The sequence below is a fragment of the Comamonas sp. HJ-2 genome (genome assembly GCF_053615495.1).
This window is the reverse complement of sequence record NZ_JBSIFD010000030.1, coordinates 1-52,952: the sequence shown is the minus strand read 5'-3', so window position 1 is coordinate 52,952 and position 52,952 is coordinate 1. Positions and strand designations below refer to the sequence as shown.

The 52,952-nt window shown below is 63.0% G+C and carries 47 protein-coding genes; 36 read left to right on the top strand and 11 right to left on the bottom strand.

What is annotated here, in order from left to right:
• Window positions 1-146 precede the first annotated feature (146 nt).
• Complete coding sequence (locus tag ACWGXF_RS21105; RefSeq protein WP_003061599.1) at window positions 147-1,232, bottom strand: MBL fold metallo-hydrolase; 1,086 nt, start codon at window positions 1,230-1,232, stop codon at window positions 147-149.
• A gap of 121 nt (window positions 1,233-1,353) precedes the next feature.
• On the opposite strand from ACWGXF_RS21105, the gene ACWGXF_RS21100 reads away from it, so the two are divergent.
• From ACWGXF_RS21100 to ACWGXF_RS21050, 11 genes are all read left to right on the top strand, one after another.
• On the top strand, window positions 1,354-1,755 hold the full coding sequence (locus ACWGXF_RS21100; protein ID WP_003061601.1) for a MerR family transcriptional regulator: 402 nt from the start codon (window positions 1,354-1,356) through the stop codon (window positions 1,753-1,755).
• Between the two features lie 48 nt (window positions 1,756-1,803).
• On the top strand, window positions 1,804-2,262 hold the full coding sequence (locus ACWGXF_RS21095) for a PaaI family thioesterase (RefSeq protein ID WP_046460936.1): 459 nt from the start codon (window positions 1,804-1,806) through the stop codon (window positions 2,260-2,262).
• 39 nt (window positions 2,263-2,301) lie between these two features.
• A complete protein-coding gene (locus ACWGXF_RS21090) occupies window positions 2,302-3,489 on the top strand; it encodes an isovaleryl-CoA dehydrogenase (protein ID WP_003061608.1) in 1,188 nt (395 codons plus the stop codon).
• Between the two features lie 50 nt (window positions 3,490-3,539).
• Window positions 3,540-4,202: a carbonate dehydratase gene (gene can / locus ACWGXF_RS21085; RefSeq protein ID WP_003061612.1), complete on the top strand. Its 663-nt coding sequence runs from the start codon at window positions 3,540-3,542 to the stop codon at window positions 4,200-4,202.
• Between the two features lie 103 nt (window positions 4,203-4,305).
• Window positions 4,306-6,153, top strand: coding sequence for a bifunctional isocitrate dehydrogenase kinase/phosphatase (gene aceK, locus ACWGXF_RS21080; RefSeq protein WP_256629681.1), 1,848 nt, complete (start codon window positions 4,306-4,308; stop codon window positions 6,151-6,153).
• 41 nt (window positions 6,154-6,194) lie between these two features.
• Window positions 6,195-7,379 carry an acetyl-CoA C-acyltransferase gene (locus tag ACWGXF_RS21075; RefSeq protein WP_452102452.1) on the top strand — a complete coding sequence of 395 codons (1,185 nt, stop codon included), beginning with the start codon at window positions 6,195-6,197 and terminating at the stop codon, window positions 7,377-7,379.
• Between the two features lie 107 nt (window positions 7,380-7,486).
• Window positions 7,487-8,599: a hypothetical protein gene (locus tag ACWGXF_RS21070; protein WP_256629682.1), complete on the top strand. Its 1,113-nt coding sequence runs from the start codon at window positions 7,487-7,489 to the stop codon at window positions 8,597-8,599.
• Window positions 8,596-9,225, top strand: a complete 630-nt coding sequence (locus tag ACWGXF_RS21065) for an MSMEG_1061 family FMN-dependent PPOX-type flavoprotein (RefSeq protein ID WP_003061621.1) — start codon at window positions 8,596-8,598, stop codon at window positions 9,223-9,225. Before ACWGXF_RS21070 ends, ACWGXF_RS21065 begins: the two co-directional genes overlap by 4 nt.
• A gap of 77 nt (window positions 9,226-9,302) precedes the next feature.
• Complete coding sequence (locus ACWGXF_RS21060; RefSeq protein ID WP_256629683.1) at window positions 9,303-9,974, top strand: SDR family oxidoreductase; 672 nt, start codon at window positions 9,303-9,305, stop codon at window positions 9,972-9,974.
• A 45-nt stretch (window positions 9,975-10,019) separates the two neighbouring features.
• Window positions 10,020-11,150 carry an acyl-CoA dehydrogenase family protein gene (locus ACWGXF_RS21055; RefSeq protein WP_202787967.1) on the top strand — a complete coding sequence of 377 codons (1,131 nt, stop codon included), beginning with the start codon at window positions 10,020-10,022 and terminating at the stop codon, window positions 11,148-11,150.
• A 161-nt stretch (window positions 11,151-11,311) separates the two neighbouring features.
• Complete coding sequence (locus tag ACWGXF_RS21050; RefSeq protein ID WP_003073149.1) at window positions 11,312-12,103, top strand: alpha/beta fold hydrolase; 792 nt, start codon at window positions 11,312-11,314, stop codon at window positions 12,101-12,103.
• 24 nt (window positions 12,104-12,127) lie between these two features.
• Here the strand turns inward: ACWGXF_RS21050 and ACWGXF_RS21045 are convergent, their stop codons facing one another.
• Entirely contained in the window at window positions 12,128-12,619 is a 492-nt protein-coding gene (locus ACWGXF_RS21045; RefSeq protein ID WP_034357088.1) for a DUF421 domain-containing protein, read from the bottom strand.
• A 130-nt stretch (window positions 12,620-12,749) separates the two neighbouring features.
• Here ACWGXF_RS21045 and ACWGXF_RS21040 point away from each other — a divergent pair, with 130 nt between their 5' ends.
• Together ACWGXF_RS21040 and ACWGXF_RS21035 are read left to right on the top strand one after the other, a co-directional pair.
• Entirely contained in the window at window positions 12,750-13,163 is a 414-nt protein-coding gene (locus ACWGXF_RS21040) for a YchJ family protein (protein ID WP_452102451.1), read from the top strand.
• A complete protein-coding gene (locus tag ACWGXF_RS21035) occupies window positions 13,147-14,976 on the top strand; it encodes a hybrid sensor histidine kinase/response regulator (protein ID WP_256629685.1) in 1,830 nt (609 codons plus the stop codon). Before ACWGXF_RS21040 ends, ACWGXF_RS21035 begins: the two co-directional genes overlap by 17 nt.
• On the opposite strand, the gene ACWGXF_RS21030 is transcribed toward ACWGXF_RS21035, so the two are convergent.
• Entirely contained in the window at window positions 14,973-15,668 is a 696-nt protein-coding gene (locus tag ACWGXF_RS21030) for a response regulator transcription factor (protein ID WP_256629686.1), read from the bottom strand. The two genes, ACWGXF_RS21035 and ACWGXF_RS21030, sit on opposite strands and share 4 nt — an antisense overlap.
• A gap of 354 nt (window positions 15,669-16,022) precedes the next feature.
• Between ACWGXF_RS21030 and ACWGXF_RS21025 the strand changes: the two genes are divergently transcribed.
• Together ACWGXF_RS21025 and ACWGXF_RS21020 are read left to right on the top strand one after the other, a co-directional pair.
• On the top strand, window positions 16,023-16,883 hold the full coding sequence (locus ACWGXF_RS21025; RefSeq protein ID WP_123974893.1) for a hypothetical protein: 861 nt from the start codon (window positions 16,023-16,025) through the stop codon (window positions 16,881-16,883).
• Between the two features lie 101 nt (window positions 16,884-16,984).
• The gene (locus ACWGXF_RS21020) at window positions 16,985-17,710 is read left to right on the top strand and encodes an HAD family hydrolase (RefSeq protein WP_256629687.1); all 726 of its coding nucleotides are present in this window, start codon (window positions 16,985-16,987) and stop codon (window positions 17,708-17,710) included.
• Window positions 17,711-17,717: 7 nt separating this feature from the next.
• On the opposite strand, the gene ACWGXF_RS21015 is transcribed toward ACWGXF_RS21020, so the two are convergent.
• Entirely contained in the window at window positions 17,718-18,413 is a 696-nt protein-coding gene (locus ACWGXF_RS21015; protein WP_452102450.1) for a DUF4336 domain-containing protein, read from the bottom strand.
• 15 nt (window positions 18,414-18,428) lie between these two features.
• A complete protein-coding gene (locus ACWGXF_RS21010) occupies window positions 18,429-19,505 on the bottom strand; it encodes an AraC family transcriptional regulator (RefSeq protein ID WP_012836898.1) in 1,077 nt (358 codons plus the stop codon).
• A 135-nt stretch (window positions 19,506-19,640) separates the two neighbouring features.
• Here ACWGXF_RS21010 and ACWGXF_RS21005 point away from each other — a divergent pair, with 135 nt between their 5' ends.
• Window positions 19,641-21,419, top strand: coding sequence for an AMP-binding protein (locus ACWGXF_RS21005; protein WP_256629689.1), 1,779 nt, complete (start codon window positions 19,641-19,643; stop codon window positions 21,417-21,419).
• A gap of 71 nt (window positions 21,420-21,490) precedes the next feature.
• On the opposite strand, the gene ACWGXF_RS21000 is transcribed toward ACWGXF_RS21005, so the two are convergent.
• Complete coding sequence (locus tag ACWGXF_RS21000) at window positions 21,491-23,224, bottom strand: Na+/H+ antiporter (RefSeq protein WP_003061651.1); 1,734 nt, start codon at window positions 23,222-23,224, stop codon at window positions 21,491-21,493.
• A gap of 97 nt (window positions 23,225-23,321) precedes the next feature.
• Between ACWGXF_RS21000 and ACWGXF_RS20995 the strand changes: the two genes are divergently transcribed.
• The 12 genes from ACWGXF_RS20995 to ACWGXF_RS20940 all read left to right on the top strand — a co-directional run bounded on the left by ACWGXF_RS20995 (window position 23,322) and on the right by ACWGXF_RS20940 (window position 34,591).
• A complete protein-coding gene (locus tag ACWGXF_RS20995) occupies window positions 23,322-24,929 on the top strand; it encodes a carboxyl transferase domain-containing protein (RefSeq protein ID WP_039049467.1) in 1,608 nt (535 codons plus the stop codon).
• Between the two features lie 20 nt (window positions 24,930-24,949).
• Window positions 24,950-25,888 carry an alpha/beta hydrolase family protein gene (locus tag ACWGXF_RS20990; protein ID WP_229227960.1) on the top strand — a complete coding sequence of 313 codons (939 nt, stop codon included), beginning with the start codon at window positions 24,950-24,952 and terminating at the stop codon, window positions 25,886-25,888.
• Window positions 25,885-26,667, top strand: coding sequence for an enoyl-CoA hydratase/isomerase family protein (locus ACWGXF_RS20985; protein ID WP_003059063.1), 783 nt, complete (start codon window positions 25,885-25,887; stop codon window positions 26,665-26,667). Before ACWGXF_RS20990 ends, ACWGXF_RS20985 begins: the two co-directional genes overlap by 4 nt.
• A gap of 61 nt (window positions 26,668-26,728) precedes the next feature.
• Window positions 26,729-27,481: a DUF4126 domain-containing protein gene (locus ACWGXF_RS20980; protein ID WP_003061657.1), complete on the top strand. Its 753-nt coding sequence runs from the start codon at window positions 26,729-26,731 to the stop codon at window positions 27,479-27,481.
• 58 nt (window positions 27,482-27,539) lie between these two features.
• Complete coding sequence (locus ACWGXF_RS20975) at window positions 27,540-29,576, top strand: acetyl/propionyl/methylcrotonyl-CoA carboxylase subunit alpha (RefSeq protein ID WP_054075817.1); 2,037 nt, start codon at window positions 27,540-27,542, stop codon at window positions 29,574-29,576.
• Window positions 29,577-29,754: 178 nt separating this feature from the next.
• Window positions 29,755-30,678, top strand: a complete 924-nt coding sequence (locus ACWGXF_RS20970; protein ID WP_039049470.1) for a 2-hydroxyacid dehydrogenase — start codon at window positions 29,755-29,757, stop codon at window positions 30,676-30,678.
• 16 nt (window positions 30,679-30,694) lie between these two features.
• Window positions 30,695-31,603: a hydroxymethylglutaryl-CoA lyase gene (locus ACWGXF_RS20965; RefSeq protein WP_452102449.1), complete on the top strand. Its 909-nt coding sequence runs from the start codon at window positions 30,695-30,697 to the stop codon at window positions 31,601-31,603.
• A gap of 23 nt (window positions 31,604-31,626) precedes the next feature.
• Window positions 31,627-32,193 (top strand): DUF2799 domain-containing protein, encoded by a 567-nt coding sequence (locus ACWGXF_RS20960; RefSeq protein WP_171832478.1) that lies wholly within the window; start codon window positions 31,627-31,629, stop codon window positions 32,191-32,193.
• Window positions 32,194-32,239: 46 nt separating this feature from the next.
• A complete protein-coding gene (locus ACWGXF_RS20955) occupies window positions 32,240-32,737 on the top strand; it encodes a YbaK/EbsC family protein (RefSeq protein ID WP_003061666.1) in 498 nt (165 codons plus the stop codon).
• A complete protein-coding gene (locus ACWGXF_RS20950; RefSeq protein ID WP_256629692.1) occupies window positions 32,734-33,015 on the top strand; it encodes a DUF1289 domain-containing protein in 282 nt (93 codons plus the stop codon). The genes ACWGXF_RS20955 and ACWGXF_RS20950 overlap by 4 nt, the downstream gene beginning before the upstream one ends.
• Before the next feature lie 22 nt (window positions 33,016-33,037).
• Window positions 33,038-33,673 (top strand): 2-hydroxychromene-2-carboxylate isomerase, encoded by a 636-nt coding sequence (locus ACWGXF_RS20945; protein ID WP_256629693.1) that lies wholly within the window; start codon window positions 33,038-33,040, stop codon window positions 33,671-33,673.
• Window positions 33,674-33,817: 144 nt separating this feature from the next.
• Window positions 33,818-34,591, top strand: a complete 774-nt coding sequence (locus ACWGXF_RS20940; protein ID WP_034357137.1) for a glucose 1-dehydrogenase — start codon at window positions 33,818-33,820, stop codon at window positions 34,589-34,591.
• Window positions 34,592-34,759: 168 nt separating this feature from the next.
• Here ACWGXF_RS20940 and ACWGXF_RS20935 read toward each other — a convergent pair whose 3' ends face one another.
• Window positions 34,760-35,518: an IclR family transcriptional regulator gene (locus tag ACWGXF_RS20935; RefSeq protein WP_256629694.1), complete on the bottom strand. Its 759-nt coding sequence runs from the start codon at window positions 35,516-35,518 to the stop codon at window positions 34,760-34,762.
• A 132-nt stretch (window positions 35,519-35,650) separates the two neighbouring features.
• On the opposite strand from ACWGXF_RS20935, the gene ACWGXF_RS20930 reads away from it, so the two are divergent.
• The 3 genes from ACWGXF_RS20930 to ACWGXF_RS20920 all read left to right on the top strand — a co-directional run bounded on the left by ACWGXF_RS20930 (window position 35,651) and on the right by ACWGXF_RS20920 (window position 38,405).
• Window positions 35,651-36,643 carry a Bug family tripartite tricarboxylate transporter substrate binding protein gene (locus ACWGXF_RS20930; protein WP_054075822.1) on the top strand — a complete coding sequence of 331 codons (993 nt, stop codon included), beginning with the start codon at window positions 35,651-35,653 and terminating at the stop codon, window positions 36,641-36,643.
• Window positions 36,644-36,798: 155 nt separating this feature from the next.
• A complete protein-coding gene (locus tag ACWGXF_RS20925) occupies window positions 36,799-37,485 on the top strand; it encodes an RraA family protein (RefSeq protein ID WP_046460966.1) in 687 nt (228 codons plus the stop codon).
• Window positions 37,482-38,405: an NAD(P)-dependent oxidoreductase gene (locus ACWGXF_RS20920; protein WP_054075824.1), complete on the top strand. Its 924-nt coding sequence runs from the start codon at window positions 37,482-37,484 to the stop codon at window positions 38,403-38,405. Before ACWGXF_RS20925 ends, ACWGXF_RS20920 begins: the two co-directional genes overlap by 4 nt.
• Window positions 38,406-38,641: 236 nt before the next feature.
• On the opposite strand, the gene ACWGXF_RS20915 is transcribed toward ACWGXF_RS20920, so the two are convergent.
• Both ACWGXF_RS20915 and ACWGXF_RS20910 read right to left on the bottom strand, forming a co-directional pair.
• Window positions 38,642-39,760 (bottom strand): NADH:flavin oxidoreductase/NADH oxidase, encoded by a 1,119-nt coding sequence (locus tag ACWGXF_RS20915; protein WP_229227973.1) that lies wholly within the window; start codon window positions 39,758-39,760, stop codon window positions 38,642-38,644.
• 164 nt (window positions 39,761-39,924) lie between these two features.
• Window positions 39,925-40,116, bottom strand: coding sequence for a hypothetical protein (locus tag ACWGXF_RS20910; protein ID WP_452102448.1), 192 nt, complete (start codon window positions 40,114-40,116; stop codon window positions 39,925-39,927).
• Here ACWGXF_RS20910 and ACWGXF_RS20905 point away from each other — a divergent pair.
• Window positions 40,115-41,035 (top strand): LysR family transcriptional regulator, encoded by a 921-nt coding sequence (locus ACWGXF_RS20905; RefSeq protein ID WP_256629697.1) that lies wholly within the window; start codon window positions 40,115-40,117, stop codon window positions 41,033-41,035. The genes ACWGXF_RS20910 and ACWGXF_RS20905 overlap by 2 nt on opposite strands.
• A 92-nt stretch (window positions 41,036-41,127) precedes the next feature.
• On the opposite strand, the gene ACWGXF_RS20900 is transcribed toward ACWGXF_RS20905, so the two are convergent.
• Window positions 41,128-42,861, bottom strand: coding sequence for a cation acetate symporter (locus tag ACWGXF_RS20900; protein ID WP_012836910.1), 1,734 nt, complete (start codon window positions 42,859-42,861; stop codon window positions 41,128-41,130).
• Window positions 42,858-43,166 carry a DUF485 domain-containing protein gene (locus tag ACWGXF_RS20895; protein ID WP_003061686.1) on the bottom strand — a complete coding sequence of 103 codons (309 nt, stop codon included), beginning with the start codon at window positions 43,164-43,166 and terminating at the stop codon, window positions 42,858-42,860. The genes ACWGXF_RS20900 and ACWGXF_RS20895 overlap by 4 nt, the downstream gene beginning before the upstream one ends.
• A 292-nt stretch (window positions 43,167-43,458) precedes the next feature.
• Between ACWGXF_RS20895 and ACWGXF_RS20890 the strand changes: the two genes are divergently transcribed.
• From ACWGXF_RS20890 to uvrA, 4 genes are all read left to right on the top strand, one after another.
• Window positions 43,459-45,141 (top strand): MFS transporter, encoded by a 1,683-nt coding sequence (locus ACWGXF_RS20890; RefSeq protein WP_003061688.1) that lies wholly within the window; start codon window positions 43,459-43,461, stop codon window positions 45,139-45,141.
• Window positions 45,142-45,400: 259 nt separating this feature from the next.
• On the top strand, window positions 45,401-46,414 hold the full coding sequence (locus ACWGXF_RS20885; RefSeq protein ID WP_039049475.1) for a porin: 1,014 nt from the start codon (window positions 45,401-45,403) through the stop codon (window positions 46,412-46,414).
• A gap of 220 nt (window positions 46,415-46,634) precedes the next feature.
• Complete coding sequence (locus ACWGXF_RS20880; RefSeq protein ID WP_003059044.1) at window positions 46,635-46,772, top strand: hypothetical protein; 138 nt, start codon at window positions 46,635-46,637, stop codon at window positions 46,770-46,772.
• A 147-nt stretch (window positions 46,773-46,919) separates the two neighbouring features.
• Window positions 46,920-52,856: an excinuclease ABC subunit UvrA gene (gene uvrA, locus ACWGXF_RS20875; protein ID WP_256629698.1), complete on the top strand. Its 5,937-nt coding sequence runs from the start codon at window positions 46,920-46,922 to the stop codon at window positions 52,854-52,856.
• Window positions 52,857-52,952 lie beyond the last annotated feature (96 nt).

Genomic DNA, 52,952 nt, shown 5'->3' with positions numbered 1-52,952 from the left:
CTTACAGTGAAAACCCCGTAGTCGAAAGATTACGGGGTTTTTTATTGGGTGCTTCGAAACGAGGAGCGCCTGTCGTATGCAGTCAAAGCATTGCAGCTGCAAAAATACCGGAAACCCATAAAAAGAGAGCGCCAGGCGCTCTCTTTTTATTTCTGCATATTCGGGGCGTAGAAGCGCAGGATGCCGTTTTCATCCAGCCGCCGCGTCAGTTGCCGGCTGAACCAGAGATAGTGCAGATGGGCCAGAGCTTCGCCCATGGCGAAAGTCATCTGATGGGTGTCCAGTTGGCGTTTGAAGAGGATGGGAAGGATGTCGGCAGCGCTCAGCCCCTGTAGCTGCGAGGCCTGCATGATGTCGTTCAGACGTTCCTGATGATGGTCGAGCAGTTGCTGGACACGGACATGCAATCCCGTGAATGGTTTGCCATGCGAGGGCAGAACATAGGTATTCTGTGGGAGCGCGAAGTAGCGCTTCAGCGATGTGAGAAACAGCTGCAGCGGGTTGGCTTCGGGCTCGGAAGAATGCACGCTGACATTGGCGGAAATACGGGGAAGCACCATGTCGCCGCTGATCAGTGTCTCGAGCTCGGCGCAGTAAAGCGCCATGTGCTCCGGGGCGTGACCATAGCCGGCAATGCACTGCCACGTGCGGCCGTTGATGTCTATCTCGTCGCCATCCATGATGCGGTGATAGATGTCGGGGATGGGGGCGACTAGCGAAGAGTAATAGCTGCCCCGGCCGCGCACATGGAGCAGAAATTCCTCATCTCTTTGTCCGTGCAGGCTGTAGAAGTCCGCACCGGATTCGCCGCCGAAGCCGTCTCTGTCCTTCATGGCGACGCGGGCGACGTTGTAATCAGTGGCACTGATCCACAAGGGCGCATTCCATTGATGGCAGAGCCAGCCGGCCAAACCGATATGGTCGGGGTGCATATGGGTGACGATGACACGCAAAATAGGCAGGTCTTCAAGCGCAGAGGCAAAAATCTGTTCCCATTGCTCGCGCGCCTCGGTGCGATTGACGCAGCAGTCGATGACCGTCCAGCCCTCGCGTACCTGGCCATGCAGATCGGTCTGGCGATCACGCAGCAGCCAGAGGTTGATGTGATCGAGGGCAAACGGCAAGGTCATGCGGATCCACTTGACGCCGGGTGCGACTTCCAGAGTCTGGGCAGGACCGGGCAAGGTATCGCCGAGCGGGTAATGAAGAGCGGATTCTTGGCTTGAGGTCATGAGGCGGTATTTCGTTTAGCATTGACGTTAACGTAAACGTCAGTTTTGTCAAAGCATTTTAGAGATCAAGCCGCCTCTGGCAGTCGCCTGTGCGATGCAAGACTTACAACCCCACAGAATCATGTCGACCATTTACACCATCAGTGACCTTGCCAAAGAGTTCGATCTCACGACCCGGGCCATCCGTTTTTATGAGGACATGGGCTTGCTGCAGCCGGAGCGCTCCGGCGCAGGCGGTCGCAATCGCGTGTACTCGTCCCGAGATCGCGCACGTCTGCGCCTGACCCTGCGGGCCAAGCGCTTGGGACTGTCGCTGTCGGAGGCCAAGGAAATCATCGACATGTATGACAGCCCGCGTGATACGGGCGTGCAACTGCGCAAGTTTCTCGATGTGCTGGCCATCCACCGCAAGCAGCTCGAAGCGCAAATGGCCGATCTGCAGGTGACTCTGGATGAGGTGCGAGAGCAGGAAAAAGAGGCTCGCACGCTATTGAAGAGGAGCGAGAGCAAAAATGGCGCATAATTGACGTTTACGTAAACGTCAATTGCAAAGCTTTGCTGGAGAGTTGCCATGTCTGTTGCAGGTGTCACTGAGTCTCTGGATTTTGTTCATCGAGTGAAGCAGAGCTTTGCGAAGCAAGGCGCCATGGTCACGATTGGCGCGGAGCTGAGCCTGGTGGAGCCAGGCGTTGTCGATATCTGTCTGGACTGGGCTCCAGGCCTGACGCAGCAGCATGGTTTTTTGCACGCCGGCATGGTATCCACCGCACTCGACTCGGCCTGCGGCTACGCGGGCCTGACGCTGATGCCGGCCGATGCGGCCGTGCTCACCATCGAATTCAAGATCAATCTGCTCGCTCCTGCCAAAGGCCAGCGCTTTCGCATGGAAGGCCGAGTCATCAAGCCCGGACGCACCATCACCGTATCCGAAGGCAAGGCGTTTGCCATTGACCAGGGAAAAGAGAAACTGATTGCCACAATGGGCTGCACTCTGATGTGTGTGCAGAACCGTGAAGGCATACAACACTGACAAGACGATTCGTCAGACCCATATCTACAGGAGACAACCATGAGCCTTGCCAATCTGCCCGGACTGAACTTCCAGCTCGGTGAAGACATCGATGCGCTGCGTGATGCGGTGCGTGAATTCGCACAGAGCGAGATTGCTCCGCGTGCGGCCGAGATTGATCGCAGCGACCAGTTCCCCATGGACGTGTGGCGCAAGTTCGGCGAGCTGGGCGTGCTCGGCATCACCGTGCCCGAGCAGTACGGCGGCGCCGATATGGGCTATCTGGCGCATATGGTGGCCATGGAGGAAATATCGCGCGCCAGTGCCTCGGTGGGCCTGTCCTATGGCGCGCACAGCAATCTGTGTGTGAATCAGATCAATCGTAACGGCAGCGAGGCGCAGAAGGCCAAATACCTGCCCAAGCTCATCACTGGGGAGCATGTGGGCGCGCTGGCCATGAGCGAGCCCGGTGCCGGCTCCGACGTCATCAGCATGAAGCTCAAGGCCGAGGACAAAGGCGGCTACTACCTGCTCAACGGCAACAAGATGTGGATCACCAACGGGCCCGATGCCGACACCCTGGTGGTCTATGCCAAGACCGAGCCGGAGATGGGCGCTCGTGGCGTGACGGCCTTTCTGATCGAAAAGGGCATGAAGGGCTTCTCGATCGCGCAAAAGCTCGACAAGCTGGGCATGCGCGGCAGCCACACGGGCGAGCTGGTGTTCCAGGATGTGGAAGTGCCGGCTGAAAACATTCTTGGCGGCCTGAACATGGGCGCCAAGGTATTGATGAGCGGCCTGGACTATGAGCGCGCCGTCCTGACCGGCGGCCCGCTGGGCATCATGCAGTCCGTCATGGACAATGTCGTCCCCTATATCCACGACCGCAAGCAGTTCGGCCAGAGCATCGGCGAGTTCCAGCTGATCCAGGGCAAGGTGGCGGATATGTACACCGTGCTGCAAGCAGGCCGCTCTTTTGCCTATACGGTCGCTAAAAACCTGGATCTTCTGGGAACCGATCATGTGCGCCAGGTTCGCAAGGACTGCGCCAGCGTGATCTTGTGGTGCGCCGAGAAGGCCACCTGGATGGCCGGCGAGGGCGTGCAAATCTATGGCGGCAATGGGTATATCAACGAGTATCCGCTCGGTCGTCTGTGGCGAGATGCGAAACTCTACGAGATTGGCGCTGGCACCAGCGAAATTCGCCGCATGCTCATAGGCCGCGAACTGTTTGCTGAAACCTGCTGAAAAAGCAGGAGCTGCGCCGTTCTTTCAACCACAAAAAGAAGGATAGCTTCATGACAACGACCTCCATCGAAGAACTGTTTGTCCACAACCGCCAATGGGCAGACCAGATGGAGCGTGATCGTCCTGGTTTCTTTACCGGACTGATGGCGCAGCAAAAGCCCAAATACATGTGGATCGGCTGCTCGGACAGCCGCGTGCCAGCCAACCAGATCACGGGTCTGGAGCCTGGCGAGGTGTTCGTGCACCGCAACGTGGCCAACGTGGTGGTGCCCAGCGATCTGAACTGCCTGTCCACCATCCAGTACTCGGTCGATCATCTGAAGATCGAGCACCTGATGGTGGTGGGCCACTATGGCTGCGGCGGCGTGTATGCGGCGCTCAATAATCTGCGTCTGGGTCTGGTGGACAACTGGACCCGCCATGTGCGCGACGTGCGCGACAAGCACATCAAGCTGCTGGAAGGCATCTCCACCCAGTTCCGCCACGATGTGCTGTGCGAACTCAACGCCATCGAGCAGGTGGTCAACGTGGCCCAGTCCACCGTGATGCAGGATGCCTGGGCCCGTGGCCAGAAGGTGACTCTGCACGGCTGGTGCTACAGCCTCAACAACGGCCACATCACCAACCTCGAAATGACCGTGCCTGGTGTGGGCGGCCTGGAGGATGTTTACAACAAGGCTGTCGAGAAGGTCGCTGCGCGCAAGCGCGACTGATCGCTGCCGCTGCGCAGTTGCAGTGCCCTCAAGCGGACTCAAGGCCTGTGTCGCTTGTTCCGTTTGAGAGTGCTGCCCACTTATCTGGAGCGACTGGCCCGCCATGTTTCCGCAACGACTGGACGCCCCCGAGGCCTATGCCATTGCGCAGGCCCTGATGCATGGCTACAACCAGCATTACCGCATGTTCAGTGCGGAAGCTGCCCGAGCCAAGCAGCGCTTCGAGACCATGGACTGGCCGGGCCAGCAGCAGGCTCAGCGTGAGCGCATAGAGTTCTACGACCGGCAGGTGCGTGCCTGCATCCAGAGGCTGGAAGAGGAGTTTGCCGCCAGCCTGCAGAGCATGGCTGTCTGGCAGCAGGTCAAGCTTCATTACATCGGCCTGATGGTCGATCATCTGCAGCCGGAGCTGGCCGAGACCTTCTTCAATTCGGTCACGACCAAGATTCTGCACCGCACCCATTTCCAGAACGACTTCATCTTCGTGCGTGCTGCCGTCAGCACCGAATACCTGGAAAACACCGCGCCGGGTGCCGTACCCATCTACCGCGCCTACTACCCCGGCAACCTCGCCCAGCTCGAAGGCACGCTGCAGACCCTGTTTGAGCAACTGCAGCTGCAATGCCGCTTCGAAGACCTGCAGCGCGACGTGCATCTGCTGGCCGAGCGCATACGCGAGAGGCTGGCGGGCCTGACGCTCAGGGCCAACTTCCAGCTCCAGGTGCTGTCCAGCCTGTTCTATCGCAACAAGGGGGCTTACCTGGTCGGCAAGATCATCACCGGCTATACCGAGCTGCCGCTGGCGATTCCCATCCTGCATGGAGAAAAGGAGCAGCTCATAGTGCATGCGGCCCTGTTCGGCGAGGACGACCTGCATGCGCTGTTCAGTTTTGCGCGCGCCTACTTCATGGTGGACATGGAAGTGCCCAGCGCCTATGTGAGCTTTCTGCGCAGCCTCATGCCGCGCAAGCCCAAGGCGGAAATCTATAACGCCCTGGGTCTGGCCAAGCAGGGCAAGACCCTGTTCTACCGCGACTTTCTGCATCATCTGCGCCATTCCAGCGATCAGCTGCGCATTGCGCCCGGCATCAAGGGCCTGGTCATGCTGGTGTTCGACCTGCCGAGCTTCCCCTATGTGTTCAAGCTCATCAAGGACCGTATCGCCAGCAGCAAGGATGTCTCGCGTCCCCAGGTCAAGGCCAAGTACCAGCTGGTCAAGAAGCATGATCGTGGCGGCCGCATGGCCGACACCATGGAGTACAGCCTGGTGGCTTTTCCCAAGGAGCGCTTCAGCGATGAACTGCTGGCCGAGCTGCACGCTCAGGCCCCCGAGCAGATCGAGATCAGCGACCGTGATGGCGACGGGCAGATGGAGGTCATCATCAGCCACCTCTACATAGAGCGCCGTCTGGTGCCGCTGAATCTGTTCCTGATGGAGTGCCTGGCGGAAGCAGACACCAAGCCGGAGCGCCGCGCTGCCATGGAGAGGGCGATTCTCGAGTACGGCAATGCCATCAAGGATCTGGTCGCCACCAATATCTTTCCCGGCGACATGCTGTGGAAGAACTTTGGCGTCACGCGTGGCGGCAAGGTGGTGTTCTACGACTATGACGAGATCGAATATCTGACCGATTGCAATTTCCGCGAGGTGCCGCAGCCGCGAACCGAGGAAGAGGAGATGTCGGGCGACATCTGGTACTCGGTCGGCCCCAGGGATGTCTTTCCCGAGACCTTCGGGCCTTTTCTGCTGGGCCATCCGGCTGTGCGCGACATCTTCATGCGCCATCACGCCGACCTGCTGGAGGCCGAGTTCTGGCGCGGCCACCAGAGCCGTATCCGTGACGGTCATTTTCTGGACGTGTTTCCCTACGAGCGCAGCCGCTTTCTGCATGCTGGCGACGCAGGCCTGGACACGCAGCGTTTCGAGATTCCCGCCAATAGCCTCGCTTGAAGAGGCAGATCACATCCATCCATTTTTCAAGGAGACAAACCATGCATCAGGATCCCGTAGTCATCGTCAGCGCTGCCCGCACTCCCATGGGCGCGTTCCAGGGCGACTTTTCCGATCTGGCCGCCCATGATCTGGGCGGAGCAGCCATCAAGGCGGCAGTCGAGCGCGCCGGCATCCGGCCCGAGCTGGTGGAGGAAGTGCTGTTCGGCAACTGCCTGATGGCCGGCCAGGGCCAGGCTCCGGCTCGTCAGGCCGGCTTCAAGGGCGGCCTGCCGCAAAGCACAGGCGCCGTGACCCTGTCCAAGATGTGCGGCGCTGGCATGGAGGCCACCATTCTGGCGCACGACCAGCTCATTGCCGGCAGCCGCGAGGTGATGATTGCCGGCGGCATGGAGAGCATGACCAATGCGCCTTATCTGCTCAAGAAGGGGCGTGGCGGCTATCGCATGGGGCACGACAAGATCTTCGATCACATGATGCTCGACGGTCTGGAGGACGCCTATGAGGCGGGCCGCTCCATGGGCACTTTCGGAGAGGACTGCGCCGCCAAATACCAGTTCACGCGTGAAGCGCAGGACGCGTTTGCCATTGCCAGCGTGCAGCGCGCCCAGGCTGCCGCGCAAAGCGGTGCTTTTGACGCCGAAATCACGCCCGTCACCGTCAAGACCCGCAAGGGCGACGTGACCGTCAGCCTTGACGAAGGCCCGGCCAAGGCCAAGCTGGACAAGATCTCCAGCCTCAAGCCTGCGTTCAAGAAGGACGGCACCATCACTGCCGCTTCCAGCTCCAGCATCAACGACGGCGCTGCCGCCATGGTGCTGATGCGCGAGTCTACGGCCAAGCAGCTGGGCTGCAAGCCGCTGGCGCGCATCGTCTCGCACGCGACCTTTGCACAGGCCCCCGAGTGGTTTACCACCGCGCCCTTGGGCGCCACCGAAAAGGCGCTCAAGAAGGCTGGCTGGGCCGTGGAGGATGTGGACCTGTGGGAAATCAATGAAGCCTTTGCCGTGGTGCCCATGGCGCTGATGGCCGATCTCAAGGTCTCGCATGACAAGGTCAACGTGAATGGCGGCGCCTGTGCTCTCGGACACCCGATTGGCGCCAGCGGTGCGCGCATTCTGGTCACCCTGCTGCACGCGCTCAAGACACGCGGCAAGAAGAAGGGCTTGGCTACGCTGTGCATCGGCGGCGGTGAGGCCACGGCCATGGCAATTGAGCTGATCTGACGCCATTTGCTCAGAACCGTCACCGGTTTGCTCTACAGTGAACGCATGTTCAACGGATTGCACGCATTCGCGCTGAATGTGTGCAGCTCACATTGCGGAAATCATTCATGAGCGCAGACATTCACCACGACGAGAGCGAGACCATCAAGCCGCTGGAGCCGCAGCAGATTGATGCTTTCTGGGGCGATTTTTCCAACCAGCTGAGCCAGCTGGAGGAGCTCGATCGCCATGAGTTTGTGGAAAGCTCCAATGAGTTGCTGCACCAATATGCACCGGGCCTGAGTCTGGAGCTGGAGGGCAAGCTCGGGGAGGCCGGCTCCCGTCTGGTGATCTCGGCCCATGGCAACACGGCACAGTTCGAGAATGCCCAGGCACTGGTACGCCAGGCGCCGCGTTTCGAGCATTACAGCGTGCAGGCGTTTCGCAGCCGCGCGCTGGGCAGCAATTTCGGCATGCGCATGGACGGCTTCGAGCTGGCCTGCTCCGATATCCGAGTGGGCTATTACGATGCGGGCGGCATCATCGGCCTCAAGCTCTCGTTCGAGAAGCCCATTGCCCGGGACATGGCCGAGCATGCGCAGCACATGGCTTTTATCATGCTGGACCATGTACTGGGCGAGTGGGATTTTTCGGTGCGCGTAGGCCCGGTCGAGTTTGCCTCCGAGGCAGCGACCGATGTCTACGGCTCCGCTCTGCTGTCGGAGTTTCCGCCGCTGTTCGATGGCTTCATCCGCCAGCAACTGGGCCGCAGCTATGAATTCCCCAAGGAGGACAGCGACCGCTGGCTGTCGCTGGAAGTGCGCGCGCAGGATGCCGACGAGGATAGTCCGCCCGACATCCTGACCTTCCACGACGGTGCCAATGCCGTGGCCACGCGCGCCGATCTGTCGCATTTCATGGAGTGGCGCTTCAGCTTCTCCAGCCAGCAAGAGCTGGACGGCGTGCGTGACGCCCAGGATGCGCTGGATGAACAACTCAGCCGTGAACAGCGCGGCATTCTTGCCTTCTCGCGCGTGGAAAACATGAGTGCCCGCGTGGCCACCTACTATGTGGAAGATCCGGCCCATGCGGTGCAACTGGCCGCACAGCTGGGCAGGCAGCATGTGCCGGGGCTGGAAGGCGAGCTCAGCGTGAGCTTCGACCCTTCCTGGAACGAGTTCCTGTCACTGTATGCTGCCATCCACCGCAACGACCGTCCCGAGGAGGTCCTGGCTTCATGATCACTTCGCGCGAACAACTGCTGCAGTTGTACGAGCCTCCTGCCGAGCGGGCGCTGCTCAAGCAGCAGTGGGAGCTGGATCGGCACTGCCTGCGCTTTATCGCGCTGTCTCCGTTTCTGGTCATGGCCACCGGCGGTGCGGGCGGCACCTTGCTCGATGCTTCGCCACGAGGCGGCAAGCCTGGCTTCGTCAAGGCACCGGACGCCAATACCTTGCTCATTCCCGATGCGGGCGGCAACAACCGGCTGGACAGCCTGAGCAATCTGCTCGACGACCCGCGCCTGGGTTTGCTGTTCTTTGTGCCGGGCTTTGACGAAACCCTGCGCGTCAACGGCACGGCCCAGCTGCGTGATGAGGCGCATTACACGGCCTTGTTTGCCAGCGATCATTTCCGCCCCAAGCTGGTGATCGAAGTCCATGTGCAGGAGGCCTATCTGCACTGTGCCAAGGCGCTGATGCGCTCGCGCCTGTGGAGCGAGGAGGCCAGGGTGGCGCGCAACGTCATGCCCACGCTCAATCAGATCATCCATGCCCAAATGGGACTGACCGCCCAGCCTGAATCGCAGGAAAGCATGGTGGCCCGCTATGGCGCCATGATTGCCGCCGAGCAGATCAAGAAAAATTGATAGCTTGCAGCGCTTGTCATGAAAGGATTTTCGATGGAAAACGTTTTGAAACACACCATTCATAGGCGCAAGCAGCTATGGCTTTGATACTGATTCTTGGCGCATCACGCGGCCTGGGCCGAGCCCTGGCCGAGGCCTATCTGGCACAGGGCCACCAGGTGATTGCCACCGTGCGCAAGGCTGAAGACATGGTCGACCTGCAGGCACGCGGCGCCCGGGTGCTGCAGGTCGATCTGGCAGATCCCGCCAGCGTCAGCGGCCTGGCCTGGCAGCTCGACGGGGCCAGCATTGATGTCGCGCTGTACGTGGCCGGTGTCTGGGACGGTCATGACGCAGGCGTGCCGCCTACCCAGCAGCAGTTCGACCTGGTGATGCACAGCAATGTGCTGGGCTTTATGCAGGCCCTGCCGCAGATTGCTCCCATGGTGCAGGAGGCTGGCGGCGTGATCGGCGCCTTCTCCAGCGGCATGTCCCTGCTGGCCGATGCGGACGAGAGCGCCTGGCTGTACCGCGTCAGCAAGGCTGCGCTCAATATGGCCGTGGTCTCGGCATGCCGCCAATGGCCGGGCCTGACGCTGCTGGCGCTGGACCCGGGCTGGGTACAGACCGAGATGGGCGGCGCTGCGGCCCCGCTGTCGGTGGCTCAAAGCGTGCAGGGACTGATGCAGGCCCTGGCGCAGGTCAAGCCCGAAGACCGTGGTCAGCTGCTGCGCCACGACGGCAGATACATCCAGCTTCTAGACGCCTAGCCCAGGCTGAACAACGGGCATATAGCTATAAATATCGGAGACAACATGCTGCTGAATCAGGACCAGGAAATGATCCGCGACGCTTTGCGCGATTTTGTGCGCGAGCAGATCACACCCCATGCCGCGCGCTGGGACAAGGAACACGAGTTCCCCAAGGACGTGCACCAGGGGCTGGCCGCGCTCGGTGCCTATGGCATCTGCGTGCCCGAGGAGCTCGGCGGTGCGGGCCTGGACTATGTGAGCCTGGCGCTGGTGCTCGAGGAAATCGCCGCTGGCGATGGTGGCACCAGCACCGTCATCAGCGTGACCAATTGCCCGGTCAATGCCATCCTCATGAAGTACGGCAATGCCAGCCAGCAGGAGCAATGGCTGCGTCCGCTGGCACAGGGTCAGATGCTGGGTGCTTTTTGCCTGACCGAGCCCCATGTGGGCAGCGATGCCTCGGCGCTGCGTACCACGGCCGTGCGCGATGGCGGCGACTACGTCATCAACGGCGTCAAGCAGTTCATCACCAGCGGCAAGAATGGCGATGTAGCCATCGTCATCGCCGTCACCGACAAGGCGGCGGGCAAGAAGGGCATGAGTGCCTTCATCGTGCCCACCGGCAATCCCGGCTACCAGGTGGCACGTCTCGAAGACAAGCTGGGCCAGCACAGCAGCGATACGGCGCAGATCAATTTCGAGAACTGCCGTATTCCCGCCGCGAACCTGATCGGGGCCGAGGGCGAGGGCTACAAGATTGCACTGTCCGCACTGGAGGGCGGGCGTATCGGCATTGCCGCGCAAAGCGTGGGCATGGCACGTGCGGCCTTTGAATGCGCGCTGCAATACAGCAAGGAACGCGAGAGCTTTGGTCAGCCCATCTTCAACCATCAGGCCGTGGGCTTCAGGCTTGCCGAATGCGCCACGCAAATTGAAGCGGCCCGGCAACTGATCTGGCATGCTGCCAGCCTGCGTGATGCGGGTCTTCCCTGCCTCAAGGAGGCCGCCATGGCCAAGCTCTTTGCCAGCGAGATGGCCGAGCGCGTATGCAGCGCCGCCATCCAGACCCTGGGTGGCTATGGCGTGGTGAGCGACTTTCCCGTGGAGCGCATCTATCGCGATGTGCGCGTATGCCAGATCTACGAGGGCACCAGCGATGTGCAGAAGATCTTGATCCAGCGGGCGCTGGCCTGATCTGCGCCTGGCGGCAAAAGCCCGCCGCTGTCAACTGCTGTGCACGAGGCTGTGGCACATCAGGGGACGGGCCGGTTGCCGATGTCACAAGGCCTGCTTAGGATGTGCTCAGTGTGGGGAGTTCCCCCAGGGGTTTCAACCATTTGCAGCAGGAGTCCGGCATGCCTTTTGCCCAGGTCAATGGTCAGAATATCTACTACGAGGACACGGGAGGTCGCGGCCCGGCCATTGTGTTCTCGCACGGCCTGCTCATGGATCACACCATGTTCGAGCCGCAGATACAGGCTTTGCAGGGGCAGTATCGCTGCATCAGCTGGGATGAGCGCGGCCACGGGCAGACCGCTGATCCCGAGCATTGCGAAGCGTTCAGCTACTATGACTCGGCCGACGATCTGGCGGCCTTGCTCAAATATCTGGGTGTGGAAAAAGCGGTGCTGGTGGGCATGTCGCAAGGCGGCTATCTGTCGCTGCGCTGCGCGCTGATTCATCCGGATGTCGTGGGTGCGCTGGTGCTGATAGACACCCAGGCCATGCTGGAAGACCCCGAGCAGATGCCGCACCACGAGGCCTTGCTCAAGGCCTGGATGGAGCATGGGCTGTCGGATGACATGGCCACCATCGTGGAGCACACGATTCTGGGCCAGGGCTGGCCCGGAGCTGCGCAGTGGCGCGCCAAATGGAAGCAGGCCTCTCCGATCAACCTGGGGCAGAGCTTTGCGACGCTGGCGCTGCGCGACGACATCAGCCCGCGCCTGGCCGAAATCAAGGTGCCCGCGCTGGTGATTCATGGCGACAAGGATGCTGCCATCGGTGTGGAGCGTGCGCGGGCCATGTTCAAGGGCTTGCCCCAGGCCCAGTGGGTGGATGTGGCCGGTGCAGGCCATGCAGCCAATCTCACGCACCCGGAACCCGTGAATGCGGCCATCAGGCAGTTTCTGGACGGCCTGCACTGAGCACCTAAACACGCTCTGAGGCTCTCAGGCCTCCCCCAGCTCAGCCATGCTGCGCTTGCGCAGCACCACGGTGATCTGGCCGTTGGTCTCGATCGTGGCGCGCTCCACCTCATGCGCGTTGAGGCAGCCATTGGAGCGCAGGGCCGCCGCCAGGTCTTCGGCAGTGATCTGCTCCTGCGTCATCAGACTGGGTTGCACAATGCCCTGGTGAATCAGAACCTTGGGTTTGCCATTCACCAGCCTGCGAAGCCTCGCAAAGCGGTAACTCAGGCGGGAGAGCAGCGCATGGCAGGCCAGCAGCGTGCCGGCACTGATCAGGCCGCCGATCAGCGAGTTGTCGCCCGCATTCATGGAGTTCTGTACTGCGTTGGAAAGAATCAGCAGCAGCACCAGGTCGAAAGGTGCGTACTGGCCGGTCTGGCGCCTGCCGGTCAGACGCAGAAACACCAGCAGAAACAGGTAGACGCTGACACCGCGAATCACGAACTCCCACCAGGGAGCAGCCATGGAGAACATAGGCAAACCTTTGAACAGCGAGCTTTGGACTGCCGCTACTGTGCTCTGAGGCAAGCGACTGCGCAAGCCGGCTTGCTCGTTGTTCGACTTGGCCGACAATGCAGCATTGCCAATCAAGACTGCCAAAGTTGTGAAAGAAGCCGAGAACAAGCGGGACTGTCCCTGTGGACGCAAGAATGCCAAGGGGCGGCTGCTGGCCTATGCCGATTGCTGCGGCCGCTACATCGATCACTGGGATGCCCGGCCCGCTCCCGATGCCGAGGCGCTGATGCGCTCGCGCTACACGGCCTTCGTGTCTGAGAATCATGAATATTTGCAAGCCACCTGGCATACCAGCCAGCGCCCGTCGCAGCTCGATTTCGATCCAGCCACCAAATGGCTGGGGCTGGATGTGAAGCAGTTTCAGTTGACCGGCGATGCTTCTGCGGAGGTCGAATTCGTCGCCCGCTATCGTCTGGCGGGTCGTGCCGTGCGCCTGCATGAGCGCAGCCGCTTTGTGCTCGAGGGTGGGCGCTGGTTCTACGTCGATGGCGACCAATTCTGAAGTCGATTCGGCGCAGTTGACCCGGCTGCAGGCCTGGTTGCGCCTGTTGCAGTCCCTGGCTTCGCGTGGCTCCTCCGAAATCGCCGCATTGCTGATTCCAGCCCTGCTGCTGTGGGTCAGTACCCGCAACAGCCCAGCCGTCAGCGCGGGGCTGGCCTGGTGGTGGGGACTGATGATCGTCATGGCGCTGGGCTTTCTGCTGTTCCGCCGCAGCCTGCATCGTCAGTGGCGGTCGGCGCGCGATTGGGAGCCATCGCGACTGCAGGCGGCATTGACGACCTGGCAGCGACAGCTGGCGCTGGCCGCACTGATCAACGGCCTGCTTTGGGTCAGCGTGCTGGCATTTACCTGGGGCGAAAGCCATAGTGAGCTGCGTCTGCTGATCTATCTGGTGCTGCTGGGCGTGATGGCATCGGCTGCCACTTTTCTGGCACCCGTACTGCAGGTATTTGCCGCCTTCATGGCGGGTATCTACTTGCCCATGTTGCTGTGCACGCTGCATTACTTTCCGAAAAAAGGCCCTTATCTGTTGCCGCTGCTGCTGCTGTACGGCGCCATACTTGCGCGCCACGCCTGGGGCGCGCGGCGCTTCGTGCAGCAGCAGATGGCGCACGAGCTGGAGCGTCAGGCACTGGCGGAGCGCTATCGCGAGGCCAAGGAGCAGGCCGAGAATGCGCTGGCCGAGAAAAACTGGTTCATTTCCGCCGCCAGCCATGATCTGCGGCAACCCCTGCATGCCATGGGCCTGATGCTGCAAGCCGCCCACCAGCGCAATCAGGATGACGAGCTGGCACAACTGCTGCAGGAAATGCAGGCCTGCACGCGCGATCTGGGCTCCATGTTCAACGACCTGATGGATCTGTCGCGACTTGAGGGCGACAGCTTCGCACCGCAATGGCAGGCGGTATCCATGAGTGCGGTGCTGGACGAAGCCCGACGCCTGTTCGCGCGCGAGGCAGCGCAGCGCGGTCTGCGTCTGCGCGTGAGGCAACCGGCTCATATGCCGGCGCTGTGCACGGATGCGGTGCTGTTGCGGCAGATGGTTTTCAATCTGCTGCAAAACGCGCTGCGCTACACCGACCAGGGCGGGGTGCTGCTGGCGCTGCGGCACAGGCAGGGGCGCTGGCTTTTGCAGGTGTGGGACAGCGGCTGCGGCATGAGCGAGCAGGAATGCGCACAGGTCTTCATGCGTCACTATCGCAGCCCTGCGCGCCAGCAGCGCGATGCCAGGGATGGCGTGCCGGCGCCATTGCGCGGGCGTGGCCTGGGCTTGTCCGTGGTGGCGCTGGCGGCGCAGCGGCTGGGCGTGGAATGCGGGGTTCAGTCGCTGCCGGGCAAGGGTTCATGTTTCTGGCTGCGCTGGCCGCAGGATGCCGAGCAGTGGCAGACCTCGTCTGTGCTGCCGGCACCGCCGATATCGACTGGGCCGCAGTGGTTTGCCCCCTTGCAGGGGCACTGCCTGGTCGTGGAAAACGATGCGCAGCTGGCCCCGGTACTGGTGCAGATTTTGCAGAGCTGGGGTGTGCAGGTGCAAAGAGCGCGCAGCTTGCCTGAGGCGCAGCAACTGCTGGCCGATGGACTGCGGCCAGACTTTGTGCTGTGCGACCAGCGATTGAAGGATGGCGCAAGCGGGCTTGAGTGTTTGATGCAGCTGCTGGAGGAGCATCCGCAAGCCAGCGGTGCTTTGATGAGCGGCGATGAGGAGATGCTGGAGCAGGTCCAGGATCAGGGCTATCTGGCTCTGGCGACCCCGCTGCAGCCCGACCAGCTGCATGCCGTGCTGGCGCGCTGTATGACGATCCGTCAGCCTTAGTCCAAGTCGACCTCGATGCCTCGCATGCGCGTGATCAGCGCCACGCGGTTGCTGGCGCCCAGGCGCTGCAGCAGGGCGGTGACATGTTCCTTGACCGTGTATTCGGACAGGTTCAGCGCCTGTGCAATGGCGCGATTGGGCTTGCCCTGCAGCAACAGGCTCAGCACCTGAGCCTGGCGCGCAGTGATGCCGAGCTCTCTGGCGCTCATGTGCAGGATGCTGCCCGCGGTTGGAGCCGGAGGGGCGGTGGGGATGGGAGGCAGGGTCTCAAACCAGGTGCGACCGGCCAGCAGGGCTTGCACTGCTGCCTGAAATTCCTGAGACGGGCTGCTTTTGTGCACAAAGCCATGCACACCTGCGGCAGCGGCCTTGCTGGCGATGGCCGGGTGCTTGTCGCCGCTGGTCACCAGAATGCGTGTGCCAGGAGCCAAGGCCAGGATGCTGTGCACAAATTCCAGTGATGCGCCGTCCTCCAGCCAGAAGTCCATCACGGTGATAACGGGCTCACCCAGCGCAGCAATCATGGCCAGAGCCTCATTGCCGTGTACTGCACAGCGCACCCGCTGCACGCCGGCGCTGGTCATCAGCACATGGGCTGCACCTTCAGCGACCAGCGGGTGATCATCCACCACCAGCGCATAGGGCTGTGCGCTCAGTTGAGTGGTGCTCAGGATTTGCAGTAGATCGTGCATGAGCGTTCCTTTGGGGCTTGGTAACAAAGACCCCTCCTCGGTAGGGAGTGGTCTGCTCGCAAGCCTTCTGACAATGTCTGTAAGACGACGCTGCTTGTTATCTCAGTGTCGGGATATGGACATTTTCAACCAACATCAAGACCGAGGAGCAAGCCCGTGCCATCTCTTATGCAAATCACCCGTAGAACGGCAGCCTTGCTGCTGATTTCCACCCTGGCCGCCTGAGGCGGCGGTGGAGATGGCGGCAGCAGCGAAAGCGGAGGCGGAGGCGGTGGCTCCGAAGGCGGCGGAGGCAATACGGGTGGCGGCAACGGTGGCGGCACCGGCAATCAGGCCGTCACGGGAACCTACAAGATGGGCGGCCAGACGGCCACCAGCCATGCGCAGATGCTCGAAGCCGCCAACAGCATGGGGGCCGACGGCTATGCGCTGTTCAGCTCCCTGGCGGGCTCGGTCGGTCCGACCGGTGCGGAGATCGGCGACTTCTACCTCACGGATACCGCGCATGCCGGGCGCAAGTTCAGCTATGTCAATCCTGCGGCGCAGCCATCGCGCACCGCCTTTCTGGCACAGCTGAACCAACAGGGCAGCAGCGGCTATATGTACAAGTCCGATGCAGTGTTCAGCGATGTAAGCGACATCCGCAGCGTCTATGTCAAGGACAACAGCCGCAGCGACCAGTTCAGCTACAGAACGGTGACGCCCGTGGCCACGACCGCCGAAGCCTTCGCCACGGAGCTCAACGGACAGGGGGCCGAAGGCTATCGCTATCTGGGTCCCCAGATCGTCAACAACGAGCTGTTCAGCCTGTATGCCAAGCGCAATGACAGCGTCACCTATACCTATCAGGTCGACAAGCTCGGCAGCGCATCCTCGGCCGCCGATGCTGCAGAAATGAGAACGCGCCTGGCCCAGAAGGGTGCGGACGGCTGGTTCATCCGCGGCACGCAGGGGCTGGGCAGCGACCCGATGAATATGAACTATGTGGATGTCTTCGAGAAAAGCTCGGCACAGAATGGCGCCATCGAGTATCTGGTCGAGGCCTCGGCAAGCAGTGACTCGCTCACGACCCAACTGAGCAATATGAATGCCAACGCGGCCAACGGCTTCTTCTATTTCAGCGGCATCATGACTGCCGACAACAAGACGAGCACTATCTACGCCAAGAACAGCGCGTGGATGATCAATCCGCTGGCCGGAGTGACCTTCCCCTGAACTCGAAAAGGGCGTGAGCGCATAATCACGCCCTCTGTTTCTTGATACTAGGCGCCGTTGGGCGCCTTTTTTGCATCCGACGATGCGCTGGTAATGCTTTCATGACTGCTTTTGACGCTGTGCTTTTCGACTGTGATGGTGTGCTGGTGGACAGCGAATCCATCACCAATCGTGTGCTGTGCACCATGCTCAACGAATCCGGCTGGACCATCAGCCAGGAGCAGTGCACGCGCGACTTCATCGGCAAGACGGTGCGCAGCCAGGCGGCAGTGATCGAGGCCCATACCGGCAAACCGCTGACCGATGCCTGGATGGCCGAGTTCTACGAGCGCCGCAATGCCGCCCTGCGTGCCGAACTGGTGGCCATCGATGGCGCGCTGGAAGCGGTCAGGCGGATTCATGCGCTGTGCAACGGGCGCATTGCCTGCGCCTCGGGTGCGGACCGTGCCAAGGTTGAAATGCAGCTCGCCAAGGTGGGTATGGCGCCCTACTTCGAAGGGCATGTCTACAGCGGCCATGAAATGCCGCGCAGCAAGCCCTTCCCCGATGTGTATCTGGCAGCGGCCGAAGCACTGAAGGCCGATCCTGCCAAGTGCCTGGTGATCGAGGACACCATGACCGGCGTGCAGGCCGGCGTGGCCGCCGGTGCCACCGTCTGGGGCTATTTTCCGGCCGATCAGGGTCATGCCTCGGCAGAGCAACTGCTCGAGGCTGGCGCAGCCTGCGTGTTCGGCGATATGGGGGATCTGCCCGCCATGTTCGAGGCCGTGCGCAGGAGTGCCGCCAGCGCCTCGGCTGGCGAAGACGACGAGCACGACCTGCGCTAAAGCGCGCTCAGTCCCAGATCGACAGCGCCTCGCGCAGCCGTTTCACTGGCTGATCGTTGATCACGCTGTTGTGCAGCAGGATCACGCGCTGCACGGGCCAGCTTTCGACCCGCTTCACCCAGTTGCGCACGGCGGCCCTGTCCCTGACCAGCAGGCGCACGGTGCGCGGCACGGTCAGGCGCTCATGTCCGCCCGTCAGACCCAGATACATGCGTACCGGCAGGCTTAGTGGTCCCTGCCAGCATTGCAGCACGTCGGTGGCGATGAGGCTGCCGCTGGCCGGGTGGAACCACAGCGTCTCATCGAGCATGGGAAGGCCGTCCAGCCGCAGGCATTGCAGCTCGCCTGCCCAGGGTGCTTCGGAGTCCGGAGGCAAGGGCTCCAGCAGCGGCAGATCAGGGCGCTTGCTCAGCACGCCCTGTGTGCCATAGATCCTGGCCTGTGGATAAAGCCTGGCCAGTTTGCCCACGAACAAATGGTGCATGGCGCTGGGTGCGACTATGTGTTGCAGCGGTCCCAGGGCGTCGAGCGCAGCTTTCTGCCCGCCTGTCAGCGGCACTGCAGAGTGCGAGAACAGGCTGCCGTCGGCCAGCCGGATCACCGTCATGCGTGTGCTGACCTTCAGCCCTGCATTGCTGAAGTGATAGCTGAGTGCCCATACCCCATCAGCGATTGCCTGCCAGTTTTCTGAGGATTCCTGCATGGAGAGCTCCTTGCGTCAGGCGGCGCGCTGGCCGGCGGTTTTGCGGAATTCCGAAGGGGAGAGCCCTGTCCAGAGGCGAAAGGCGCGGATAAAGCTTTTGTCGTTGAGAAAGCCGCAGGCCTGGGCCACGCGCTTGATGGGGCGGCTGGTGCGCAGCAGCAGCGCAATCGCGCGTTCACGCCGGATATCGTCCTTGAGGGCCTGCAGCGAAATACCTTCTTCCTTGAGCTGGCGGTGCAGGCTGCGCTGCGACAGGTGCAGCTGGCGGGACAGTGTTTCAGCCGTCTGCTGCTCCTCCCCGCTGGCGGCCAGCAGATGGCGCACGCGCTGCACCAGAGTCTTCTCGCGCTGGTAGGGGCGCACCTGGATCGGCAAGGCGCGCTGCAGCATCCGGTTGAGGGCCGCCTCGTCGCGCGCCAGCGGTGCCTGCAGCCAGCGAGCTTCAAACTGCAGACTGGCGACGGGGGCATCAAAAACGATGCTGCCCGGTGCGAACAGCACCTTGTAGACATCGGCATGCGCGGGCTCGGAAAACGGAAAGCTGGCATGCAGCAGGCTGATCGGTTCGTTGATCAACCAGCTGGCAAAGCCGTGGATATTGCGCAGCACCGATACCATGCAGAACTCGCGCATGCTTTCCAGCGGGCGGCTTTCATGCAGGGTGAGGGTGGCAATGCCGGCCTGCTCGCTGAGCTGAAGCTGTATGTCCTGCGCAATCAATCCGTGATGGCGGCACCAGCGCGCCAGCGCCAGGCCCAGTTGCGGTGCGCTGATGCTGGCGCGGGCCAGCATGCCGTAGCTGCCCCAGGGCAGGCGGCGCTCGAACCAGCCCAAGGCTTCATCGTCCAGCTCGCGCATGGCTGCGTCGGATAGAGCCTCCATCTGCAGGGCCGTGATGCGCTCGTTGGCATCGTTAATCAGGTCTGGCGGGATTTGTGCCTTTTCCAGAGCACCTAGCGCTGACATCTGCCTGGCTTCATAAGCGCTGACAATGGCTTTGACAAACGCCATGGGGGTAATTGCCGGGTGCGATTTGAGCACGGAGCTGGCATGGTGCGGTAGAGGAGTCTTGACCAGAGAGGGGGTGAGCATTTGGCAATTATTGCAACCTTTGTGACCTCTTCTGGACAGGGCTTGCCCTTATTCTGAGGTGCAGAAAACGGTGCTGAATGGACGCCGTGCAGCCAGTTCGCAGGTGGCTGCCGGCACGCAAGGAGACACAAGACCATGCCATCGCAAGTGAACGCGCTGACCGCCAGCTATGCCAAGGGGGGCACGGATGTGCCGCTGATCGAGCAGACGATTGGCGATTTTTTTGCTGCAATGGCACAGCGCCAGGGCTCGCGTGACGCGCTGGTCAGCCGTCATCAGGGGCTGCGCTACAGCTATGCCCAGCTGCATATGGCTGCGCGCCAGCTGGCCAGTGCGCTGCTGTCGCAAGGGCTGGTCAAGGGCGACCGGGTGGGTATCTGGAGCCATAACAATGCCGAGTGGGTGCTGATGCAGCTGGCCACGGCGCAGGTGGGACTGGTGCTGGTCAATATCAACCCGGCCTACCGCACCTCTGAAGTCGAATATGCACTCAACAAGGTGGGCTGCAAGGCGCTGGTATCCATGCCGCGATTCAAGACCAGCGACTATCTGGGCATGCTGCGCGAGCTGGCGCCCGAGCTGGCGAGCTGCGCGCCAGGCCAGCTGCAATCCAAACGCCTGCCGGCCTTGCGCACCGTGGTGTGGATTGACGCGGCCGGCCCAGGTGCGGTCGGCCCAGGTGCGGCCGGCTCAGGTGCGACCGGCCCAGGTGCGGCGGATCTGGACGCCGAACAGCCCGGCATGTTGCGCTTTTCGCAGTTGATGGCACAGGGAACCAGTGCGGATGAGCGCATTGATGCGATTGCGGCCACGCTCAGCAACCGCGACCCCATCAATATCCAGTTCACGAGCGGCACCACGGGCTTCCCCAAGGGCGCGACGCTGACGCACCGCAACATCCTCAACAATGGCTTTTTCATTGGTGAATGCATGCGCCTCACGCCCGAGGACCGACTGTGCATTCCCGTGCCCCTGTATCACTGCTTCGGCATGGTGCTGGGCAATCTGGCCTGCTTCACCCATGGCTCGACCATTGTCTATCCCAATGATGGCTTTGACCCCATCACCGTGCTGGAGGCAGTGCAGGCCGAGAAATGCACGGGTCTGCACGGCGTGCCCACCATGTTCATTGCCGAGCTCGACCATCCGCGCTTTGCCGAGTTCGATCTGTCCACGCTGCGCACCGGCATCATGGCCGGCTCGCCCTGTCCCATCGAGGTGATGAAGCGTGTGGTGCGCGACATGCATCTGAGCGAAATCACCATCGCTTACGGCATGACGGAAACCAGTCCCGTGAGTTGCCAGAGCGATGCCGACACGCCTCTGGAAAAACGTGTTGCCACCGTGGGCAAGGTGCAGCCGCATCTGGAGGTGAAGATCGTGGATCCGTCCACGGGCGAGATCATGCCGCCGGGCCAGTCGGGCGAGCTGTGCACGCGTGGCTATTCCGTCATGCACGGCTACTGGGAAGACGAGGCCAGAACCCGCGAGGCCATCGATGCCGAGCAGTGGATGCACACCGGCGATCTGGCGACCATGGACGGCGAAGGCTATGTGAATATCGTGGGCCGCATCAAGGACATGGTGATCCGTGGCGGCGAGAACATCTACCCGCGTGAAATCGAGGAATTCCTCTATCGCCACCCCAAGGTGCAGGACGTGCAGGTGGTGGGCGTGCCCGATGTGCGCTATGGCGAGGAGCTCTGTGCCTGGATCATTGTCAAGCCCGGCCTGGAACTCGGCGAAGATGAGATCCGTGAGTTCTGCAAGGGGCAGATTGCGCACTACAAGGTGCCGCGCTATATCCGCTTTGTCCAGGCCTTCCCGATGACGGTGACGGGAAAGATCCAGAAGTTCAGGATTCGCGACGAGATGATCGAGTTGCTGGATCTGCGCGTGATCAAGACTGCCTGAATGCCATGTTGAACCATGCCTGCGCCCCCTGCCAAAAGCCCCGCATCTGCGGGGCTTGGGAAGAGGCATGTTCAGTGCTGGTGGGCGCTGGTTTCGCTCTTGGGAAGGCCGGCGGCGCGGCGTGCGACAGCGAGGCGCTTGCGCATGGCGATTTCCTGCATGTCCAGCTCGCTGACCAGGCTGCGCAGCGATTCGTCGTTGATGCGGTGGGCCTGTCTTTCGGCGTAGTAAAAGTCCCGCTCGGCATGAATGCACTCGATGCGGGTTTCGATCTCCATCACATAGCGCAGCTTGCGCTGGCGCACGACTTCGGGCGCTTCGCGCAGCAGTTCTATGCTTTGCGCGGCGCCGCTGCCGTCGTCCAGCAACTGGATGCGGTTACGGTATTCCTGGGTCAGGTGGCCGTTGACCTCCTGGCGCATCGCCACCCATTCGGGGTCGCGGCGCAGCACTTCCTCCTCGCTCAGCGTGAGCTTGGCCATGGCCGCCATGCAGGCCTGTTCGCGGGCCAGGCGCTCCTCACGCACGGTGGGCGACTCTTCGTGCGGGGGCAGATGGCGCAGCACGATGGGAAGGCCCACGGCGCCGATCACCAGCGTGAACAAAATCGTGCCGGTGGCGAGAAAGACCAGCATGTCGCGACCCGGGAAGGGCTGGCCATTGTTCAGCAGCATGGGCACGGACAGCGCGCCGGCCAGCGTGACCGCACCGCGAATGCCGGCCAGCGTGGTGGCCAGATTCAGCAGTGGCGAGGGACGCTCGGACATCTTGCCCTGCCGGTGGGCGCGCAGCAGCGAGCCATGCACACCCAGCACCAGCCAGATCCAGCGCATCAGCAGCAGCGCAAACGAAATCGCGGCCACATAGCCGACCAGAATCCACCAGTCATGGCCGGCCTGATGCAGCGGCACGCCGATGATGGAGGGCAGCTGCAGGCCCAGCAGCAGGAAGATGGCGCCGTTGAAGGCGGCCTCCACCATGCTCCAGGTGCCTTCGGTCTGCAGGCGTTCGCTGATATAGCTGCTGCGCTCCAGGTCGGCGAAATTGGTGGCGATGCCTGCGGCCACGGCAGCCAGAATGCCGGAGACACCGATCTTCTCACCCACGATATAGGCGGCAAAAGGCAGCAGCACCAGCAGCAGCACCATCTGCGTGGCTGCGACATCGCCCAGGCGGCGCGTGATGGTGCCGCGCGCATGGCTGAAACCCCAGCCTATCAGCGCACCCACACCCAGGCCGCCGACGGCCATCCAGGTGAATTCCTTGGCGACTTCGCCCCAGGAGAACATGCCGGTCAGCGTGGCTGCAATCGCAAATTTCAGCGCCACAAGGCCCGATGCGTCATTGAGCAGCGACTCGCCCTCCAGCACATGCATGGTCTTCTCGGGCATGCCCAGATTGCGCGTGATGGCCGAAACGGCCACGGCATCGGTGGGCGAGATCACGGCGGCCAGGGCAAAGGCCACGGTCAGCGGAATCTCGGGAATCATCCAGTGGATGAGATAGCCCAGGCCCAGCACGGTGAACAGAACCAGGCCCAGGGCCAGCAGCAAAATGGGTTTGGCCAGTGCGAAGAATTCACGCTTGGGGATGCGCCAGCCGTCGGCGAACAGCAGCGGCGGAATGAAGAGCAGCAGGAACAGCTCGGGGTCGAACGCGATGTGCAGGCCGGCTTGCGGCCAGGCAATCAGCGCACCCAGTGCGATTTGAATCAGAGGCAGGGGAATGGCCCGGATATAGCGGGCCACAATGCCTGTCAGCGCTCCCAGCAGCAAGACAAGCAGAACAGTTTCAACAGCGTGCATAAGGCATTTTCTTCAACTGCAGTGGCAGCGCTGTGTCTGAGCAAGAAAAAAACCAAGTTCCCGTATCGGGCAAAGTAATCAAGACAAGAGGCAAGCGATGAGCATTCTGGGCACACAACTGAATCCGCGTTCGGCAGATTTCCTGGCCAACGCTGCTGCCATGCAGGCGCTGGTCAATGAGCTGCATGCACGCTGCGATCAGAACGCGCTGGGCGGCAATGAAGCCGCGCGCGCCAAGCATGTGGCGCGCGGCAAGCTGCTGCCGCGCGAGCGCGTGCAGCGGCTGCTGGACCCCGGCACGCCGTTTCTGGAGCTGTCGCCGTTGGCCGCGCTCAATATGTATAACAACGATGCGCCGGGCGCCGGCGTGATTGTCGGCGTGGGTCGCGTCAGCGGCGTGGACTGCATGATCGTCTGCAACGACGCCACCGTGAAGGGCGGAACCTACTACCCGATGACGGTGAAAAAGCATCTGCGCGCGCAGGAAGTGGCCGCGCAGAACCGTCTGCCCTGCATCTATCTGGTCGATTCGGGCGGTGCCAATCTGCCCAATCAGGACGAGGTTTTCCCCGACCGCGAGCACTTCGGCCGCATCTTCTACAACCAGGCCAATATGAGCGCTCAGGGCATCGCCCAGATCGCCGTGGTCATGGGCTCGTGCACGGCAGGCGGCGCCTATGTGCCGGCCATGAGTGACGAGTCCATCATCGTCAAGAACCAGGGCACCATCTTCCTGGGCGGCCCTCCTCTGGTCAAGGCCGCCACCGGCGAGGTGGTCAGTGCCGAGGACCTGGGCGGCGGCGATGTGCACACGCGCCTGTCGGGCGTGGCCGACCATCTGGCCGAGAACGATCTGCATGCACTGGCGCTGGCACGCCAGGCGGTGGCAAACCTGAACAAGGACAAGCCCCAGTCGCAGACCGACCATGCGCCTGCGGCGCCGCTGTTCGAGAGCGAAGAGCTGTATGGCGTGATTCCCGTCGATACGCGCAAGCCCTTCGATGTGCGCGAGATCATCGCCCGTATCGTGGACGGCAGCCAGTTCGACGAGTTCAAGGCCCGCTTCGGCAACACCCTGGTCTGCGGCTTTGCGCGCATCGAGGGCATGCAGGTCGGCATCATCGCCAACAACGGCATTCTGTTTTCCGAGTCGGCCGTCAAGGGGGCACACTTCATCGAGCTGTGCTGCCAGCGCAAGGTGCCACTGGTGTTCCTGCAGAACATCACGGGCTTTATGGTCGGCCGTAAATACGAAAACGAAGGCATTGCCCGTCATGGCGCCAAGCTGGTCACAGCCGTGGCCACGGCTGCGGTGCCCAAGTTCACCATCATCATCGGCGGCAGCTTTGGCGCGGGCAATTACGGCATGTGCGGCCGCGCCTATTCGCCCCGTTTTCTCTGGATGTGGCCCAACGCGCGCATCAGCGTCATGGGCGGCGAGCAGGCGGCCAGCGTGCTCGCCACCGTCAAGCGCGACGGCATCGAAGCCAAGGGCGGCAGCTGGAGTGCCGAAGAAGAGGAGCGCTTCAAGGCGCCCATTCGCCAGCAGTATGAAGACCAGGGCCATCCCTATTACGCCACGGCTCGTCTCTGGGACGACGGCGTGATCGATCCCGCCGATACGCGCCGCGTGCTGGCGCTGGGCCTGGCTGCGGCACGCAATGCGCCGATTGAGGACACGCGCTTCGGCGTATTCCGCATGTAAGCGGCTAGAGGCTGCCAATCATGTCGCGTCGCCATTTCCTCACCTGCTTGCCGCCAGTCCTGCTGTCGGCTGTGCTGGCCATGCCCATGGCTGGCGCTGCCGAGCCAGCGGTGCAGCGCATGGACGCGCGCATTCCGGTCTGGGTGCCAGCGAGCGGCGATTCGCCCGCGCACAGCGCCGAGTTGGCAGGCCATGTCTATCGTCCTCATGGGCAGGGTCCTTGGGGATTGATCGTGCTCAACCATGGCACACCCAGCGGCAAAGAGGCGCGCGAAACCATGCGCGATCGCTACGGCCCGCAGGCGCGCGCTCTGGCCGAGCTGGGCTATGTGGTGGTGACGGGTTTGCGCCGCGGCTATGGCGCATCGGACGGTCCTCTGGCCGACCGCTACGGCAGCTGCGATGACCCCGACTACGCCCATGCGGCCCAGGAGGCAGCGCGCGATGTGGCGGCCATCATGACTTACGGGCAAAAGCTGCCTTATGTCGATGGCTCGCATGTGCTGCTGCTGGGCAAGTCTGCCGGCGGCTTTGCGTCGCTGGCGCTGGCGGCGCAGCAGCCCGCGGGCTTGCGCGGCGTCGTCAACTTTGCCGGCGGCCGCGGTTCGCAGCCGCAGATGCGTGAGAAAGCCGCGGTTTGCGGCGAGGTGCAACTGCTCAAGACCGTGGCCGGCTTTGCCGCCACCAGCCGTGTGCCCCAGCTGTGGATTTATGCCGAAAACGATAGCTACTTTCGCCCGCCGCTGGTGCGCAAGATGGCTGAAAGCTATCTGGCCGCAGGCCAGAACCTGAAACTGGTGTTTGCTCCATCCAGCGGCGCTGAGGGACACCAGTTCTTTGACCGTGCAGCCAATATCGGGCAATGGTTGCCGCAGGTCCGTGAATTCCTGATGCAGCAGCTGCCGGGTACGGCGGCTGCGCAACTGCAACGCCCTAACTCACTGGGAGACAAGCCATGACTGCTTTGACTTTGACCGTGGATGGCGGCATCGCCCGCGTCACGCTGGCTCAGCCCGCCATTCGCAACGCCTTCAGCGATGCGGCGATTGCCGAGATCACCGCCGCCTTCCTTCAGGTCGGCGAGCGTGCCGATGTGCGCGCCGTGGTGCTGGCCGCCGAAGGACCCGCATTCTGCGCGGGCGCGGACCTGAACTGGATGCGCCGCATGGCCGATTACTCGCGCGACGAAAACCGCGTCGATGCGGGTCTGCTGGCCGAGATGCTGCGCGTCATCTACGAATGCCCCAAACCCACGATTGCGCGTGTGCAGGGCGATGTCTATGCGGGGGGCATGGGCCTGGTGGCCTGCTGCGATATGGCAGTGGCGGCTGATACGGCGGGTTTCTGCCTCAGCGAGGTCAAGATCGGCCTGATTCCCGCCACCATCAGCCCCTATGTGATCCGCGCCATGGGTGCCAGGGCTGCGCACCGCTACTTTCTCACTGGCGAGCGCTTTTCGGCGCAGGAGGCACATCGCATCGGCTATGTACATGAGGTGGTCGATGCCGACGGGCTGGACGCCGTGGTCGACGGCTGGCTCAAGCATTTGCTGAGCGCCGGCCCCGCAGCGGTGCGGGCCTGCAAGCGCCTGGTATTGGACATGGCCGAGCGCGAGATCAGCGAGCAGCTGATTGCGGCGACTGTGGAGTCGATTGCCACCATCCGCGCCAGTAGCGAAGGCAAGGAAGGCGTGCAGGCCTTTCTCAACAAGCGCAAACCCAACTGGCTGCCCGGATGAGATGACAAACCTTGTGTCCGGGGCGCTTTAGAGTCCGGGCGAGACATAAGGAATGAACACCATGGATATCTGGCAAACCATCATCGACTGGCTGCACCGCATCGGCCTGCATATCGACCCCGAAACGGCCAGGGCCGTGGGCGATGCTGCTGGTCAGGTCGGAGATGTGGCTGCCAGGGCCGGGCAAGCCGTGGGGCAGATGGACATGGCCTCGATGCTTGCGCTGGCCGCGGCCCTGGGCTGGGCCAGCGGCTTTCGCCTCTATGCCGTGGTGTTTGTCGTGGGCCTGTTGGGTGCAAGTGGTCTGATGCCGCTGCCCGGCGGTCTGCATGTGCTGCAGCATCCCATGGTGCTGGTCATCAGCGGCGGTCTGCTGTTCGTGGAGTTCTTTGCCGACAAGATTCCCGTGGTCGATTCGGTCTGGGACCTGTTCCAGAGCGTGCTGCGCATTCCCGCCGGGGCGGCGCTGGCGGCCTCGGTCTTTGCTGCCGACAGCACCACCATGGCCATGGCTGCTGCCTTGATGGGCGGAACGCTGGCCGCGACCAGCCAGGCCGCCAAGACCACCACGCGTGCCCTCATCAACACCTCGCCCGAACCGTTCTCCAACCTGGGAGCCAGTCTGGCTGAAGACACGGTGTCGCTGGGCGCCATCTGGCTGGCGCTGACCAATCCGCTGGTGTTTGCCGCCGTGCTGCTGGTCGTGGTGATTGCGATGTGGCTGGTGATCTGGGCGCTTTGGCGCTTTCTCAAGGCGATTTTTCGACGCCTGCGCGGCACTGGCGATGCGCAGGAGCCATTGCAAAAAACATAGCTGCTTGCGTTTGATGGATATGCGCTGAGTGGTGATTTGACCGATAACCGGAGACGATATGTTCAAGAAAATTCTGATTGCGAATAGAGGTGAAATCGCCTGCCGCGTAGCCGCCACCGCCCGTCGCATGGGTGTGAAGACCGTGGCCGTGTATTCGGATGCCGATGCCCGGGCCAAGCATGTCGCGGCCTGCGACGAGGCCGTGCACATCGGCGGCAGTGCGCCCAAGGACAGCTATCTGCGCTGGGAGCGCATTCTGGAGGCCGCTCAGGCCACGGGTGCCGAAGCCATTCACCCCGGCTATGGCTTTCTCTCCGAGAACGAAGACTTTGCCAATGCCTGCGCGGCGGCTGGTCTGGTCTTCATCGGCCCGCCCGCCAGCGCGATTCGCGCCATGGGTCTCAAGGCCGAGTCCAAGCAGCTGATGGAAAAGGCCGGCGTGCCGCTGGTGCCCGGCTATCACGGTCACGACCAGAACCCCGAGCTGCTGCAACGCGAGGCCGACCGCATCGGCTATCCCGTGCTCATCAAGGCCAGCGCGGGCGGTGGCGGCAAGGGCATGCGTCTGGTGGAAAAGAGCGAGGACTTTGCGGCTTCGCTGGAGTCCTGCAAGCGCGAGGCCATCAACAGCTTCGGCAACGATGCCGTGCTGATCGAGAAATACGTGCTGCGTCCGCGCCATATCGAGATTCAGGTGTTTGGCGATACACAGGGCAACTGCGTCTATCTGTTCGAGCGCGACTGCTCGGTGCAGCGCCGCCACCAGAAGGTGCTTGAGGAAGCGCCGGCGCCCGGCATGACTGCCGCGCTGCGCCAGAAGATGGGCGAGGCCGCCGTGGCCGCCGCCAAGGCCGTGAGCTATGTGGGCGCGGGCACGGTGGAGTTCATCGTCGAGCAGCCCGGCGGCTACGACCAGCCCGAAGCCATGAAGTTCTACTTCATGGAAATGAACACCCGGCTGCAGGTGGAGCACCCCGTGACCGAAGCGATCACGGGCGAGGACCTGGTGCGGTGGCAGCTGCTGGTGGCTTCGGGGCAGCCTTTGCCCAAGGCTCAGTCGGAGCTTCGTATCCAGGGTCATGCCATCGAGGCGCGCATCTGCGCCGAGAACCCCGAGAACAACTTCCTGCCCGCCACCGGCCATCTGGCCGTCTATCGCAAGCCCGTGTGCAGCAGCTTCGAGATCAGCGATGTGCGCGTGGACGACGGCGTGCGCGAGGGCGATGCGATCAGCCCCTTCTACGACTCCATGATCGCCAAGCTCATCGTCCATGGCGAGGACCGTGCCCAGGCGCTGGCGCGTCTGGACGCGGCGCTGGCCCAGACCCATATCGTGGGCCTGACGACCAATGTGCAGTTTCTGCGCCAGGTGGTGAAGAGCCAGGCTTTCTCCAATGCCTTGCTCGATACCGCGCTGATCGAGCGCGAGCGCGAGGCCTTGTTCGGCAAGGATTTCGTGGGCCGCGACCTGGCCGTCGCCGCTGCCATGGCCTGGCAACTGCAAGGCGAGCAGGCAGGCCAGGGCGCCGACCCCTTCAGCCGCCGCGACGGCTGGCGCATGTCGGGCCGCTATGTGCGCTCCTTCGGCTTTGCCTACCGCGGCGAGGACTTCACGGCCGGCCTGGCCTACGGCCGCGACACGCAGGCGGCGCAGACCTATCAGCTAGGCATTGGCGAGGGCGAGAGCCGCAGCGATGCCGCGCTGCAGTGGCGCGCGCTGGCCGACGGGCGGCTGGAGCTGGGCCTGGACGGCAAGCGCACGGTGGTCGTGGTCCATGCCCAGGGCGACCAGCTGTCCATCTTCACCGAGGCGGGAAGTACCCAGATCACCGTGGTCGACCAACTGGCCCACGCCGGCGATACCGGCCATGAAGGCGGTCGCCTGACGGCGCCCATGCCCGGCAAGGTGGTGTCTTTCACGGTCAAGGCCGGCGACAAGGTCAGCAAGGGCCAGCCGCTGGCCGTGATGGAGGCCATGAAGATGGAGCACACGATTGCCGCCCCTGGCGATGGCGTGGTGCTGGAGCTGCTGTATGTGCCTGGCGACCAGGTCAGCGAAGGCGCCGAGCTGCTGCGCATCGAGGTGGCCGCCTGATCCGGCCAGGGTTGAACTGTTTAACAAAAAGAGCAGCTTGCGCTGGACTATCCATGAATTCAGTTACTTTCAATGATGAAATCAATACAGGTAAAGCGCAGGAAGCTTCTTTTTTGATAGCGGACCATTGGCCATCCGCGTCTGCAGCAGGAATGCCAAAGCGTTAGGCTTCGCATCTATGAAAGTCTTATTTTGCTGTGACGATACGCGGCCGGAACCCTGGCTCAAAGGTTTGCATGAGGCGCTGCCGGGCGCGGAGATTGCCATCTGGGAGCCGGGCGCGCCCCAGGCCGACTATGCACTGGTCTGGGCGCCGCCCCAGCAGTTTCTTGACGAGCAGGCGGCCGGCCTGAAGGCCATGTTCAACATCGGCGCGGGCGTGGATGCGCTGCTGCCGCTGCGCATTCCCGCCGCGCTGCCCGTCTACCGCCTCGAAGATGCGGGCATGGCCGTGCAGATGGCCGAGTATGTGGCCCAGGCCGTGATCCGCTTCTTCCGTGGCCTCGATCAGTACGAGGCCGATATGGCGCAAGGCCTGTGGCAGCATCAGCGCAACCCCAGGCGTGTGGACTATCCCGTGGGCGTGATGGGCCTGGGCAAGATGGGCGAGCGCGTGGCCAGGGCGCTGACGGTGTTCGATTTCAAGGTCAATGGCTGGAGCCGCTCGCCGCGCGAGCTGCAGGGCATTGAATGCTTCAGCGGCATGGACAGCCTGGACCGCTTTCTGTCCGAGACGCGCATTCTGGTCAATCTGCTGCCCCTGCACGACGAGACCCGCGACATCATCAATGCCCGCACGCTGGCGCTGCTGCAGCCCGGGGCCTATGTGATCAATGTGGGGCGCGGCGGCCATGTGGTCGATGCCGACCTGATTGCGCAGATCGAGTCCGGCCATGTCAGCGGCGCCATGCTGGACGTGTTCCGCGAGGAGCCGCTGCCCGAGAATCACCCGTTCTGGAAGCAGTCCAGAATCATCCTCACCCCTCATACCTCGGCCCGCACGCTGGCCGCGGACAGCATTGCCCAGATCGTGGGCAAGGTGGCCGCCATGAGCCGGGGCGAGCCCGTCACAGGTCGAGTCGACCTGAGCAAGGGCTATTGATAGCAAGGAGACAAGAATGAAATACCCCGCACGCGTCAAGATCATCGATGTGGGCCCGCGCGACGGCCTGCAGAACGAAAAGCAGCCTGTGCCTGCAGCCGTCAAGATCGAGCTGGTGCAGCGCCTGCAGGACGCAGGCCTCAAGGAGATCGAGGTCACCAGCTATGTGTCGCCCAAATGGGTGCCGCAGATGGCGGACAACGCCGAAGTCATGGCGGGAATAGCGCGCAGAGGCGGGGTGCTGTATTCGGTGCTGACGCCGAATCTCAAGGGCTTCGAAGCCGCGCTGGCCGGCAAGCCCGACGAGATCGTGGTGTTCGGTGCGGCCAGCGAGGCCTTCAGCCAGCGCAACATCAACTGCTCGATTGCCGAGAGCATAGAGCGCTTTGCGCCTGTGGTGCAGGCGGCACTGGAGGCCGGCATTGCCGTGCGCGGTGCCATGAGCTGCACCGTGGGCTGCCCCTACGAGGGCGAGATCGCGCCCGAGAAGGTGGGCTATCTGGCCGGGCTCATGAAGAGCATCGGCGTGCAGCGCGTGGACGTGGCCGACACCATTGGCGTGGGCACGCCCGTCAAGGTGCAGAAGGCGCTGGAGGCCACGCTGGCGCACTTCGATATCGACCAGGTGTCCGGCCATTTCCACGATACCTATGGCCAGGCCCTGAGCAACACGCTGGCGGCGCTGGATCTGGGGGTCTGGAACTTCCAGTCTTCGGTCGCAGGCCTTGGCGGCTGTCCCTATGCCAAGGGCGCCACGGGCAATGTGGCCACCGAAGACGTGGTCTATCTGCTGCAGGGCATGGGCATAGAGACCGGCATCGACCTCGACAAGCTGATCGATGCGGGCCAGTTCATCAGCGAGCATCTGGGCCGCCCCACGCAGTCGCGCGTGGCCAAGGCCTTGCTGACCAAGCGCGCGGATTGAGGCCAAGCCCGGCCCGGGCAGGCATGGGCGTTGTTACCATCGCCGCCATGCAAGCAAGATCACGTTTTTCACTGGCCCTTTGTCTGGCGGCAGCTGCCCTGCTGGGCGGCTGCGCCGGCATGGATGCCCAGGAGTGCAGGGACACGGACTGGGCCTATCTGGGCCAGCTCGATGCCATGGACGGCAGGCTGGACCTGTCCACCCGCGCCAGACGCCACTTCAAGGCCTGCAAGGACCAGGGCGTACAGATGGATGCGCGGGCCTATCAGCAGGGCTGGCTGCGCGGCCTGCAGGATTTCTGCACTCCCGACAGCGGCAAGGCCTATGCGGAAGCCGGCCGCAAGTTCCAGCCGGGCTATTGCCCGGCGCCGCTGGAGGCCGCGTTTTTGCAAGGCTATGCGCCGGCGCGCGAGCGCTATCAGGACAGGCAGTCGGTGCTTGAGCTGGAGCGCCGCATCGAGGCCAAGAAAAAAGAGCTGCGCGAGGCGCGTGACGCCAAGAACAGTGCCGGACATATCGCCTATGTCCAGAAAGACCTGCGTGATTTGCAGCTGGAGCTGGTGCAGCTCAGGCTCAAGCTGGCACAGTAGGGGCCGTGACGCTGCCGGATGGCGGCGCGATTTTCAGGAAAACATCATGTGTGGGTCAGAACTTCATGCGCTGCCGGAAGGCGTGCAGCGCGTCAGCCGCTTTTTGCAGGATGCCGGTCATCCGCATGCGCCGCAGATGCTGGACGGCGCGGCGCGTACCGCCCAGGAGGCCGCCGATCAGCTCAGCATTCTGGTCGGGCAGGTGGCCAAGAGCATCATCTTCAAGCGCAGGAGCGATGGCGCGGCCGTGCTGGTCGTGGCCTCGGGCGACAGGCGTGTCGATGAAAAGAAAGTGACGCAGCTGGTGGGCAAGGTCGGTCGCGCCGATGCGGATTTCGTCAAGTCCAGCACCGGCTTCTCGATTGGCGGCGTCAGCCCCGTGGCCCATGCCACCAAGGTCGTGACCTTGATGGATGCCGAGCTGCAGCGCTTCGAGACCGTGTGGGCTGCGGCAGGCCACCCGCACGGCGTGTTTCCCGCATCGCCTGCGCAACTGCAGGCTCTTACTGCAGCCCCCTGGTCGGATGTGGTGGAGCAGGCATGAGTACCGAACTTCTTCAGGAACAGCAGGCTCAGCAACTGGCACAACTTGCCGCAAAGGCCGAAGTGGCCCTGGTCTGGGCCGAGGCCGACCAGCCCGTGGCTTCGCCCTGCATCAACGTCTGCCGCATGACGGCGGACCGCAGCCATTGCCAGGGCTGCTTCAGAACCATTGACGAGATTCGCGCCTGGTCCAAGGGCGATGCCGAGCTGCGCCTGGAGATCTGGGGTCGGCTGCTGCAGCGCGCCGGCCTCGAGGACCCGCGCCATGCCGAGATCTGATCGCCCTTAGAGGAGAGCCGACATGAAGCACATCACTTGTTATCTGGACTTTGTGTCGCCCTATGCATGGCTGGCGCTGGAGCAAATGCCCAAGGCGCTGCAAGGGCTCAGCTATCACATTGATTACCGCCCGGTGCTGCTGGGTGCCTTGCTGCAAGGCAATGCCAACCCCGGACCGGCCGGCATTCCTGCCAAGCGCACCTGGACCTACCGCCATGTCACATGGCTTGGCCGGTCGCTGGGCATACCTCTGCAGATGCCGGCCCGGCATCCGTTCAAGCCGCTGCCGCTGCTGCGGCTGGCGCTGGCACATGGGCGTGACGGCAGCATCAACCGCTTTGTGGCGCAGGCCGTGATGCAGCATGTCTGGCAGGGCGGACATGAGGCCAATGATGCGCAGCGCCTGCAGCAGCTGCGCGAGCAGCTGAAGGAGCAGCTGCGCCAGGAAGAGGATAGTGCCGAGGTCAAGCAATGGCTGCGCAGCAATACGGAGCAGGCGCAGCAGGCCGGCGTGTTCGGCGTGCCAGCCTGGGTAGTGGACGGCCATGTATTCTGGGGCCTGGACGGCCTGCCCATGCTGCAGGCCTATCTGCGTGGCGATGAGTGGTTTGCGCAGCAGTGGGAGGCCGCAGCCGGCGTGTCCTGGGGGCTGGAGTAGGGCTGCAGGTACGGGCCGGAGCCGGGATCGACACGCAGGACGGTGCTTTCTCTTTGGCATCGGCCATGGCGCCTAGGCGACGCCGGGCGTGGCGGGCCTTGCATAAGCTGGTGCGGTTTTCAAGACCATCAAGGAGACCGCACCATGGATACCCAGCAGATGTTTTCGCTCAAGGGCCGCACGGCTCTTGTCACCGGTGGTTCGCGCGGTATCGGCCGCATGATCGCCGAAGGCTTTGTGCGCCAGGGCGCGCGCGTGTACATCTCGGCGCGCAAGGCCGAGGCCTGCGACCAGACGGCGCGCGAGCTGTCGGAGCTGGGCCACTGCGTTTCGCTGCCTGCCGACGTGTCCACCATGGACGGCGTGAAGTCGCTGGTCGATGCCTATGCGGCGCACGAAGATCAGCTGGGCATCCTAGTCAACAACGCGGGCGCGGCCTGGGGCGCGCCCTATGACGAATTTCCCGAAAGCGGCTGGGACAAGGTCGTGGACCTGAACATGAAGTCGCCCTTCTTCCTGACCCAGGCGCTCACGCCCATGCTGCGCAAGTCGGCCGCGGGCGCGCAGCTGGCCAAGGTCATCAACATTGCCTCCATTGACGGCGTCTCGGTCAACCCCTGGGAGACCTACTCCTACGCGGCCAGCAAGGCCGGCCTGATCCACCTGACCAAGCGCATGGCCCTGCGCCTGGCGCCCGAGCGCATCGTGGTCAGCGCCATCGCGCCCGGCCCGTTCGCCTCGGAGATGAACAAGAACGCGCGCGACCATGCGGACGAGGCCGCGGGGCGCGTGCCCCTGGGCCGCATCGGCGAGCCCGAGGATATGGCCGGCGCCGCCATCTTCCTGGCCTCGCGCGCCGGCGACTATGTGGTGGGCTCCACCCTGGTCGTGGATGGCGGCTGCGCCTGGGCGCGCTGAGCTCACCCGAGCGCAGCCATTGCATAAAAAGATAGCTTCTACCGCTTGATGGATAAGTAAATCAGATAAATAAGTATCTGAGTTTTAATTGCAGCAAGCGATAAAAGCTATTGTTTTTGAATCCTCATTTCGACAGGAATAGATTCTTTCGAGGCCGCTCCCCTGCGCTCAGGGATGCCACTGCGTGGCGCGCACAGGGCTGGCGGCCGGTGTGGCGGAATTGCCGGCCAGCGCATAGGACAGCTTGTTGGCTGCGGCGATCACGGTCCGGGCCAGGGCTTCGAGCCTGGCCTCGGGCAGGCGTGATGCGGGGCCCGAGATGCAGACCGATCCCATGAGCCGCCAGTGCATGCCGAACACCGGCGCCGAAACCGTTGCCACACCTTGCTCGCGCTCGCCGATGGAGCAGTGGTAGCCCTTTTGGCGGATCTGCTCGTAGATCTCGCCGGGCTCGCCCGAGAACGCCAGGATGACGCGGCCCGGCGAGCCTTTGTCCAGTGGCAACCCCTCGCCCATGCGCGCATGGTGGCGCAGGGCCTGCGGCCCTTCCACGCGTACCAGGCAGGTACGCACATGGCCCTCGCGCACGTAGAAGGCGGCGCTCTCGCCGCTGAGTTGGGTGAGCTCGCGCAGCGCGGGCTCCAGCACGTTCTGCACATCGAAGCCCGCCTGGTAGCGCGCGCCCAGCCAGCCCGAGGAAGGGCCCAGCCGCCATTCCCCGTCCTCGCGCTGCACCATGTAGCCCGACTGGGCCAGCGTGCGCGCCAGCCGCAGCACCGTGGTCTTGTGCAGGCTGCAGCGCCGGCTGAGTTCGGCCAGTGAAAGATGGGATTCGCCCAGCGCAAAGGCCTCGAGCAGCTGCAGTGCGCGGGTGACGGCGATGACGCCGTCGCCGGACTTCTGTGCGGATTGGGTGGGGTTGCTCATGGTGCAATGTGTTTCATTCTGCGAAACAGCATTGTATGGGTTGAAACGTTTGCCTACAGTCGCCTCCAGCGGTCGGGGATTCCGGCCGCACGCATCAGAACACGCTTCAAAGCGACCAACAGGAGACAACAGATGAACTTTCGCCCGCTTTCGCGCGCCCTGCATGCCGCCGTGCTCGGCTTCGTGGGTGTAGTCACTCCCTTCGACAGCGCGCTGGCGCAGCCCGCCTATCCGGCCAAGCCGATCCGCCTGATCGTGCCGTTCCCGCCTGGCGGCGGCACGGACATGATTGCGCGCACCGTGGCCCAGAAGATGGCCGAGCAGAACAAGTGGAGCGTGGTGGTGGACAACCGCCCCGGCGCGGGCGGCAACCTGGGCGTGGACGCCGCGGCCAAGGCCGCGCCCGATGGCTACACCCTGGTCATGGGCCAGACCAGCAATCTCGCCATCAACCCCTGGCTCTACGCCAAGCTACCCTACGACCCGATCAAGAGCCTGGCGCCCGTGGCCCTGGTGTCCTCGGCGCCCATCGTCATGGCCGCTCCCGCCAACACGCCCTACAAGACCTTTGCCGATCTGGTGACGGCGGCCAAGGCCAGGCCCGACGGCATCACCCTGGGCTATTCGGGGAACGGCACCGTGGCCCATCTGGCGGGCGAGCAGGCCCAGAAGATTTCGGGCATGAGCCTGCGCCATGTGCCCTACAAGGGAGCAGGCCAGGCCATGACGGACCTGGTGGGCGGACAGATCGACCTGTACATGTCCGCCATTCCCACGCTGCTTGGCCAGGTGCGCAACGGCAAGCTGCGGCCCATTGTCGTGACCTCGCTGGCGCGCTCCAGCCAGTTGCCCGACACGCCCACGCTGGCCGAGCTCGGCTACAAGGACTTCGAGGCCAGCTCCTGGTACGGCGTGCTGGCGCCCGCGGGCACGCCCGAGGCCATCGTGCAGCAGCTCAACAAGGCCATCAACCGGGCCCTGAAGCAGGCCGATGTGGCCGAGAAGCTGCGCTCCGAGGGCGGCGACGTGCTGGGCGGCACGCCCCAGGCCTTCGCCCAGCTGCTGCGCACCGAGGTGCCGCGCTGGGGCCGCATCGTCAAGGACTCGGGCGCCAGCCTGGACTGAGCCCGATCACGCCACCGCGTCATCGCGCCAACAAGCCACCCACCCAGCACACCTGGCGCACATGCCCTTGTGGGCAGGACGCCGTGCGCCCTGCCACTCCTGCTCCTTCTTTACTTTCACCCCTGCAACCGGACCGGACCGCGGACCTAATCATCATGAGCCAACTTTCAGAAATCATCCGTGACATCGAGCGCGTCAGCGCCGAGGTCGTCCAGAAGGCATCGAGCTTCCAGGCCGCCATCCTGGCCGACGTGGCAGGCCGCCGCGGTACCATGAACGCACGCGTGGCGCCCGTGCATCAGGATATGAAGCTCGCCGGTCCGGCCTTCACCGTCGAGGTGCGCCCCGGAGACAACCTGATGATCCACGCCGCCATCGCCCTGGCCAAGCCCGGCGATATCCTGGTCATCGACGGCAAGGGAGACCAGACTGCGGCCCTGATGGGTACGCTGATGCTCAGCGCCTGTAAGAAGACAGGCCTTGGCGGCGTGATCGTGGATGGCGCGATCCGCGACAAGCTCGAGCTGCTGGAGCTTGGCTTTCCGGTGTTCAGCGCCGGCTTCAATCCTGCAGGTCCGACCAAGTTCGTGCCCGGTCGCATCAACCACCCCATCTCCTGTGGCGGTGCGACGGTGAACCCGGGCGACCTGGTGGTGGGCGACGCCGACGGCGTGGTCGTGATCGAGCGCGCCAAGGCGCCCGCCATGTTGGCGCTGGCCGACAGGAAAGTGGTCGACGAGGCCGCGCGCATCGAGGCCATCGCCCGCGGCGACACGGCCTCGAGGTGGCTGCCCGCCGCGCTGCGCGCGGCCGGCGTGCTCAAGGAAGGAGAGACGCTGTGAGCACCATCATCGTCACGGGCGCTGACCTGGCGCAGCAGGCACTGGATTTGCTGCAAGGCCACGACATAGTCTACGCGGGCAAGACGCCCACCGAGCAAGACCTGGTGGCCCTGTGCCGCCGGCATGATCCCGTCGCCATCATCGTGCGCTACGGCAAGGTGGGGGCTGCGGTCATGGACGCCGGACCTTCGCTCAAGGTGATTTCCAAGCACGGCAGCGGCACGGACACCATAGACAAGGCCGAGGCCGCGCAGCGCGGCATCGAGGTCGTGGCAGCGGTTGGCGCCAACGCGGCGGCCGTGGCCGAACAGGCCCTGGCCCTGCTGCTGGCCTGCGCCAAGTCGGTGGTGCAGCTGGACTCGCGCATGCACTCCGGCCATTGGGACAAGGCCACGCACAAAAGCCTGGAGCTGGCCGGGCGTACCGTGGGACTGGTCGGCCTGGGCGCCATAGGCCTGCGCTTTGCGAAGATGGCCGATGCACTGGGCATGCGCGTGATCGGCTTCGATCCCTTTGCGGGCCAGTTGCCCAGCTACGTGCAGGCCGTGGACCTGGATACGCTGTGGCGCGAAAGCGATGCGATCTCGCTGCACTGCCCGCTGACCGACGACAACCTCAATCTGCTCAACGCCACAACCCTGGCGTGCTGTAGGCGCGGCGTGATTGTGGTCAACACCGCGCGCGGAGGTCTCATCGACGAGGCCGCGCTGCTGGCCGCCGTGCAGCAAGGCCAGGTCAGCGCCGCGGGCCTGGACAGCTTTGCCGTTGAGCCCATGGCGGCTGGCCACCCGTTCCTGCACCAGCCGGGTTTCATCCTCAGTCCGCACATCGGCGGCGTGACCTCGGATGCCTATGTGAACATGGGAGTGGGAGCGGCGCGCAACGTGCTGGCGGTGCTGGAGCGCGCGAGCGTCTCCTGAGCCGGCGCCTGCCTTGCAAGGCCGATGAGACTGGTTGCGGGCTTTGCTGCGGGCGGGTGAGGCATCAATGCGGTGCGCTCTTTCCCGCCCTAGCGCGGTGGCGTCCAGTTCTGCGGTGCAGGTCGTGGGGCGGGCCGCCGGTGAAAACCTTGGCCGACTGCATGGCGCGGGAGCGCAGGCAGCCCGGCCTCCTTGCGGTCGATATCTTTGGCGCGTGGAGGGGCGACGGCCGGCTCTCAGGCTGTGGCCTGCTTGGCGGCGCCGCGATAGCGTTCCAGCCAATGGGCATAGGGAGCGGGCAGCGTCCAGTCGGGACGGGCAACGCCCAGGCTTTGCGCCAGCTGGTAGGCGTAGTGCGGATTGGCCAGATGGGCGCGGCCGATCATCACCAGATCGACCTGGCCGTCGGCCACGATGCGCTCGGCAATCTGTGGATCATCCATGCCCCAACCTGAGGCCACGGGCAGGCCGGCGCTGCGGCTCACGCGCTGGGCGATGGGAGCGAGGAAGGCGGGCGTACCCCAGGGGATCTTCACATCGGGAATCACGAAGTTGACGCTGACATTGAGCAGGTCCAGGCCGCGCTCGCGCATCTGGCGCGTCACGGCAATCGATTCCTCCAGGGTTTCTTCGTCGCGGCCGTCGTACTCGATGACGCCGAAACGCGCGGTCAGCGGCAGATGCTCGGGCCAGACCTCGCGCACCTTGGCCACGGTCTCCAGCAGAAAGCGGGCGCGGTTGCTGAAGCTGCCGCCATAGGCGTCGTCGCGCTGGTTGCTGTGGGGCGAGAAAAAGCTCTGGGCCAGATAGCCGTGGGCAAAGTGCAGTTCCAGCCATTCGAAGCCGGCCGCAAGCGCGCGGCGGGCCGCCGCTACAAAGTCGTCCTGCACGCGGGCGATGTCCGCAAGCGTCATGGCGCGAGGAACACGCGGCAGACCGCCGCCAAAGGCGATTGCCGATGGCGCAATCGGCTGCCAGCCGCGGGCATCGCCTTCGGCAATATGGTCGTCGCCTTCCCAGGGATTGTTGGCGCTGGCCTTGCGTCCGGCATGGCCGATCTGGATGCCGGGCACGGCGCCTGCGGCCTTGATGCCGGCGGCAATGCGCGACATGCCGTCGATCTGGCCGTCGTTCCACAGACCGGTGCAGTCGGGCGAGATGCGGCCCTCGGGCGACACGCCCGTGGCTTCGACGATCACCAGTCCCGCGCCGCCGCGCGCCATGGAGGCGTAGTGGACCTGGTGCCAGTCATTGGTGAGACCGTCCACGGCGCTGTACTGGCACATCGGCGGAATGGCGATGCGGTTGCGCAGGGTCAGGCTTTTGAGGGTGAAAGGGGTAAAGAGTGCAGACATGCGAAGTATCGGTGGTGCGAATGGAATGAGCCAGCAGTCCTGCGGCAATGCAGGATGCAAAAGGTTTGATAGCGCCTGGCGCTTTTCATGGACTGTTTTCAGCATGAAATCAAACTGAAAATCAATGAATGAAGGTACTGACAGCTATCAAAAAATCAAGGGCATCAGGGCTCGGAAAGCGGCGGATACAGTCCCCGGGCAATGAGCTCGCTGGAGACGAAGTTTTTGGTGGTGCCGGCATGTAGTCGGCGGACCAGTGAATGCGGTGCATGCAGGGCTTCTGTCGAAGGGAATGGGGAAATGATGGGGTCTGTGATGAAATAAATCCAATCGATATTTCTGATTTTTGAAATCATGCCGACTGATATCAAGAGTCTGGACCTGAATCTGCTCAAAGCCCTGGATGCGCTGCTGGACGAGCGCAGCGTGACGCGCGCTGCCGAGCGTCTGGCGCTGACCCAGCCGGCGGTCAGCGGCATGCTGACGCGGCTGCGCGAGAGCTTCGACGATCCCTTGTTCGTGCGCACGCAGCGCGGCATAGCCCCCACGCTGCGCGCGCTGGCCCTGGCCGGGCCGCTCAAGGAGTTGCTGTGCAATGCCGAGGCGCTGCTGCGCCCCCAGGCCTTTGATCCGGCCACGGCGCATATGACGCTGCGCATTGCCGCCACGGATTACGCGCTGCAGGCGGTGGTGCTGCCGTTTCTGGCCGTGTTGCGCCAACGCGCGCCCGGTCTGTGTGTGGCCGTGGTACCGGCACAGCATCTGCCGCTGCACGAGCGGCTGGAACGCGGTGATATCGACCTGGCGCTGGTCACGCCGGAGCGCACGGCCCCCGATCTGCATGCGCGCCGACTGTTCGACGAACGCTATGTTTGCGTGATGCGCCAGGGCCATCCCGATGCGCGCCGGCGTGGCCTGTCACTGGAGCGCTTCTGCGCTCTGGACCATGCGCTGGTGTCCTATGACGGAGGCAGTTTTCATGGTGTGACGGACGAGGCGCTGGAGCGTCTGGGCCGCAAGCGGCGTGTGGCGCTGTCCGTGACCAGCTTTCTGGTGCTGCCCGAAATCCTGCGCAGCTGCGATCTGATTGCCGTCGTGCCCAGGCGGCTGGTCAAGCCCGACTCGGGGCTGGTGGTGCTGGCGCCGCCGCTGGAAATTCCCGGCTTCACCAAGACGGCTGCCTGGCATGCGCGCACCCATCGCTCTGCGGGGCACCAGTGGGCGCGAGAGCTGTTGTTCGAGTTGGCGCAGGCCGGCGGGATGGACGTGGAATGAGAGCGGCCCGCAGAAACCGTGGCGGTCTCTGCGGGCCGAGGTGAGGGCAGATTCCTGCCGGGGCCCGGCATGGCGCCGGGCCATTCACATCATCAGTGGCCCGATGCGCCTGCGGCACCCAGACCGGTTTCCGAGCGCACTTGCTGCGCAGGGAACACGGCGCGCTCCTTGGCAGCCTGAGCGCTCTTGTCGAGCACGGAGAACAGCCACACGCCGAAGAAGCCGATCGCCATGGAGAACAGTGCAGGCGAGGCGTAGGGGAACCAGGCCGAGCCGGCCGGGTTGCCCAAGGTGCCTTCCCATACCGAGGGCGAGACGATGGTCAGACCCACGGAGGAGACCAGGCCCATGAAGCCGCCGATGACGGCGCCCTTGGTGGTGCAGTCTTTCCACAGCACCGACAGCAGCAGCGGCGGGAAGTTGGCCGAAGCCGCCACGGCAAAGGCCAGCGAGACCATGAAGGCGATGTTCTGCTTCTCGAACACAATGCCCAGCAGCACGGCCACAAAGCCCAGGCACAGCGTGGTGATGCGCGAGACCTTGAGTTCGGAGGCGCTGTCGGCCTTGCCCTTCTTGATGACGGTGGCGTAGAGGTCGTGCGAGACGGCCGAGGCGCCGGACAGGGTCAGACCTGCGACCACGGCGAGAATCGTGGCAAAGGCCACGGCCGAGATGAAGCCGTAGAACACATCGCCGCCTACGGTCTTGGCCACCAGCACGGCCGCCATATTGGCCGTGCCTGCGCCGCCGTGGATCACGCCCTTGGCCGTGTCCGCCATTTCGGGGTTGGTGAGCACCAGGGTGATGGCGCCGAAGCCGATGATGAAGATCAGCACATAGAAGTAGCCGATCCAGGTCGTGGCCCAGAACACGCTCTTGCGTGCTTCCTTGGCGTCAGGCACGGTGAAGAAGCGCATCAGGATGTGGGGCAGGCCCAGGGTGCCGAACATCAGCGCCATGCCGAAGCTGATGGCGGAGATCGGGTCCTTGATGAAGCCGCCCGGACCCATGATGGCCAGACCGAGCTTTTCTGCCACGGATGGCTCTGCGCCGCCATTTGCGGCGATCTGGGTGCGAACCTTCACACCTTCGGCAAACAGTGCCTCGGGGCTGAAGCCGTACTTGGCCAGCACCATGAAGCCCATGAAGGTCACGCCGGCCAGCAGCAGGCAGGCCTTGATGATCTGCACCCAGGTGGTGGCCGTCATGCCGCCGAACAGCACATAGATCATCATCAGGCCGCCGACCAGCACCACGGCAATCCAGTAGTCCAGACCGAACAGCAGCTTGATCAGCTGGCCTGCGCCCACCATCTGGGCAATCAGATAGAAGGCCACCACGACCAGCGTGCCGCAGGAGGCAAAAATCCGGAAGGGCTTTTGCTCGAAACGGTAGCCGGCCACGTCGGCAAAAGTGAAGCGGCCCAGATTGCGCAGGCGTTCCGCCAGCAGAAAAGTCAGAATCGGCCAGCCGACCAGAAAGCCGATGGAGTAGATCAGGCCGTCATAGCCGCTGGCCATGACGGAGGCCGAGATGCCCAGGAAGGAGGCGGCGGACATATAGTCGCCCGCAATCGCCAGACCGTTCTGAAAGCCGGTGATGCCGCCGCCTGCGGTATAGAAATCGGACGCCGACTTGGTGCGGCCCGCCGCCCATTTGGTGATCCACAGGGTTGCCACCACAAAGGCGGTGAACATGATGATGGCCGTCCAGTTGGTGGCCTGCTTGGCGGCGTTGCCGACGTCGCCGCCGGCGGCCAGCACGGGAGCTGTCGCGACCAGCGCCGCAGCGCCCGCCAGCCATTGGGAAGAGATGCGCTGCTTCATTGCTTGATGCCTTTGAGAATGTCGCGGGTGAGCTGATCAAACTCGTTGTTGGCGCGGCGCACATAGAGGCCGGTAATGATCACGGAAAAAATGATGACGCCCATGCCGATGGGAATGCCCAGCGTGGTCACTCCAGCGCCGATGGGCCGAGCCAGGAATTCCTTGTCGAATGCAATCAGCGCGACATAGCCGTAGTACACGATCAGCATCAGGACGGTCAGCGCCAGGCCGAGGCGATTGCGCTTGCGGCGCAGCTGCTGGTAGGCGGGGTTGCTTTGGATTGTCTCTATCACCGGGTCTCGCACAGCGTTGTCTCCTTTGAAGTTTTCCAGCCTGCCATCAGGTGCTCGGTGGCTTGCTTGCGATGCATTCTGAGAAGCCCGTCTGACCGTCTCCTTACTTACGATATCGGTGTTTGCCCCTGGTTTTTCACATCAAAAAAAAACCAATCCGGGTAAGTGCGGAGAGGGTCGGGTAATGCCCAGTCTTGAATTTTTGAGAAGCATTTTTTTGTAAGTTAGCGGTCAGTTGTCGCTTTGATATTGGGCAAACAGGTGAGTTGGCAGCGCCTGAAATTCCAAAACCTAGGAGACAAACATGGCCATCAATGCGACAGCACATATGGGAGGTAAATCGGCCCCAAGGCCGATGAGCCCGGAAGAGCGCAAAGTCATCTTTGCGTCTTCCCTCGGAACCGTTTTCGAGTGGTACGACTTCTATCTGTACGGATCTCTGGCAGCCATCATCGCCAAGCAGTTCTTCAGCGGTCTGGATGCAGGGTCGGCCTTCATCTTCGCGTTGCTGGCCTTTGCGGCAGGCTTCATCGTGCGCCCCTTCGGCGCGCTGGTGTTCGGCCGTCTGGGCGACATGATCGGGCGCAAGTACACCTTCCTGGTGACGATTCTGATCATGGGCCTGTCCACCTTCATCGTCGGCATCTTGCCCAACTACGCCAGCATTGGCGTGGCCGCCCCCGTCATCCTGATCGCGCTGCGCATGCTGCAAGGCCTGGCCCTGGGCGGTGAGTACGGCGGCGCTGCCACCTATGTGGCAGAACATGCGCCGCATGGCAAGCGCGGTGCCTACACCTCGTGGATTCAGACCACGGCAACGCTGGGCCTGTTCCTGTCGCTGCTGGTGATTCTGGGTGTGCGTACCTCGATGGGCGAAGAGAAGTTTGCCGACTGGGGTTGGCGTATTCCCTTCCTGGTTTCCATTTTGCTGCTGGCCATCTCGGTCTGGATTCGCATGACGCTGTCCGAGTCTCCAGCCTTCCAGAAGATGAAGGCCGAGGGCAAGGTGTCCAAGGCGCCTCTGACTGAGTCGTTCGGTCAGTGGAAGAACCTCAAGATCGTGATTCTGGCGCTGGTCGGCCTGACTGCCGGCCAGGCTGTGGTCTGGTATACCGGCCAGTTCTATGCGCTGTTCTTTTTGACGCAGCAGCTCAAGGTCGATGCCGTGACGGCCAATCTGATGATTGCCGCCGCACTGCTGATCGGCACGCCTTTCTTTGTGATCTTCGGCACGCTGTCCGACAAGATCGGTCGCAAGCCCATCATCATGCTGGGCTGCATTCTGGCCGTGTTGACCTACTTCCCGGTCTTCAAGGCGCTGACCGAAGCCGCCAACCCCGACCTGGCTGCGGCTCAAGCCAAGAACAAGGTGGTCATCGTGGCCGATCCTGCGGAGTGCTCCTTCCAGTTCAACCCCACAGGCACGACCAAGTTCACCAGTTCCTGCGACGTGGCCAAGCAGGTGCTGGCTGCGGGTTCCGTGAGTTATGAAACCGAAGAGGCGGCTGCAGGCACGCAGGCCATGATCCGTATCGGTGCGACCGAGATTCCTTCGTTCTCGCTCAAGGGCCTGAGCCCTGAAGACGCCAAGGCCAAGGACGGTGCGTTCAAGAAGACTGTGGCTGCAGAACTGGCCAAGGATGGCTATCCCACCAAGGCCGACCCCGCCAAGATGAACAAGGTCATGATGGTCGTGATACTGACCTATCTGGTGCTGCTGGTGACCATGGTCTACGGCCCCATCGCAGCCATGCTGGTGGAGCTGTTCCCGACACGCATCCGCTACACCTCGATGAGCTTGCCCTATCACATCGGCAACGGCTGGTTTGGCGGTCTGCTGCCCACCATGTCCTTCGCCATCGTGGCGCAGACCGGCAATATGTACAACGGTCTCTGGTACCCCATCATCATCGCTGGTGTGACGGCCGTGATCGGCACGCTGTTCGTGCCCGAAACCAAGGATCGCGACATCTACGCCGAAGACTGATGCCAGGCGCTGATGCTGCAATTTATGCAGCATCGCATCAAAGACCTGCAAGGCTTGTGCTTTGCAGGTCTTTTTTGTTTGCCTCAGCACTAGTGGGTTACAGCAGTGTGGCAACAAAGCATCATTGCGTTACTTTTTTGCGATGGAAATCATGCTTTTGAGAGGGGCCAACCTAGAATCACACCTAGCCGCGAGAGGGCCAACAACCTACAAGCCAATGCGGTGCAAAAAACACTATCCCAGGACATAGGAGCACTGAATGACCAAGATGACTCGCATCGCACTGGCCGCACTGGCTGTGATGGGCGCAACCACCGCAATGGCACAGAGCAGCGTGACGCTGTACGGCCGTATCAACACCACAGTCGAACGCCAGAAGGTGGGCGATGAGTCGGTGTCCGGCCTGTACAACAATGCTTCCCGCTGGGGCATTCGCGGTACCGAAGATCTGGGTGGCGGCCTGAAGGCAGGCTTCACCCTGGAGTCCGGCTTCAACTCCGACACCGGTACCGGTTCCGCCTGGACCCACCCCACCTCCGGCATGTCCTTTGCGCGTCAGAGCGAAGTGAACCTGTCCGGCGGCTTCGGCATGATCCGTCTGGGCAACTTCGTCCCCGAGTCCTACTACGCAACTGCTGACTACATCAGCATGCACAACCACGACACCGGTTCTTCTTCCGATGCGCTGTACTACGATCCCGTCTGGTTCGGCGGTCTGAGCACCAAGAACAAGATCGGCTATCGCACCCCCAACATGGGCGGCCTGACGGTGGATGCCTCCGTGTCTATGCACGAGAAGGACCCCACTGTCGGTCCTCGCAAGAACGGCTACGACCTGGCTGCCAACTACGCCACCGGTCCTCTGCACCTGGGCGCAGGCTTCAGCAAGGTGGGTGACAACTGGCAAGCTGCTCTGCGCGGCCTGTACACATTCGGTCAAGTGACTCTGGGTGCCTACTACCAGCGTAACAAGGACGACAACAAGATCACCGCCACTGGCGCTGGTTCGCGCAACAACTTCCGTCTGTCGGCCATGTACACCATGGGCGCTTCGGAATTCCATGCCAACGTGGGTCACGCCAACAAGTGGAGCCATATTGCTGACTCCGCCGCCACTCAGTGGACTCTGGGCTACAACTACAACCTGAGCAAGCGCACCAAGGTGTATGGCTACTACACCAAGGTGAACAACAGCAAGGGTGCGAACTATGTGACCGGTACTGCCGGCGCGGACTTCAGCTCCTTCGCTCTGGGCGTGCGTCACAACTTCTAATTTGTGCACCGCGCAAGCGGTGTCTCCAGCAGCTGCAGCTGATAATGCAGACCATTACTCCAAGTTCATACCCCATGTCGCAAGGCATGGGGTTTTTTCTTATGTGCAGCCTGTCTGGCAGTAAGCCACGCGCAAACTCGCTCAGGCTCAATGGTCGTGCTGACTGGTGTGGCACGAGCGGCTGCACCAGCTGCTTATTCATAACACTCTGGAGACTGATATGTGGAAGCTGGCGATTGGTTTTGTGGTGTTTGCTGCCGTTGCGCTGTTTGTCATCATGAAGGCGGGCGACAAGGTGGATATGAGTGGAGAAAAGCATGGTGCGGATGCGATTCATGCACCGGCAGAATCCAAATGAAGGCAGCAGCACTCGATCAAAGCCCCGCCAGCCGGGGCTTTTTTCGGCGGCCCTGGCTGCACGCTGAAACGGTAATGCACATGCGCACCCAAGGCCCATGCCAGGACTGCCTAGAATGTTTGGCCTCCATAGAAAAGACCGCAGAACATGACGCAGGGCCTGATCCGTATCCGTGGTGCTCGCCAGCACAATCTTCGCAATCTGGACATCGATATCCGTACCGGTGAGCTGACCGTAGTCACCGGCCCCAGCGGCTCGGGCAAGTCCAGTCTGGTGTTCGACACGCTGTACGCCGAGGGTCAGCGCCGCTATGTCGAGACCTTCTCCGCCTATGCCCGCCAGTTTCTCGATCGCATGGACAAGCCGGCCGTGGACAAGGTCGAGGGGGTGCCACCTGCGATTGCCATCGATCAGACCAACCCGGTGCGCAACTCGCGCTCCACCGTGGGCACGATGACGGAGATCAACGATCACCTCAAGCTGCTGTTTGCGCGCGCGGCCCAGTTGTTCGACAGCAGGACGGCCCTGCCGGTGCGCCACGATACGGCGGACAGCATTTATGCCGAATTGGCCCAGCGCTGCGAGGCCGCAGGCGACCCGCGCATTGCCATCACCTTCCCGGTGGAGCTGCCGGCCAATACCTCGGCCGAAGAGGTGGAGCAATGGCTGTCTGCCAGCGGCTTCACCAAGGTGCAGGCCGAGCGCGAAGTGGAGCGCGCTCACCCAGCAGCTGATGAGGTCGCCAAGGGCAAGAAAAAGGCCAAGCCAGCCCCCGAGAAGATCAAGGTGCTGGATGTGATTGCCGACCGCTTTCGCCTCGGAAAGGCCGAGCGGTCCCGCGCCATGGAGGCGATCGAGGTGGGCCTCAAGCGCGGCAGCGGCAGGCTTACGGTCTATGTGTTGCCTGAAAGCGGTGTTGAGGCGGCCGAGCCCGAGCTGTGGAAGTTCTCGCTGGGTCTGCATTGCCCCGAGAGCAATCTGACCTATCAGGAGCCGATTCCCTCGCTGTTTTCCTTCAACTCCGCGGTGGGCGCCTGCGATGCCTGCCGTGGTTTCGGTCGCGTCATCGGGGTCGACTGGGGACTGGTGATTCCCAATGAAAAGCTCACCTTGCGCACCGGTGTCATCAAGCCGATCCAGACGCCGGCCTGGAAGGAGATTCAGGACGATTTGATGCGCCATTCCGAGGCCGAGGGCATTCCACGCGATACGGCCTGGTCCAAGCTGACCCAGGCGCAGAAGGACTGGGTGATCGAAGGCTCGCCCAACTGGAACGGCAAGTGGAGCCAGACCTGGTATGGCATTCGCCGCTTTTTCGAGTATCTCGAAAGCAAGGCCTACAAGATGCATATCCGGGTGCTGCTGTCCAAGTACCGCAGCTATACCGAATGCCCGACATGTGGAGGTGCGCGTCTCAAGACCGAAAGCCTGCTCTGGCGCATAGGCGGCAAGCAGGCTGCGGATGCCGTGCTGCCGCCCGGCGACGAGAGCGGCAGATACCAGCGCTTCATGCCGCAGGCGGTGGGCTGGAGCCGAGAGCAGCTGGAAAGCCTGCCTGGCCTGTGTCTGCATGACCTGATGCGCCTGCCGATCACGCGCCTGCGTGACTTCTTTGCGCAGCTGGCGCCAGACAACAACGCCGCTAAAAATGATGGTGAAGCCCAGGCATTGAGGATGCTGCATGCAGAAGTCATGACGCGGCTGCAGTATCTGTGCGATGTGGGCATAGGCTATCTCACGCTGGACCGCCAGAGCCGCACGCTGAGCGGTGGCGAGGTGCAGCGCATCAATCTGACCACCGCCTTGGGCACTTCGCTGGTCAATACCTTGTTCGTGCTCGACGAGCCATCGATAGGTCTGCACCCGCGCGATATGGAACGCATCACCGAGGCCATGCAGCGCCTGCGCGATGCGGGAAATACGCTGGTTGTGGTGGAGCATGACCCCGCCGTGATGTTTGCCGCCGACCGCATGATAGACATGGGCCCTGGCCCTGGCGCACGCGGCGGCCAGATCGTGTTCGACGGCACGCCCGAGGATCTGCGCCAGGCCGATACCCTGACCGGCGCCTATCTGGGCGGGCGCAAGCAGGTGGGCTTCGGGCTCAAGCGCATGGTGACCGAGAGCACGCCGCGCCTGATTCTCGAAGGCGCGCGCGAGCACAATCTGCGCGATATCAGCGTGGACTTTCCGCTGCAGCGCCTGGTCACCATCACCGGCGTGTCGGGCTCGGGCAAATCCACGCTGATCCAGGATGTGCTGGTGCCAGCGCTGATGCGCCATTTCGGCAAGCCCACCGATGCGGCGGGCGCGTTCGAGCGCCTGCTGGGCGCGGACCATCTGGCCGATGTGATGTTCGTGGACCAGTCGCCCATCGGCAAGACGGCGCGCTCCAACCCGGTCAGCTATGTGGGCGCCTGGGATGCGATCCGCGAGCTGTTCGCCGTGGCGCCGCTGTCGCGCCAGCGCGGCTACACGGCTGCCAAGTTCAGCTTCAACAGCGGCGACGGCCGCTGTCCGACCTGCGGCGGCTCGGGCTTCGAGCATGTGGAGATGCAGTTCCTCTCGGACGTCTATCTGCGCTGCCCCGATTGCAACGGCACGCGTTATCGCCCCGAGATCCTCGAAGTGAAAATCGAGCGCAACGGCCAGCCGCTGAATGTGGCCGATGTGCTGGAGCTCACGGTGGCCGAAGCCGCGCTGCTGTTTGCGCAGGACCGCGATGTGATCCGCGCGCTGCAGCCCATCGTCGATGTGGGTCTGGAATATGTGAAGCTGGGCCAGCCCGTGCCCACGCTGTCGGGCGGCGAGGCACAGCGCTTGAAACTGGCAGGCTTCCTCGCGGAAGCGGCTCGCGCGCAAAGCAAGTCCAAGCAGTCGCTGGCCAAGAAAGGCACGCTGTTCCTGTTCGACGAGCCCACGACCGGCCTGCATTTCGAAGACATCGCCAAGCTCATGCGCGCATTGCGCAAGTTGCTGGAAGCGGGCCACTCGCTGATCGTCATCGAGCACAATCTGGATGTGATTCGCGCCAGTGACTGGCTCATCGATCTGGGCCCCGAAGGCGGCGATGGCGGCGGTCTGATAGTGGCCCAGGGCACGCCTGAAGATGTGCGCCATGTGCAAGAGTCGCACACGGCCCAGGCCTTGCGTGAATACGACCTGGCCATGGGCGTGGGCGGCGAGGCGGTGCGCGAAGTCGCGCCCATGCTCTACAAACCAGAGCGCAAGGCCAAGGCCGCACAAGCGCTGCAGGCCAAGAATGCGATTGAAATCGTCAACGCCAAGGAGCACAACCTCAAGTCGCTGACGGTCGATGTGCCTCGCGGCAAGTTCAATGTGGTGACCGGTGTCTCGGGTTCCGGAAAATCCACGCTGGCTTTCGACATTCTGTTCAACGAAGGCCAGCGTCGCTATCTCGAATCGCTCAATGCCTATGCGCGCTCCATCGTGCAGCCTGCGGGCCGGCCCGAGGTCGATGCGGTCTACGGCATTCCGCCCACGGTGGCCATCGAGCAGCGCCTGTCGCGCGGCGGTCGCAAGTCCACGGTGGGCACGACCACCGAGGTCTGGCACTTTCTGCGTCTGCTCTATGTGAAGCTGGGCGTGCAGCACTGCATACACGACGATGCCATCGTCCAGCCGCAGACCGAGGAAAGCATTGCCGCGCAGCTGATGACGAATTTCCGTGGCCAGACCATAGGCCTCTTGAGTCCGCTGGTCGTCAACCGCAAGGGCGTCTATACCGAACTGGCCGACTGGGCCAGACCCAAGGGCTACACGCATCTGCGCGTGGACGGCGAGTTTCTGCCGACCACGGGCTTTCCGCGCATAGACCGTTTCAAGGAGCACACCATCGAGCTGCCCGTGGCCAGCGTGACGGTGACAGCGGCCAACGAGAAGGAGCTGCGCGGCCATCTGCGCCAGGCGCTGGAGATCGGCAAGGGCGTGCTGCATGTGCTCTCGGGCATCGAGAATCTGGCCGACGCCATGCAGGGCGGCCGGAGCACGGCCGGCATCGGTGCGCTGCAGGTGTTCTCCACCCAGCGCGCCTGCCCGGTCTGCGCCACCAGCTATGCCGAGCTGGACCCGCGTCTGTTCTCCTACAACAGCAAGCATGGCTGGTGTCCCGATTGCGTGGGCACGGGCGTGAAGCTGACCAAGGACCAGCGCAAGGTCTATGACGACACCTTGCTGGCCGACGACAACCGGGGCCGTGAGGTGAAGTTCGAAGGCCAGGAAGTGGAAGACCTGGCTGAAGTCGTTTGTCCCAAATGCCATGGCACACGTCTGAACCCCGTGGCGCGAGCCGTGAAGTTTCACGACGAGGCGATTACCGATATCGCCCAGCTGTCGGTCAGCGATGTGCGCCACTGGATACAGAGCCTGGAGCTCACGGGCCGCGAAGCCGATATTGCGCGCGACCTGATCCCCGAGATCCAGAGCCGTCTCGAATTCCTGGAAGAAGTCGGTCTCAACTATCTGACGCTGGATCGCGGCGCACCTACCCTGAGCGGGGGCGAAGCCCAGCGCATCCGTCTGGCCGCGCAGCTGGGCAGCAATCTGCAAGGCGTCTGCTATGTGCTGGATGAGCCCACCATCGGCCTGCATGCGCGCGACAACCAGATCCTGCTCAATGCCCTGCACAAGCTCGGCGACAAGGGCAACACGCTGGTGGTGGTGGAGCATGACGAAGACACGATTCGCCGCGCCGACCATGTGATCGATATCGGCCCCAGCGCCGGCATTCGTGGCGGCCGTCTGGTGGCTGAGGGCACGGTGGATGACATCATGGCGGCCAAGGACTCGGTCACGGGGCGCTATCTGCTGCACGCCATGCGCCATCCCTTCAAGCCTCGTCTATGGGTGGGGGAGGGCGAGCCTCCGGAACAACCGGCTGCTATCAATGCAGAAGCTGCTGACACTGGTGATATGGCAGTTTCAGAGAAGAAACCATCCAAAGCCAAGAAAAAGAAAGCGGTAGCTGCTACTGAAAATGTGGTGCAGCAAGAGAGCGACGCCTTGCACTGGCTGACGGTGCTGGGCGCGAATCTGCACAATCTGCAGAGCGTGGAGGCCCGGGTTCCGCTTAAGCGCCTGGTGGCCGTGACTGGTGTTTCGGGCTCGGGCAAGTCCACGCTGGCGCGCGATGTGCTGCTGAGCAATGTGGCGGCCTGGGTGCAGCAGCGCTCGACCAAGGCAGGGCGCGATGCCATGGATGCCGGCAGGTCGCCGGCGCTCGTGGGCTGCAAGGGGCTCAAGGGTTTCGAGACGATTGACCGCGTGCTCGAAGTCGACCAGACGCCGATCGGCAAGACGCCGCGCTCCTGCCCGGCGACCTATATCGGCTTCTGGGACACGATTCGCAAGCTGTTCGCCGAGACCCTGGAGGCCAAGGCCCGCGGCTATGCGGCTGGCCGCTTCTCGTTCAACACGGGCGAAGGCCGTTGCCCGGCCTGCGAAGGCCAGGGCGTGCGCACCATCGAGATGAGTTTTCTACCCGATGTGAAAGTGCCTTGCGAAGTCTGCCACGGTGCACGCTTCAACCCCGAGACGCTGGCCGTGAGCTGGCGCGGCAAGAGCATTGGCGATGTGCTGCAGATGGAGGTCGACGAGGCCGTGGAGTTCTTCGCCTCCATGCCTTCGATTGCCCATCCGCTGCAGCTGCTGAAAGACGTGGGCCTGGGCTATCTGACCCTGGGCCAGCCATCGCCCACGCTGTCGGGCGGCGAGGCCCAGCGCATCAAGCTGGTGACCGAGCTGACCAAGGTGCGCGACGATATCGGCCGGCGCGGACAGAAGGCTCCGCACACGCTGTATGTGCTGGACGAGCCCACCGTGGGCCTGCACATGGCCGACGTGGACAAGCTCATCCATGTGCTGCACCGCCTTGTCGACGGCGGCCACAGCGTGGTGGTCATCGAGCATGACCTCGACGTGATTGCCGAGGCGGACTGGATCATCGATCTGGGCCCCGAAGGCGGCAAAGAGGGCGGACGCATCGTGGCCACGGGAACCCCCGAGGAGCTGGTGAAGATCGGCACCCACACCGGCAAGGCACTGGCGCCGGTGCTGGCGCGGTAAGAGGCGGCGCGCACCATGTCTGTTGATTTCCACCCAGAAGTGACCCACTAGCCCCCGGTTTTTCCATCTCAATCTGACCCACGCATTAACCCTAGC

Bases quoted from the DNA above. Each gene is read 5' to 3' on its own strand.
- ACWGXF_RS20945 (WP_256629693.1), top strand. From the start codon at position 33,038: ATGAAGCACATCACTTGTTATCTGGACTTTGTGTCGCCCTATGCATGG.
- aceK (WP_256629681.1), top strand. From the start codon at position 4,306: ATGTTTCCGCAACGACTGGACGCCCCCGAGGCCTATGCCATTGCGCAG.
- ACWGXF_RS21095 (WP_046460936.1), top strand. From the start codon at position 1,804: ATGTCTGTTGCAGGTGTCACTGAGTCTCTGGATTTTGTTCATCGAGTG.
- ACWGXF_RS21090 (WP_003061608.1), top strand. From the start codon at position 2,302: ATGAGCCTTGCCAATCTGCCCGGACTGAACTTCCAGCTCGGTGAAGAC.
- ACWGXF_RS21045 (WP_034357088.1), bottom strand. From the start codon at position 12,619: ATGTTCTCCATGGCTGCTCCCTGGTGGGAGTTCGTGATTCGCGGTGTC.
- ACWGXF_RS21030 (WP_256629686.1), bottom strand. From the start codon at position 15,668: ATGCACGATCTACTGCAAATCCTGAGCACCACTCAACTGAGCGCACAG.
- ACWGXF_RS20970 (WP_039049470.1), top strand. From the start codon at position 29,755: ATGAAAGTCTTATTTTGCTGTGACGATACGCGGCCGGAACCCTGGCTC.
- ACWGXF_RS21015 (WP_452102450.1), bottom strand. From the start codon at position 18,413: ATGCAGGAATCCTCAGAAAACTGGCAGGCAATCGCTGATGGGGTATGG.
- ACWGXF_RS20935 (WP_256629694.1), bottom strand. From the start codon at position 35,518: ATGAGCAACCCCACCCAATCCGCACAGAAGTCCGGCGACGGCGTCATC.
- ACWGXF_RS21025 (WP_123974893.1), top strand. From the start codon at position 16,023: ATGGGCGGCCAGACGGCCACCAGCCATGCGCAGATGCTCGAAGCCGCC.
- ACWGXF_RS21105 (WP_003061599.1), bottom strand. From the start codon at position 1,232: ATGACCTCAAGCCAAGAATCCGCTCTTCATTACCCGCTCGGCGATACC.
- ACWGXF_RS20890 (WP_003061688.1), top strand. From the start codon at position 43,459: ATGGCCATCAATGCGACAGCACATATGGGAGGTAAATCGGCCCCAAGG.
- ACWGXF_RS20915 (WP_229227973.1), bottom strand. From the start codon at position 39,760: ATGTCTGCACTCTTTACCCCTTTCACCCTCAAAAGCCTGACCCTGCGC.
- ACWGXF_RS21075 (WP_452102452.1), top strand. From the start codon at position 6,195: ATGCATCAGGATCCCGTAGTCATCGTCAGCGCTGCCCGCACTCCCATG.
- ACWGXF_RS21000 (WP_003061651.1), bottom strand. From the start codon at position 23,224: ATGCACGCTGTTGAAACTGTTCTGCTTGTCTTGCTGCTGGGAGCGCTG.
- ACWGXF_RS21010 (WP_012836898.1), bottom strand. From the start codon at position 19,505: ATGCTCACCCCCTCTCTGGTCAAGACTCCTCTACCGCACCATGCCAGC.
- ACWGXF_RS21055 (WP_202787967.1), top strand. From the start codon at position 10,020: ATGCTGCTGAATCAGGACCAGGAAATGATCCGCGACGCTTTGCGCGAT.
- ACWGXF_RS21020 (WP_256629687.1), top strand. From the start codon at position 16,985: ATGACTGCTTTTGACGCTGTGCTTTTCGACTGTGATGGTGTGCTGGTG.
- ACWGXF_RS21060 (WP_256629683.1), top strand. From the start codon at position 9,303: ATGGCTTTGATACTGATTCTTGGCGCATCACGCGGCCTGGGCCGAGCC.
- ACWGXF_RS20950 (WP_256629692.1), top strand. From the start codon at position 32,734: ATGAGTACCGAACTTCTTCAGGAACAGCAGGCTCAGCAACTGGCACAA.
- ACWGXF_RS21070 (WP_256629682.1), top strand. From the start codon at position 7,487: ATGAGCGCAGACATTCACCACGACGAGAGCGAGACCATCAAGCCGCTG.
- ACWGXF_RS21050 (WP_003073149.1), top strand. From the start codon at position 11,312: ATGCCTTTTGCCCAGGTCAATGGTCAGAATATCTACTACGAGGACACG.
- ACWGXF_RS20880 (WP_003059044.1), top strand. From the start codon at position 46,635: ATGTGGAAGCTGGCGATTGGTTTTGTGGTGTTTGCTGCCGTTGCGCTG.
- ACWGXF_RS20995 (WP_039049467.1), top strand. From the start codon at position 23,322: ATGAGCATTCTGGGCACACAACTGAATCCGCGTTCGGCAGATTTCCTG.
- ACWGXF_RS20900 (WP_012836910.1), bottom strand. From the start codon at position 42,861: ATGAAGCAGCGCATCTCTTCCCAATGGCTGGCGGGCGCTGCGGCGCTG.
- ACWGXF_RS20925 (WP_046460966.1), top strand. From the start codon at position 36,799: ATGAGCCAACTTTCAGAAATCATCCGTGACATCGAGCGCGTCAGCGCC.
- ACWGXF_RS20885 (WP_039049475.1), top strand. From the start codon at position 45,401: ATGACCAAGATGACTCGCATCGCACTGGCCGCACTGGCTGTGATGGGC.
- ACWGXF_RS20955 (WP_003061666.1), top strand. From the start codon at position 32,240: ATGTGTGGGTCAGAACTTCATGCGCTGCCGGAAGGCGTGCAGCGCGTC.
- ACWGXF_RS20990 (WP_229227960.1), top strand. From the start codon at position 24,950: ATGTCGCGTCGCCATTTCCTCACCTGCTTGCCGCCAGTCCTGCTGTCG.
- ACWGXF_RS21065 (WP_003061621.1), top strand. From the start codon at position 8,596: ATGATCACTTCGCGCGAACAACTGCTGCAGTTGTACGAGCCTCCTGCC.
- ACWGXF_RS20910 (WP_452102448.1), bottom strand. From the start codon at position 40,116: ATGATTTCAAAAATCAGAAATATCGATTGGATTTATTTCATCACAGAC.
- ACWGXF_RS20930 (WP_054075822.1), top strand. From the start codon at position 35,651: ATGAACTTTCGCCCGCTTTCGCGCGCCCTGCATGCCGCCGTGCTCGGC.
- ACWGXF_RS20985 (WP_003059063.1), top strand. From the start codon at position 25,885: ATGACTGCTTTGACTTTGACCGTGGATGGCGGCATCGCCCGCGTCACG.
- ACWGXF_RS20980 (WP_003061657.1), top strand. From the start codon at position 26,729: ATGGATATCTGGCAAACCATCATCGACTGGCTGCACCGCATCGGCCTG.
- can (WP_003061612.1), top strand. From the start codon at position 3,540: ATGACAACGACCTCCATCGAAGAACTGTTTGTCCACAACCGCCAATGG.
- ACWGXF_RS20940 (WP_034357137.1), top strand. From the start codon at position 33,818: ATGGATACCCAGCAGATGTTTTCGCTCAAGGGCCGCACGGCTCTTGTC.
- uvrA (WP_256629698.1), top strand. From the start codon at position 46,920: ATGACGCAGGGCCTGATCCGTATCCGTGGTGCTCGCCAGCACAATCTT.
- ACWGXF_RS20960 (WP_171832478.1), top strand. From the start codon at position 31,627: ATGGGCGTTGTTACCATCGCCGCCATGCAAGCAAGATCACGTTTTTCA.
- ACWGXF_RS21100 (WP_003061601.1), top strand. From the start codon at position 1,354: ATGTCGACCATTTACACCATCAGTGACCTTGCCAAAGAGTTCGATCTC.
- ACWGXF_RS20965 (WP_452102449.1), top strand. From the start codon at position 30,695: ATGAAATACCCCGCACGCGTCAAGATCATCGATGTGGGCCCGCGCGAC.
- ACWGXF_RS20975 (WP_054075817.1), top strand. From the start codon at position 27,540: ATGTTCAAGAAAATTCTGATTGCGAATAGAGGTGAAATCGCCTGCCGC.
- ACWGXF_RS21005 (WP_256629689.1), top strand. From the start codon at position 19,641: ATGCCATCGCAAGTGAACGCGCTGACCGCCAGCTATGCCAAGGGGGGC.
- ACWGXF_RS20905 (WP_256629697.1), top strand. From the start codon at position 40,115: ATGCCGACTGATATCAAGAGTCTGGACCTGAATCTGCTCAAAGCCCTG.
- ACWGXF_RS21035 (WP_256629685.1), top strand. From the start codon at position 13,147: ATGGCGACCAATTCTGAAGTCGATTCGGCGCAGTTGACCCGGCTGCAG.